Origin of the sequence: Nocardioides nanhaiensis (assembly GCF_039542785.1) — a bacterium.
GTDB classification, from domain to species: domain Bacteria; phylum Actinomycetota; class Actinomycetes; order Propionibacteriales; family Nocardioidaceae; genus Nocardioides; species Nocardioides nanhaiensis.
In genome coordinates, this window is record NZ_BAABIM010000001.1 from 728,034 (window position 1) to 785,704 (window position 57,671).

The window sequence follows — 57,671 nt, forward strand, 5'->3', positions numbered from 1 at the left end:
ACGTCGTGCCGTGCGCCGCCCATGTAGCTGATCCAGTTGACGGTGGAGGCGCCCTTGGTCAGCACCCGCACCGGAGAGGCCAGGGCGCGGTGCCCCTGGGTGGCCGATTCCGTCATCAGCTCTCGACGCGCGGGCGCCGGTCGCTCTCAGCGCGGGCCAGCAGCTCCTCGGGCGTGACCGGCGAGCCCTGCGGCGTGGCCACGGCGTCGCCCACCTCGCGCGTGCGCCGCGGGGTCTCGGTCCGCTTGGCGGCCTTGCGCTCGGCCCGAGACGGCTTGGCCGACCGCTCGGCCTTCGAGGGTTTGGGCGCCTTGGCAGCCTTGCCGGCCCGGCCCTTGCGACCGCTCGAGGTGTCCTCGTAGTAGTAGTAATAGTAGGAGCCGGTGGAGCGGCGCGGGATCATGTTGACGACGACGCCGGAGAGCCGGCCACCCACCTGGTTGAGGCGTCCGATGGCCTCGGCCACCTGGTCGCGGGTGGTCTTGCCGTGCTTCACCACGAGGATCACGCCGTCGGCGAAGGTGGCGAGCACGGAGGCGTCGGCCACCGGCAGCAGCGGCGGGGCGTCGATGATGACCATGTCGTACTCGCCGGCCAGGCGCTTGACGAGGTCCTGGGTCACCTTGGACTGCAGGATCTCGGTGGGGTTGGGCGGCTTGGCGCCGGAGGCCAGCAGGTGCAGGCCGCTGGGCTCGTGCACCTGGATGGCGTCCTGGACGTCGGTCTGGCCCACCAGCACGGTGGTGAGGCCGACGGCGGCGTCGAGCCCCAGCTGCCGGGCCACGCGGGGGCGGCGCAGGTCGGCGTCGATGACCAGCGTGCGGCGTCCGGTCTGCGCGAGCGCGAGCGCGAGGTTGACCGAGGTCATCGTCTTGCCCTCGCCGGGGATCGCGCTGCTGATCACCAGGCAGCGGGGCTGGGCGTCGAGGTCGAGGAACTGCAGGTTGGTGCGCAGCAGCCGGAACGCCTCGGTGCGGGGCGCGAAGGAGCCGAGGTCGGTGAGCAGCGGGCTGCCGCTGATCTCCTTGTCGAACCCGATGCTGGCCAGCACCGGCGCGTCGGTCACCTCGCCGATGTGCTCCTGGCTGCTCACGGTGCGGTCCAGCAGGTCGCGGGCCACGGCGGTGCCCAGGCCCACGAGCAGGCCGATGATGCCGGCGACCGCGAGGTTGATCGCGGTGCGCGGGCTCACCGGTGTCGCGCTGTAGGAGGCCTCGTCGGTGACGGTGGCGATGATCTGCGCCCGGTCGCCGCCCTCGGGGGTCTCCACCTGGGCGAGGTACTCGGCGTAGGCCGAGGAGAGCCAGTCGGTGATCTGCTGGGCCTGCCGCGCGTCGGCGTCGCGCACGGTGAGGGTGATGATCGAGGTCTGCTCGGAGACGTTGGCGCTCACCCGCGAGGCCAGCTGCTCGGGGGAGTCGGCCAGGTCGAGGTCGTCGATCACGTCGTCGAGCAGGTCGGTGCTGGTGGCCAGGTCGGCGTAGCTCTCCACGCGCGACTGGATGAGCACGCCCGAGGTCACGGCGTCGACGCCCTCGGTGGCGTTGACGGTCACGAACACCCGCGCGCTGGACTCGTACATCGGCGTCGCGCGCCAGGAGAGGAACCCGCTGATGGCGAGCGCCACCAGGGTGAGGGCCAGGATCGCCAGCCAACGGCGGCGGATCACCGAGAAGAGCTGCTTGAAGTCCACGTGTCAGGGGTGCCTTTGCGTCGCTGTGGGGGGATGACGGGGGCGGGTCGTGCTCCGCTGGCATCGTAGGGCTCCTGGAGCCCCGGGGACGGCGTAACGGAGTCGCTGCGCCGGTACAACGCGCGGGAGGGCCTGCGGTTAGGGCCGGGTCATCTGCGCCATTCCCTCGTGCTCACGCCGCCCATGCCCCACAATCTCCCCGGGAGCATGTCGACGAGCCTGGGAGCGTGGACATGGCACAACGACGCCGGCCGAGTCCGGTCGTCCAGCGACGCCGCACGATGTGGATGCAGACGGTCGGCATGACCTTCCTGGTCACCGGGACCGCGATCATGATCTACCTGTCGCTCAAGGGCAGCCGCTGACGACCCCCCTGCTGGTCGAGCCGTGAGGAGCGCCAGCGACGAGCGTGTCGGAACCCGGTGACCCGACCGCCCTCCCGCAAGGACCGACTGCTCAGGCGAGGTCGACCAGCCGCGAGTGCACCGCGCGCCGCGCGGGCTCGAAGGCCTGGGCCACCTCGCCCAGCCCCACGATGACGACGTCGCGGTCGTCGGGGCTGAGGTAGAGCGACTCGCCGCGGGTCAGCAGCACGGACTGGCCCTCGCGGTTGCGCACCTCCACCTCGCCGCCGGTGCAGATCAGCAGTGAGTGGGGGGCGTCGACGACGGAGACCCGCTCGGGCTCGGCGTGGCTGACCTGGGTGACGGCGAGGGCGAACTCGACGTCGGCGGGGCTGAACACCTCGGTGTCGGCGAGCACGAACTCGGGGCTGACCCGCGCGACGCGGGCCATGCCGGTCTCGCCGAGGCAGGTGACCAGGCCCTCGGGGTCGACGTGCTTGTCGGTGAGGCCGGCGCGCAGCACGTTGTCGCTGGAGGCCATCACCTCCAGGCACAGGCCCTTGAGGTGGGCGTGGATGATGCCGGCCTCGAGGTAGGCGGCCTCGCCGGGCTGCAGCGTCATCCGGTTCATCATCAGCGAGATCACGACGCCGATGTCGTCGGGGAAGTGCTCGGAGATCTCGACAGCGGTGGAGTAGGCGCGCTTGATGTCCATGCCCAGGCGCCCCAGGGCGCGGCAGGCGCCCACGACCTCGCCGACCTGGGCAGCAGTGACCTCCGAGGAGAGCAGCCACTGCACGCGGCGCACGATGCCGGAGAAGCCGGGGTCGGCGCGCAGGTCGTCGGCCAGGCGCTGGGTGAGCGGGGTGCCGAGAGGCGCGAGCACGCGCAGGATCTCGACGGTGGGCCGGAACCCGATCAGGCAGTCGAAGGTGGTCAGCGCGTAGACCATCTCGGGCTTGTGGTTGGCGTCCTTGTAGACGCGGTGGGGGGCGTCGAGCGGGATACGAAGCCGCTCCTCCTCGGCGTAGCCGTCCTCGGCCTGGCTCTTGCTGGGGTGCACCTGCAGCGAGAGGGGCCGGTCGGCCGCGAGCACCTTGAGCATGAACGGCAGGTCACCGGCCAGGTCGGGCAGCGGCTTGACGTCGCCGCCGGCGTCCACGGCCATCGAGGGCTGCAGCTGGTGGGTGCCGATCCACACTTCGGCCACGGGCTTGCCGTCGGCGCGCTCGCCGAGGAAGCGCGGGATGGCGTCGGGGGAGCCCCACGAGTAGTTCTGGACGCCGTTGCGCAGCCGGTGCATGCGGTCAGGCTAGGTGACGGCGAGCCGGCCGCGACTGCTAACGCCGAGGATGGATGCTCGTTGTGACGACGACCCCACTCGCCGAGGAAGCCACCCCCGTGACCACCCCCCATCCCGCCACCCCCGCCGCCGGTGGCTGAGCGCCGACGCCGCCGCCGCGGCGCCACGCGTCGCCGTCGGCTGCGCCGTGGCGGCCTGGTGACGCTGGCGATCGTCGTGGTGCTGGGCGGCTGGGCGCTGTGGACCGCGCGCGGGGTCTACGAGGACCTGCAGACCGCCGAGCAGCAGGCCCGCGTGGTGCGCGCGGCGCTGGGGGAGGGCGACGTCGAGCGCGCCGAGCGGGCGCTGGGCCAGCTGCGCGAGGCCAGCGACTCCGCGGCCGACCGCACCGACTCGCTGCCCTGGGCTATCACCGAGCGGGTCCCGTTCCTGGGTGACGACGCCGCCGCGCTGGCCACGGTCAGCTCGGTGCTCAGCGAGGTGGCGCGCGACGGCGTCGAGCCGCTGCTGGCCTCGGCCGCGCAGGTGACCGGTGACGCCTACGCGCCCAGCGGCGGGCAGTTCCCACTGGAGCAGATCGCGGCGCTCGAGGAGCCAGCCGAGCAGGCCAACGCAGCCTTCGTGAAGGCCACCGAGCGGTTGGCCGAGCACGACCCGGGCGACCTCGTGGGTCCCCTGGCCACCGCCTACCTGGGCCTGCGCGACCAGGTGGCCTCCGGCGCGGAGGCGCTCGACGTCGCCGCCCGGGCCGCCCGCCTGATGCCGTCGTTCCTGGGTGCCGAGCAGGACCGCCGCTACCTCTACGTCTTCCTCAACAACGCCGAGGCGCGCTCGGGAGGCGGGCTGCCGGGCAACGTCTCGCTCGTCGAGGCGAAGGACGGTGCCGTCGACCTCGTGGAGCAGAGCTCGGGCGCGGCGTTCGGGCGGCGCGACGAGCCGGTGCTGCCGCTGAGCGCCGAGGAGGAGGCGCTGTACGGCACCCAGCTGGGCACCTTCTTCTTGGACGCCAACTTCACCCCCGACCTGCCGCGCGCCGCCGAGCTGTGGCGGGCGCACTGGCAGGAGCGGTTCGGCGGCGAGCTCGACGGCGTCTTCACCGTGGACCCGGTGACTCTGAGCTACCTGCTGGAGGCCACCGGCCCGATCACCGTGCAGGGGGTGGAGCTGAACGCCACCAACGTCGTCGACGTGGTGGAGTCGCTGGTGTACCTCAACCAGCCGGACCCGCTGGTGCAGGACGAGTTCCTCAACCAGGTGGCCGAGACCGCCTTCGACGCCTTCGCCGACGGCGCGGGCGACCCGGTGGGGCTGATCCGCGGCCTGGTGCGCGGCGTGGAGGAGGGTCGGGTGCGGCTGCACTCCTTCGACGCCGAGGACCAAGCGGTGGTGGCCGGGACGGCGATCGCGGGGGAGCTGACGCCGGCCGACCCGACCCGCCCGCAGGTGGGCGTGTACCTCAACGACGGCACGGGCTCGAAGATGAGCTACTACCTCGAGCACCAGGTGGAGGTGGCGGCGCTGGACTGCCAGCGCAACCGCCAGCGCCTCTCGGGGCGCCTGGTGCTCACCAGCACCGCACCCGCCGACGCGGCCTCCCTGCCCGAGGCGGTGACGGGCTACGACGTGGTGAAGCGCGCGGAGATCGAGCGCGGCCAGCAGGCGGTGGTGGTCCAGCTGATGGCGCCCGCGGCCAGCCGGGTGAGCAACGTGGTGCTCGACGGCGAGCCCACCCCCGACCCCGTGCTCACCGACCTCGCCGGCCGCCCCGTCCTGCCCCTGACCGTGGTGCTCAGCCCGGGGCAGCGCTACGAGGTGACCTGGCAGATGAGCACCGCCGCCGGCCAGGACGGGGACACCGACCTCGAGGTCACTCCCGGCCGCCTCCCCACCACCAGCAACGCCACCATCTCCACCGCCTGCTGATTTCCCGTACCGAGGCTCGGTGAGCCGACCGCCCTCCCGCCACCACCACTAGTCGCAGCCCTCGCAACATTCGTTCGCGCCGTCGTTCGATGCCGGCAATGTGCGGAGGCCAGGCTGTCGCCATGGCCTCAGGAAGACTCACCCGGCTGCGACGGCGAGTGCGCTGCCGTCTCAAGCACGGGCGCGCGTGCCCGCACGTCGCCGGCTTCCACTGACGGGGGCGCACACACGTGCATCTCACATGATGGAAGCACTGCTCACCATGTGGACCCTCGCGTTGGGGTCACCCGCCCCTGCCCCTACCGTTGAGCCCATGCTCACGACCTGGCTGACGAAGCGGCGCGCAGTGGACCACTGCCGCACGCGCTCGTCGCTGTGTCGGCACTCCTGAGCGCGCCCGAGCTCTATCTCTACTGACTCAGTAGGATACGAAGGCACGCAGACGAGTCATTCCCGTCTTCCCCAGGAGCAGTTCCATGAGCAGTCCCCTCAGCAGTGCCCAGGTCGATCCCCGCGGCCAGCGCTTCGCTGCGACCATCACGGTCGTCGTGCTGGCCGCCGTGCTGCTCACCGCGCCGAGCACGCTGGCCACCGTGCTGCTGGCCCTCCAGACGGCGCTCTTCGCGCTCGCCGTCGCCGTGGGGGTTCAGCGGACGCCGTACGCGTGGCTGTACCGCACGCTCGCGCGGCCGCGCCTGGGCCCGCCGGCCGAGCTCGAGGACGCCGCCCCGCCCCGGTTCGCGCAGGGCGTGGGCCTGGTGTTCGCCGCGGTCGGCCTCGTCGGGCTGCTCACCGGCGTGACCACCCTGGGCCTGGTGGCCACCGGCTTCGCGCTGGTCGCCGCGCTGCTCAACGCCGCCATGGGCTTGTGCCTGGGCTGCGAGCTCTACCTCATCGTCCGTCGGGTCACCGGCGGCTCGCTGCTCACCAGCAGCAACTGACCCGATCTCCCCAGAGAAGCAAGAAAGGCATCACATGTCCCGCGAGAACTCCCTCGTCACCGCCCAGTGGGTGGAGGACCACCTCGACGACCCGAGCATCGTGCTCGTGGAGGTCGACGAGGACACCGCCGCCTACGACAAGGGCCACATCAAGGGCGCCATCAAGCTCGACTGGACCACCGACCTGCAGGACCAGGTGCGCCGCGACTTCGTGAACAAGCAGCAGTTCGAGGCGCTGCTCTCCGAGAAGGGCGTCGGCAACGACCACACGGTCGTGCTCTACGGCGGCAACAACAACTGGTTCGCCGCCTACGCCTACTGGTACTTCAAGCTCTACGGCCACCAGGACGTCAAGCTGCTCGACGGCGGTCGCAAGAAGTGGGAGCTGGACTCCCGCGAGCTCACCGACGAGGTGCCCACCCGCGAGAAGACCAGCTACACCGCGCAGGAGCAGGACCAGTCCATCCGCGCCTTCCGCGACGAGACCGTGGCCGCCATCGGCACCCAGAACCTGGTCGACGTGCGCAGCCCCGACGAGTACGCCGGCCGCCTGCTGGCCCCGGCCCACCTCCCGCAGGAGCAGGCCCAGCGCGCCGGCCACGTGCCCACCTCGATCAACGTGCCGTGGAGCAAGGCGGCCAACGACGACGGCACCTTCAAGTCCGACGACGAGCTGCGCCAGATCTACGGCGACGCGGGTCTGGACGACGGCAAGGACACCATCGCGCTGTGCCGCATCGGTGAGCGCTCGAGCCACACCTGGTTCGTGCTCAAGGAGCTGCTGGGCCACGAGAACGTCAAGAACTACGACGGCTCGTGGACCGAGTACGGCTCCCTGGTCGGCGTCCCCGTGGCCCTCGGCGACGAGCCGGGTGAGGCCTGATGTGCGGCGCGACCGAGGGCGGGCTCTCGCTCGACGGCGTAGACGTCAAGAAGGAGGCCATCATCCAGGGCCAGGTCGTGCGTGAGGGCGAGCCCGTGGGCAACGCCTACGTGCGCCTGCTGGACCGCTCGGGTGAGTTCACCGCCGAGGTCCCGACCTCGGCCACCGGCCACTTCCGGTTCTTCGCCGGTGAGGGTGAGTGGACGCTGCGCACCCTGGCCCCCAAGGCCGACCCGGTCGACAAGACCGTGCACGCGCACGTGGGCGACATCGCCGAGGTCACGATCCCGCTCTGACCTGAACTGTTATGACGACGAGGGCCGCGACCACCAGGTCGCGGCCCTCGCGCCGTTTCGAGGGAGCGGCCCCGCCCACCCCCCGTTCCGTGCGTTCCCGAGCGGCAACCCGAGGAGCCCACCTACCCTCGCCCCATGTCGCCTCATCCCTCGAACCACCTCGTCCGACGCACTCACGGAGGGTGGCGACTGGCCTCGGTGCTCGGTGGCCTGCTCATGGCGGCCCTGATGATGTCGAGCGGGGTGCAGGTCTCCGCGCACGCGACGGCACCGACGGACGCCGCCCAGGCGGCAGCCGCCCCGACCGCTGCGAAGAAGGGGATGACCGGCCAGGAGTACTGGCGCTTGAACGACACCTGCCGAGGTGAGTCCGACCCTGCTGTCTACCGACCGGCCTGCCGCAAGCGCGACCGGTTCCTGAAGACCCAGGGACGCCGCGTCGCCGCGAAGTTCCACCAGGCCTGGAAGCGTGACGATCGCGCCACGATGCGTCGGCTGACAGCCCCGAGCTCACGCTACGCGCTCCAGATGTTCAAGGACCGACCTGCCAGGAAGACGGCACCCGACTGCAGCTACAGCGGGTCCTGGTACTGCTTCTTCAAGGGGGCGGACGGCTACTGGGTCGGTGCGCGCTTCGAGGTCACCCGGTACGAGTACCCGCGCCTCCCCAGGTGGCAGATGACGGGTGCGGCTCCCGACGCCTAGACGGGCTGTCGGGCCCTCGCGGCAGCCCGCGCCACGCGCGCCGCGTGCACGCCGGCTCCGTACCCGTTGTCCACGTTGACGACGACGACGCCGGGCGCGCACGAGCTCAGCATCGCGTGCAGGGCCGTGACGCCGCCCTCCGCGACGCCGTAGCCGGTGCTGGTGGGCACCGCCACGAGGGGCGTGCCGGTCAGGCCGCCGACGACGGAGGGCAGCGCACCCTCCATGCCGGCCACCACGATCAGGCAGTCGGCGTCCTCGAGCCGGTGGGCCACCGCGAGCAGCCGGTGCAGACCCGCCACGCCGACGTCGTCGATGCGCTCGACCTCGGCGCCGTGCACTGCGACCGTGGTGGCGGCCTCGGCGGCGACGGGTCCGTCCGCGGTGCCTGCGGCCAGCACCAGGACCCGACCGGTCGCGGGCGGCAACGGCCCGAGCACGACGGTCCGCGCCTGGTCGTCGACGACGGCCCCGGGCAGGCAGGTGCGCACCGCCTCGCGCCCAGCGTCGTCGACGCGCGTGGCGAGCACCTGGCGCTCGGGGTGGTGCTGGTGCAGTCGGCGCAGTGTTGCGACGACCTGGCTCGGTGTCTTGCCCTGCCCGTAGACCACCTCCGGGTCACCGGTGCGGGCGGCGCGCTCCAGGTCCAGCCGCGCCCATCCCAGGTCGTCGACCCGGGGCGCCCCCGAACGGTCCTGCTGAACACTCGTCATGGCTCAGGCGCGCTCGCTCGTCAGGTGGAACGCCGGCTGCGAGAGTCGCGGAACCGCCAGCACCCGGGGGGTGTGCCCCAGGATCGCGGTCGTCTCGGCCAGTGCCTCCTCGACCGTCGCGGTGGTGCGGGCGCCCATGCCGCGGGCGAGACCCGGGTTGCGGGCGCCGGCCACGTAGATGGCGGAGCTGTGCTCGCGGGCGATGCCGCCCATGTAGATCATCGAGAACGCGTGGAAGGGGTGGTACCCGAACTGGTGGCGGTACTGGTAGACCCACTCGGGGTCGGTGGCCATCGCCTCCTGGTGCGCGGCCATGTCGGCCGGGTGCTGGCACGACTGCAACCGCTCGTAGGCCTCGCGGTAGGGCGGGAACTCGCTGTCGTTGAACCAGCCGTCGCACACGGCGGCGGCGATGACGACCGGCTTCTCCACCAGCGCCTTCTTGGCGCGGACCACGCTCGCGCCGATGGCCTGCATCATCAGGATCGGGTTCGAGCCCATCCCGGCGCCGTAGTGGAAGTTGCGGGGCACGCCGATGACGAGCACCTCGGCGGGCTCGCCCGGCACCTGGAGGTCGGTGCGGGCGGTGGCGAGCGGCCATGAGGCCTTCTCGACCTCGGGGATCGAGCCGGCGTAGACGCCGAGCTGCCGTGACCGGCTGTCGAGCACCGCGTCGATGCTGAAGAACGGTTGCGGCATCGCCTCCTGCATCCGCTGGCCGATGGCGGTGAGCTGCTCGCGGAAGCGGCTGCCGGTGGAAGCGGGCACGAAGTCGTCGCGGTAGAGGCTGCGCGGCGCGTGGTGCGAGGCGATGCTTCGCCACGAGGTCAGGCCGGTGCTCGGCATCTTGTAGCCACCGCTGAAGCCGCCGTACGGGTTGCCCGCGGTGTGGCCGATGAGGATCGTCAGGTCGGACTCGGCCAGCGCCTTGTTCATCGCGACGGGGTCCCCGAGCTCCGAGGTGCCGAGGTCGACCATGCCCTGGGGGTCCTCGGCGTCGTGGTTGACCAGGTTGGCGGCCGGCACCGACTCGACGACGTCGCGGCCCAGGTAGTCCACGAACTCGTCGTGCCGGTTCTTGCGGTGCAGGCCGATGGCGCACACGAGGCGGATGTCCTCGCGCCGCACGCCGGCCTGGTCGAGCTCCTCGAGCAGCAGCCGCATAGAGGTCTTGCGGTGCGCGGTCTCCTGCGTGCCCCCCTTGACGCGGTCGGGGAAGGCGATGGTGACCGTGCTGCCCGCGGAGACCAACCCGCGGATGGGCTCGCTGCCCAGCGGCGAGGCCAGCGCCGCACGGGTCGCGGCCACCGGGTCCTCCAGCGGCGGCGGCTCGTGCGTCGCCGTCTCGGGTCGGACGACGACCGCGTCGTCGGGGAGGGAGGCGGTCAGGGCCCCGTCGCCGTACTCGAACTCGACATCCATGTGAACTCCGATCGGTGTGAACCCTTTGACGATCTACACATTACATGCAATCGTGGTGCTCGTCACACGCCGTCACCCGGGGCACGCGCCTCGCCGCCGGCTCTGTTCATCGACAGTCCACCGAAAGGCGTGACCTGTGTCCAAGATCTGGGGGCGCATCCTGTGGCCCTTGGCGGGCTTCGGTTCCTTCGTGCTCGTCTGGTACCTCGTCGCCGTCTCGGGGGTCATGCCCCCGGGGCAGCTGCCGCGGCCCGACGAGGTCGTCGGCACCCTGGCCACCCAGTTCCGCGATGACGACCTGCTGCTCGACGTGCGGCTCAGCGTCCTGCGCGTGCTCATCGGCGTGGCGGTCGGCTGCTCGCTGGCGCTGCCGGTGGGCTTCCTACTGGCCTGGTACACCCCGCTGCGGCAGATGTTCGACCCGCTCTTCAGCTTCTTCCGGGCCCTGCCGCCGATCGCGCTGATCCCGCTGGTGATCATCTACCTCGGCATCGGCGAGCAGGCGCGCCTGTTCATCCTCATCTACGCCGCGTTCTTCGCCTCCGTGGTCGTGATCTACGAGGGCATCGCCTCCACCGACGAGATCTACGTGCGGGCTGCCCGCTCGATGGGCGCCTCGGAGATGGAGCTCTTCCGGCGCGTGATCGTCCCCCTGGCCGTCCCGCAGGTGCTGGTCGCCGTCCGGGTGGCGGTCGGCGTGTGCTGGGCGACCCTGGTGGCGGCCGAGCTGATCGCGGCCCAACGCGGGCTGGGTGCGTCGATCCAGGACGCGGCCAACTTCTTCCAGATCGAGATGGTCTACGGCGGGGTGGTGCTCATCGGCCTCTCCGCGCTGGTCATGGACCGCCTGCTGGCGGTCGTCATGAAGCGTGCCGTGCGGTGGCAGGACAGGGTGGGTGGCTGATGAGCGAGCACAGGCTGGACGACGGCGCGATCGCGACCGGGGTCCCCAAGATCCACTTCGACGACGTGCGGATCGGCTTCGGCAAGGGAGCCAAGCGCAAGGAGGTGCTCGACGGCGTCTCCTTCGACGTCCGCAGCGGCGAGTTCGTGAGCGTCCTGGGGCCGAGCGGGTGCGGCAAGTCCACGCTGCTCACCCTGGCCGCCGGGTTCGCGAAGGCCGACGCCGGCTCCGTCGAGATCGACGGGAGCCCGGTGGTGGGCCCGCACCACGACCGTGGCGTGGTGTTCCAGCAGTACGCGATCTTCCCGTGGCTGACGGTGCGCAAGAACATCGCCTTCGGCCTCACGCTGCGCGCCAACCGGCACAACAAGGCCGACATCAACGCCGCCACCGACCGCTACATCGACCTGATGGGGCTGCGCGGCTTCGAGGACGCGCTGCCCAAGACGCTCTCGGGCGGCATGCGCCAGCGGGTGGCGATCGCCCGGGCGTACGCCACCAACCCCAGCGTCCTGCTGATGGACGAGCCGTTCGCGGCGCTGGACGCGCAGACGCGCGAGTTCATGCAGGAGCTGCTCCACGAGGCCAACCTCGAGGAGCAGCGCAGCGCCATGTTCATCACGCACTCGGTCGAGGAGGCCATCTTCCTCAGCTCGCGGATCGTGGTGCTCAGCAACCGGCCCACCCGGGTCCACGAGATCCTCGACGTCCCGGTGCCGATGCCCCGGACCGCCGAGTCGCGTACCTCGCCGGAGTTCATCGAGCTCCGCCGCCACCTCGAGGAGGTCATGCGCAGCATGTCCTCGTTCACCCATGGAGGAACCCCGTGAAGCGCACACTCATCACCCTGGCTGCGGCCGCAACGCTCGCTCTCGCCGGCTGCGGCGCGCTCGACGAGACACCCGAGAACGAGGAGGCGGCCGAGGGGGCCACCACCGTCAAGGTCGGCTACCTGCACACGATCGCCGTCGACGACAAGCTGCACTACGGCCTCGAGAACGGCTACTTCGCCGACGAGGACATCAACATCGAGGCCACCCAGTTCGACACCGGCATCGCGGTCAGCCAGGCGCTGGCCAGCGGCGCCATCGACGTCGCGATCATGGGCGGCGTCACCTCCAACTTCCCGGCGCAGGGCCAGGGCAAGATCTTCATGGTCAACTCCATCGAGACGGCCACCGCGCGGCTCTACGTGCAGCCCGACTCCGGCATCGAGTCGGTCGAGGACCTGCCCGGCAAGTCGCTGATCACCACCGAGGGCACCACGGCCGACGTCTTCCTCAACGCGGCCATGAAGGCAGCGGACGTGGAGCGCGACTCCGTCGAGGTCGTCAACGCCGCGATGCCGGACGCCGTCCAGGCCTTCGTCTCCGGGTCCGTGGACGCCATCGCGCTGTGGGTGCCCTTCGACCTGCGGGTCAAGGAGGGCATGCCCGACGCCGTCGAGGTCGACAACGCCGGCAACTACGAGGAGGCCGCCGTCGCCGACGGCTGGATCGCCAACAACGACTGGTACGAGGAGAACGAGGAGGCCATGGCCGCGATCATCCGCGGGTGGCTCACCAGCAACGAGGCGTTCCAGGAGGACCCCGACGCCGCGCTCGCCGAGGTGCACGAGGTCGCCTACGAGGGCCAGGCCACGATCGAGGACCTCGAGTACCAGGTGCAGTTCCAGGAGAACAACTCCAACGCCGACTGGGTGCAGATGTACGAGGACGGCACCGTCTCCGACGTCATCGGGACCGCCGAGCAGGCCTACGTCGACCTGGGCGGGCTGCCGGAGTTCGTCGACCCCGACGAGTTCTTCGACACCTCCCTGTTCATCGAGACGGCGCGGGAAGCCGGCGTCGAGTGACCTCGGCTGTGGAGAGCACTGATCTCGGCCCCGCCGGCATGGCTATCGGCGTCGTCGGTCTCGGGGCGATGGGCCTGCGCCTGGCCACGGGTCTCGTCGACGCAGGTGCGCAGGTCACGGCCGTCGATCCCTCGCCGGAGGCGGCGACGCGTGCCGGCGAGGCCGGCGTGACCGTCGTCCCTGCGGCCGCGGACCTGGCCGGCTGCGAGGTGGTGGTGCTCTCGCTGCCGACGCCGCGCCTGGTGCTCGACGTCGTCACCCAGCTCGCCGACGCCGCTGCGGCGGCCGGCGCACACCTCACCGTCCTCGACACCAGCACCGTCGGCCCGGCCGACGCCCGCGCGGCCGCCGAGGTCGCGGCCGCCCGGGGGCAGGTGTACGCCGACACCCCGATACTGGGGCGCCCGGAGTCCGTGGGGCGCTGGACCTTCCCCGTCGGTGGCTCGGCGGAGACGGTGGCCCTCGCGCAGCGGGTGCTGGCGCCGGTCGCCGGGCTCGTCGAGGGTGTCGGCGACGTCGGGGCCGCCTCGGCCACGAAGGTGCTCAACAACCTCATGCTGGGCACCATCAACGCCGTCACCGCCGAGCTGCTGGTGCTCGCCGACGCCGCCGGGCTCGACCCCGGCCGATGGGTCGACCTCGTGGTCGGCTCCGGGGCCGCGTCGGTGAGTCCGCTGTTCCGCGACGTCGCCGCGCGCGCCGTCGACGGCGACTTCGAGCCCACGTTCACGGTGCAGCTGATGCACAAGGACAACAGCCTGGCGCTGGATCTGGCCGATCAGCTGCGTGTCCCGATGATCACCGGGACGGCCGCGCAGCACCTCAACACGATGGCGCTCTCCGCCGGCCACGGGGCCGAGGACTCGATCGCCGTCGTCAAGGTCCTGCAGACCATCACCGGGCGCGACGTCCGACGGCACGCCCACCGCACCACCTGAGACGATCCGCCCGGAGTCCCGGGCAGCGGCACCCTCACGACAGGAGTCCCCATGGCACTCGGCATCCAGCGCTCGCGGCTGGCCGACCAGGCCTACGAGCTTCTCAAGGAGCGGATCCTGACGCGCCAGCTGCTGCCCGGGCAGCGGCTCAGCGTGCCGGCCATCGCCGAGGAGCTGGGGCTGAGCCGCAGCCCGGTCCGGGAGGCGGTCCAGCGCCTGGTGCAGGAGGGTCTCGGCACGGAGCGGCCGCACTCGGGCGCCGTCGTCGCCTCCGCCGACCTGCCGGCGCTCATCGACCTCTACCAGGTGCGCGCCGAGCTGGAGGGGCTCTCCTCCGAGCTGGCTGCGGTGGCCGGCGACGCGTCCCTGGTCGCGGACCTGGAGGTCGTCCAGGACCAGCACGAGGCCGCCCATGCGTCCGGGGTCCGCTCGCAGATGATCCGCGCCGACGTCGACTTCCACGCCCGCATCCTCAGCGCCGCCGGCAACCCCCAGCTGACCCGGATGCTGCAGCCCGTGCTGCACCGGATGCTGCTCGGCATGCTCGAGGCCGACCGCGACTGGCCGGTCCAGGCCATGGCCGAGCACCGCGAGATCATCGCGGCCCTGCGTGCTGGGGACGCCGAGGCCTCGCGCCGGCACATGGTCGCCCACGTCCTGCGGGTGCGCACCGACATGCAGAACAAGCTGCGGCAGCTCGCCGCCACCTCCGAGGGGGCGCTGCCGGCGTCCTCCGCCCAGGAGGTGTCGTGAGCGCCCTGCCGGACCTCCACCCGGAGGCCCAGCCGGCCGACCTGGAGGAGCTCGCCCACCGCTTCGCCGCCACCATCGAGGGGGCGCGCGCCGTCGCCGTCGCGTTCTCCGGTGGCGTGGACTCCTCGGTCACCGTGGCGCTGGCGGTCCGCGCCCTGGGCCGCGAGCGGGTGACGGCCGTGATCGGCGTCAGCCCCAGCCTCTCGCAGGCCGAGCTGCAGCAAGCCCGCGCGACCGCACGCTCGCTGGGTGTCGAGTGCCGTGAGGTGCCCACGCACGAGCTGGACGACCCCGACTACGTGGCCAACCGGGGCAACCGCTGCTACTTCTGCAAGTTCGAGCTGTACACCCAGGCGTTCGGCGAGGGTGTCGACGCCCTGGGCTGTGACGTCTTCGTCAACGGCGACACGGCCGACGACCACCGTTCCCCCGACCGACCCGGCCGGCGCGCCGCCACCGAGCTCGGCGTGCGCTCGCCGCTGGCGGAGGCCGGCATCGGCAAGGCCGAGGTGCGTGCCCTGGCCCGCTCTCTCGGCCTGGCGGTGTGGGACAAGCCGTCGGCGCCGTGCCTGGCCAGCCGCGTGCCGGTGGACACGCCGGTGACCCGGGAGCGGCTCGCCCAGATCGAGCGGGCCGAGGCCGGCCTGCGCGACCTCGGGCTGCGCCGCCTGCGCGTGCGCCACCACGGCTCCACGGCGCGGATCGAGCTGGGGCCGGAAGAGCTGGCCGCGGTCCAGGGGCCGGGTGTGCGCCACCAGGTGCTGAGGGCGGTGACGGACGCCGGGTACGGCGACGTCGAGATCGCCGACCGCGCACTGGAGCGCAGCTGAGGTGCCGTCCCTCGCCCTCCAGTGCGCCAGCGGTGCCAGCGGCGACATGCTGCTGGGAGCGTTGCTGGACCTCGGGGCCTCGCTGGAGCGGGTGCGTGCCGGCGTCGCGGCCGTGGCCCCCGAGCCGGTCGAGATCACGGTGGAGCCGGTCCGGCGAGCCGGCTTCGCCGCGCTGAAGGCGCACGTGCGTGTCGCCGAGTCGCACCACCACCGGGGTTGGAGCCACGTGCGCGACCTGATCACCGCCGCCGGGCCGGAGCTCGACGACGGCGCCCGGCGTCGCGCGCTCGAGACCTTCCGGCTGCTCGCGCAGGCCGAGGCACGCGCCCACGGCGTGGGCCTCGACGAGGTGCACTTCCACGAGGTGGGCGCTCTCGACGCGATCGCCGACGTCGTCGGCGTCTGCGTGGCGCTCGAGGACCTGGGCGTCGACGAGGTGCATGCCGACGTCGTCGCGGTGGGGTCGGGCCAGGTGCGGACCTCGCACGGCCTGCTGCCGGTTCCGGTCCCGGCGGTCCTCGAGCTCTTCGCCGGCACGGACGCGGTGCTGGAGGCGGGGCCGGTCCGCGCCGAGCTCTGCACGCCGACCGGTGCGGCCCTGCTGGTCGCCCAGGTCGGTGCCTGGGGCGCCCCACCCCCGGCGACGGTCGTGAAGGTGGGCGTGGGCGCGGGCAGCGCCGACCACACGAGGAGCGCCAACGTCGTCCGAGCGATGCTCGTCGAGCCCGTGCCGCAGCTGGCGGCGACGCCGCTGCCCTCACCGGCGGTGGCCCGATGAGGACGGCCGGGAGCGACACTGCGCTGCACGTGGATCGCGTGCGCCTGTCGGTGCTGCGCGAGCCCCTGACCGCCCCGGTGGAGATGTCGATCGGCGTGCTCGAGGCACGCCACGCCTTCCTCGTCGAGGTGGAGGTCGAGGGTGTCTGGGGCATGGGCGAGGTCTGGGTCAACCACCCGGCGTGGGCCTGCCACGAGCGCCTGCAGACCTTCCGCCACGGGGTGCTCCCGCTGCTGCGGGGGCGCGACGTCAGCGACCCGGCCGCACTGCTGGACGACCTGGCGCGGGTGCTCCTGCCGCGGGCGGAGCAGGCAGGAGCGGTGGGGCCGATCTGGCACGTGCTCAGCGGACTCGACATCGCGCTGTGGGACGTGCTCGCCCGGCGGCGGGGCCTCTGCCTCGCCGAGCTGCTCTCGCCCGGGCAGGCGCCCCCGCCGTCGACGGTGGAGGTCTACGCCAGCGGCATCGGCCCGACCCGGGTCGAGGAGCTCTGCGCGGAGGCCCGCCGGCAGGGGGTGCGTGCGGTCAAGGCCCGGGTCGGCTTCGGGGCGGCCACCGACACCGCCACGCTCACCACCATCCGCGCCACGCTGGGTGAGGAGGTGGCGCTGTACGCCGACGCCAACCGGGCGTGGACCTTCGAGCAAGCCGTCGAGATGAGCGCCGTGCTGCGCGACCTGGACGCCGCCTGGGTGGAGGAGCCCCTGCGCGACGACCGGCCCGACGAGCTGGCCCGGCTCTCGCACGCGACTGGTCTGCAGATCGCGGCGGGGGAGAATCTGTACGGCCGGTCGGCCTTCGAGCAGTACCTCGGCCACGGGCGGTTGACGCTGATCCAGCCCGACCCCGCGAAGTCGGGGGGGCTGTCGACCACCGCGGCGGTGGCCCGGGCCGCCGCCCCGCACGGGGTGCTCGTCTCACCCCACTGCTACTCCGGAGGAGTCGCCCTGGCAGCCTCGGTGCAGGTGGCCGCGGCCTTCGAGAACGTGCCCATGGTCGAGCTCGACGTGCAGGCCAGTGCGCTGCGCACCGAGCTGCTGGACGAATCATGGCAGGTGCGCGACGGCCGGGTGCGGGTGCCGCCGGGCCCCGGCCTGGGGGTGGCGATCGACTTGGAGACCCGCGCGCGGTACGCGGTGCTCGAGGAGGAACACGTCGTGGGAGGAGCAAGAGCATGAGGCCGACGACCACGCCCGACGGCATCGCGGCGCTGGTGGCGGGCGACCTGGTCGCCAGCCCGGAGCGCACCTGGTCCACGGTGCTCCACCCCCACGACGGGGCCGTCGTCGCCCGGGTGGGCGCCGCCTCCACCGCTGACGTCGAGGCCTGCGTGCAGGCGGCGGGGCGCGCCGCCGAGGGGTGGCGCGCGGTGCCGGCCGGAGAGCGGGCGCGCGCCCTGCGTGCGCTGGCGGCCGACCTGCGCGCCGCCGCCGAGACGCTGGCCACCCTGATCGTCGCCGAGAGCGGCAAGCTGCGGGCGGAGGCCCTCGCCGAGGTGGACCTCTCGTGCCGCTACCTGGAGTGGTTCGCCTCCATCACGCCGGACGGCGAGCCGCGCCAGACGACGCCGGCCGCGCGGGTGGCGCTGACTCCCGTCGGGGTCGTCGCGGCCGTGACGCCGTGGAACTTCCCGCTCTCGATCCCGGTACGCAAGATCGCTGCTGCCCTCGCCGCAGGGTGCCCCGTGGTCCTGAAGCCCTCGCCGCTGGCGCCGGCTACTGCTGTCGACCTGGTGCTGCGGTGCCAGCAGCACCTTCCGCCCGGTGTGGTGGGGCTGGTGCTCGGGGGTCGCGAGGAGGGGCTCGCGCTCGCCGGCTCCGCTGGGGTGCGGGCGGTCTCGTTCACCGGGTCCACCGAGGCCGGCGTGCACCTGGCCACGCGTCTGGCCGCCACGCTCACCCGCAGCGTGCTCGAGCTGGGCGGCCGGGCGCCGGCCATCGTTCTGCCCGGCAGCGACCTGGAGCGTGCCGCCGACACCCTGATGGTGGCCAAATTCCGGAACAACGGCGCCTCCTGCATCGCGGCCAACAACGTCTTCGTGCACGAGAGCCAGCTCGAGCCGCTCATCGACGTGCTGGCCGACCGCGTGCAGGCGCTGCAGAGTGGCGACCCGGACGACGCCGCCACCACCCTGGGCCCACAGCGGACGCCGGAGCACGCACGAACGATCGCGGGGCTGGCCGCACAGGCGGAGAGGGGCGGCTGTCGCGTCGTCCGCAGCGCCCCGGTCGACGAAGACTCGGGCTGCCACACCCCGGCCGCGCTGGTGCACGCCGACCGCGAGATCGAGAGCTGGGAGCGTGAGGTCTTCGGGCCGCTGCTCCAGGTGCGTGGCTTCCGCGACGTCGACCGGGTGGTGCAGGAGGTCAACGAGTGGCAGCGCGGCCTGGGGGGCTACGTGGTCGCCCCGGAGCAGGAGCACGCCACCGCGCTCGCGCGGCGACTCCGGATCGGGATCGTCGGCATCGACACAGGCACCCCCAACTCACCCGAGGTGCCGTTCGGCGGCTTCGACCTGGCCGGTTGGGGCCGAGAGGGGTCCATGCCGGGCCTGGAGGCGTTCCTCGAGCACCAGACCCTCGCCTACGGCCCTCCGGTGACCGGTGACGACCATGGGTGAGGGCACCTCCGCAGCGCGGACCCGTGCGCGCCGCCCCCGGTCGGTCTACGAGGCCGGCACCGAACCCGACTACCGCTTCAGCCTCGCCAACGAGCGCACCTACCTGGCCTGGATCCGCACTGCGCTCGCGCTGATCGCCGGGGGAGTGGCGGCCGAGGTCGTCGGCCTGGGCGACCAGGAGGCGCTGGGCCGGGTGCTGGCGGTCGTGCTCGTGGTGCTGGGCGTCGCGTGTGCTGTGTTCTCGGGTGTCCGCTGGGCGCGGGCGGAGCGCGCGATGAGGTTGTCCCAGCCGCTACCGGGCTTCGCCCTGGTGGCGGTGCTGCCGCTGGGTCTCGTGCTGCTGGGCGTGGTGCTGGGGGCGCTGCTCTGGTGACCACCCCCGACCCGGCCATGGACCGTGGTCTGCAGAACGAGCGGACTGCGATGGCCTGGCGGCGCACAGCCCTCTCCCTAATGATTGCGACAGCGACCATGACCAAGGTGACCGCCTCAGCGTGTGGTGCGGCTGCTGGGCTGTGGCTGCTGGTGGGCACGGTGGGTGGGTTGGTGATCCTCGTGGAGTCCAGCCACCGCTACTCGGCCCGTCGAGCGGACGCAATCACGCAAGCGCCTGGGTGGTCGGTACTGATCGCCTCGGGGACGGTGGCCATTATGGGGCTGCTCTCCCTGGCGCGCATGGTGTGAGGGGTCTCACCGCTGGTTGAGCTGTGAGGCGCCCCAGCGCCGAGCGGGTCGAAACCCGGTGAGATGAAGTGCTGCCGCACCCAAAGCCCGCTGATCGAGGTACGAAGAGCGCGAGCGACGAGCCACGAGATCCGGCGAGATGGCCCGCGGCCCGAGGCCACACCCTGCTGATCAAGTTGCAAAGGGCGCCAGCGCCGAGCCCCGAGATCCGCGGAGATCCGCGCCTCCCATCAAGGCGGCCAACGACGTCGGCACCTTCAAGTCCGACGACGAGCTGCGCCAGATCTACGGCGACGCGGGTCTGGACGACGGCAAGGACACCATCGCGCTGTGCCGCATCGGTAAGCGCTCGAGCCACAAGTGGTTCGTGCTCAAGGAGCTCCTGGGTCACGAGAACGTCAAGAACTACGACGGCTCGTGGACCGAGTACGGCTCCCTGGTCGGCGTGCCGGTGGCCCTGGGCGACGAGCCGGGTGAGGCCTGATGTGCGGCGCGACCGAGGGCGGGCTGTCCCTCGACGGTGTGGACGTGAAGAAGGAGGCCATCATCCAGGGCCAGGTCGTGCGTGAGGGTGAGCCCGTGGGCAACGCCTGCGTGCGGCTGCTGGACCGTTCGGGTGAGTTCACCGCCGAGGTCCCGACCTTGTCGACCGTTCACTTCCGGTTCTTCGCCGGCGAGGGGGAGTGGACGCTGCGCACCCTGGCTCCCAAGGCCGACCCGGTCGACAAAACCGTGCGTGCGCACGTCGGTGACATCGCTGAGGTCACGATTCCGATCTGAATGGACCTTGTGCTGGATAGTGGGGGCCGCGACCACCAGGTGGCGGCCCTCACTCTGATGCGGCCGCCAATCCCTCCGGGACGCGCCGAAGGCAGCAATAACACCACGCGCGAGTCGCCTAGCGGCCTTCGTGGCGGAAGGCCTACTGGTAGCGATCCGCGGCTTCCCCCGCAGTTGTGCACGTGGCGCAACGTAGCCTCCGGGCCGGCACAATTTGGCTGACCTGTCAGTGAACACAGTCATCGGCCAGACCGTTGCCCAAGGCAGGCCAAAGTCGACGCCCTGAATCGCCACCACGCTTACTCAGCAGACCACCTCCACCCACGCCTGGGCCGCCGTGGGCAACCAGACCGTGCAGTTGCTCACCGACCGTAAGCCCCTCCGCCTGGCCTTCAACACGTGGCTGCGCGACGGGGCTGCCGCCAACGCTAGAAAGATCGTGCAGGCGACGGGTGCATCCGGCGCAAGGGCCGTGTGCGGCGGGCAGACGGGCCACCCGCTCGCTGGCTGGGTCGAACTTCCGACGTCGCCGAGTCAGCGCGCGACTGCGCCGATTACAAGGCGGGCTAGATGTACTGACCACGGACGGCACGCACCCGAACGCGACCGGCCATGCATGAGGCGCGTGGTCAGCGCGCCGTGGTCCGGCGGGTCGGCAACAGAGGCTCGAGCGCGTCACGCACGGTCTCGAACCACAGCACGTAGCCCTTGGGCGTGGGGTGGAACTTCGTCTTGTCGATGAGGCTCTCCGGCTGGCCGGTCTCCTCGAACGCCGCGAAAACGTCGACGAACATCGCTCCGGTCTCCTCGGAGTAGAAGTCGATCTGCCGCGACACCGAACGCATGGCGGAGTCGCGGTTGCTGTTCTTCTCGGGGTTCTGCTTCATCAGCAGCACGCCCATCTCGGGGTGCTCGCGAACCAACGGGTCCATGACCCGCAGCACCCCCTCGGCGTAGTAGTCGCCCGCCGGGAAAACATTGTGCCCGTGGTTGACGATCAGCAGGTCGACCCGCTTGCCGTCGAGCGGGTCCATGGTCTCGGACAGGGTCTCCTCGGTGTAGTCCCAGCCCTTGCCTCCGGCCGAGGCGTTGTAGACGTTGATCGGGGCGCCGCCGCCTCCGACTAGCTCAAACGGCTTGTAGTAACCTTGGCCGCCGTCCTCGGTGGTGAACCACTGCGTGAACGAGACCGCGCGGCCGGTCTTCTCGCCCAACCAGGCCATCAGCTGCCGCTGCCAGCCACGCTCGCTGATGCCGGTGGAGTCGCCGACGATGAAGATGTTGAAGGGCCGCGCCTCAGCCAGCCTGTCGAACACCTTCTCCATTGAGGGGACTCCCGCCAGATCAGCGCGCTCCGGCGCGAGCTGCACGGGCCGTGCCCGGTAGCCAAGTCCCTCGCCGTCGCCTGAGCCGCCCTTGCCGGGCGGGTTGAGCGAGACGTACCCGGCCGCGATCAGGACGACCGCAAGCACGAGCAGCAGGCCAATGCTTCTGGCGGTCCGAGTCATGCCCGCGAGTGTAAGTCGGATCGGCCACGCGCTCTGCCCTCGGTCGGGAATGCGTGGCAGGCAGCCCATTGCACCGGTGCTGGATCAAGTTGTGGTCGGCAGCCGTCCAGTTCCGTAGCTCATTGCCGCTATCGCAGGCTGGGCAGCCACCCAACTCTGGCCAAGACCTTAGAGCCGCAAACGGAGGGTACGTGCTCACTTTGATCAACGTGCTTTAGCGCAAGGCGGCCAACGACGACGGCACGTTCAAGTCCGACGACGAGCTGCGCCAGATCTACGGCGACGCTGTCTGGACGACGGTAAGGACAGAACTCCGCTGTGCCGCATCGGTCAGGCGTTCGAGCTACACCTGGTTCGATCTGGGCCGACGAGCTCCTCGGAGGGGCCACCAAGATTGCGCAGCTTGAGGTTGCCTCGGCAGGACGGCTGACGTGAATCGCGACGACCAAGTGGATCCCGGCAGCACGACCGAACCACGCTACTGAACGGCTCATAAATGTCGCGGATCGAAAGCGGGACAATCTCGCGCGAGGCCCCATCTGCGAAGTTCCTTCAGGCGGCAGAGGCGAATACTTCGTTTGGAGGCCCTTCCCCCAACCAATACCCCAAAAATTGTCACAATGAAAAGTTCTACCCGCTGCGCGAGTGAAAGGATCCTCGGCAAATGGTAAGAACCCAGCCGCACGGCGGCATCAGCTCTTGCGCGCTCCACCAACTCGCCGTGGCTTTTGGCACTGTATGCAGCCGTGTGATGGACAATAGATCCTCTTTGTAGGAAAATTCGTTTCCCGGAACCACGAAATCTTAGCGAAAAATCAAAGTCTTCGCCATATAGGAAGTATCGCTCGTCGAATGGGCCGAATTGCTGAAGTAGCCCGACTGATGCCAACAGTGCGCCGCCGCAGGCCTTTCGAACCTCTACTGGCTCAGTGTTAGGCTTCGACAACTTCCCTGCTAAAGTCCTGCGTCGAACCTGACGCTCCAGCGAGAAAAACCAAGGCGTGTACGCGTCCAATTGGACCTCATCACCCTTCATCAACATCAGCACCGAGATTGTTGTGTCGTCGTGCGCGCTAAGTGCACGCGCCAGAGCGCCCTGAGCTAGCGTCGCGTCGGGATTGAGCATCAGAACGTAATCCTTCGTCGACGTTCTCACAGCTTGATTGACTGCACGACCGAACCCTAGGTTTTGTTCGTTCCGCATTATGCGTCCGTTCCCATCACAATGACGAACGGGAGCAGAACTGGCATTGTCAACGATGCACACCGACACGGACACAGAGTCTGTCTGCTCGGCCAACGCACTGCTCACGCACGCATCAAGCATTTCGGTAGGGCAATTGAAGGCGACAACCACTACTTCGACTGAGACCATTGTTGTTTCTTCCTTTCCGGTAACGCCAGGTCGCGATGTTGGCGACGACTCTCCCAGCATGCTCCGATGAGGAATGCGAACAGTAACAGGCCGGATCTGAAGTACAGACCATCAAAGAAAAACAACCCGACTAAGAGGCCGAGGAGCGACACATTCTCTACCGCGGCCAGACTGGACTTTCTGAAGCAACGAAGGAGCGTCCAGAATAGCGTCAGAAAAAGAGCGCCTACTCCCACGAGTCCGAAGTCCCACAACACTGACACATACTGGTTGTCAACCGTCGAGAATCGATCCGTCAGTCCCGACACCTGCAGTTCTGCGAGCAAAGACCGATAACCGAATCCGGTGACCGAGCAAACGGGATCAGAGCAACGTTCGAACCACAATCTGACAACATCTGGGGCAAGAGATCGGATCTGAAAACTATCGGTTGCCTGCACGTTGTTGACGGAGAACAATCGAGTGGATGTCAGGCCGGACCATACTGCCACGCCAGCTACTAGAAGCCCGATCCCCAGAAAGGGAGTAAGCGGCGAGAGGCGGGTGGTCGGCCGCAGCCTGAAAACAGCGATTGTCAAGCACACTAGGGCGACCAGCAAACCGGTCCTTGTGCCAGTCGCAGCGAGGCTGCCGCCGGCGAAGACGACCACGCAACTTTTCAGCGATCGGGATGGACGTGCGTCACCTTTTTGGCTCAGAAGCAGAACTGCTAATACGGTTGTGAATACGCCGGCCGGCACCGCAGCGCCGAACAGGCCACGAGCCCGGAACTCGGTCGGTGTGGCATCCTGGAAGGGAACTCCGAAAGCTCCAATGAAGATATGAGTGCCGCTAGCCCACTCGACCACGTTGGATATCGCTGAGGCGAAAAAGACAACCACCCAGAATCGCACGCTCAATCTCTTGGGGAGTTGGGAGAGGGCAAGCCCAGCTGCCAGGACGGGAACTACCGTCACTACAGTGCCTATCCGGAAGGACGAGAGCAAATTCAACGCAAGAAGACTGGACACGGCAAGAAGCACCGATCTCTGGCCGGAAGGACGAGCAACCAAGTTCGGCAAGAGAGCAAGCGCAACGACGAGAGCAACGTTAGAGATCGCGGATGGAACGGAAGACAATTCAACGAAATCAATAGGGATCGAGACGAAGATCAGAGCAAGGATAAGTGTCAGGACCGAGGCGGGTCTCACAGTCGGGAAGCCTTCAATTCAGTTACTGAGCATCTTCCGTTGATGAGGTGAGCTCGGGCCAGAATGTCGGCATCTGGCCAGTCCCACCATCGTAGATCCAGCAATTCATCACGATCCTCGACCGAAAACCTGAACTTCACATGTTGCATCGGTGATCCTGCGACTAGTTCGAACGGGGCAACGTCCCGGTGCACGACGGTCCTTGCCGCGACGACGGCACCGTGACCAATAGAAACACCGCTCAATATGAGTGCTCCGTGCCCAATCCAAACGTCATTCCCTATGGTGACGTTTCCTTTAGACGAGGGAAATCCCATGTCATCAGACACCGATCCCTTGAGTCGTCGATTTATCGGAAAAGTAGACAAGCGATCGAGTGGGTGATTCCCGCCAAGAAGAATCTCAGTCTCTGCGCCAATCGAACAAAAATTGCCGACATCGAGGCGTGTTGTGGTGTCGCCGTCGTAAGTTCGTATCCTCGGGTATGAGTACGAGTGCCTTCCCCATGACATGCGACCACTCTCGATGAGCCGACGTGCTACAAAGGCTTTCGCGCGCCGTTCACTGAGTCTTTCAAGAAGGGACAGCCTCATGAGCGTTCCGTTTCAGTAGGGACGGGGTTACGAAGACGAAAATGGTAGAACTGAGAACCAGGGCCGCGGACCAACCTGAAACAGCAAATCTCCAGTCATCAAGCAGCAACGCAGCCCAGTAACATAGAAACACAGTCACTGCCAGCGGCGCCACATACCAGAGCTCGACCGATGGCCTGCCGGCACCAGTCAGGACGAGACTGGCTGGCAAGGTCACTAGGTTGACGCAGTGTCCGGCGCTTGCCAATAGCACGACCCATCCTGCTAAGCCGAATGAATCGGTCGCCGACAAAACAAAGAATGCCGACACTGCTGAAGCTGAAAACAGAAGCGCAGAAAGCGTAGATACGATTTTCAGAGATGTCGAGAATACGCGCTGAGGCGATGAAGCAGCAGACTCGGCCACTAGACCCTGAGTGCCAACGATGATTGCCTGCTTACCGAGAATAACAACGCGAAGTGCGCTGTCATAGATGCGGAAGATGTCGACAGGCATCAATACAGCTAGAACCCACCGGTCCATCTGGGTAACGCTGAGACCCAAGGCCGTCACGAGCCCCTTACTCATGGCGAATGACCGCCGCTCTCGAAGGTATGCGTCCGAGTGCCTTTTGTCGCCACGCGGCAGGTCACGAACGGTGATAACCATGAGCCATTGGACGAAACTTCCGAAAAGAACACCAATGGGAAGCGAGAACAGTCCGGCGCCAGCCGTGAGGGCGACTCCAGTCGCCCCCAACTGAAGAAAAGCGGACGTTGTCACGATTGCGGCGCGCTGTTTGAATCTCCCGAGACCCAAAAAGAGGGCCAAGGTCACGTTGCTCGCGCTTCGCCACCCGCAACCGATGCCTGTAATTGCAATAGCAATCAGGATATGATGCTGCGGAAAGCCCGTCTCTCCGAAGGTAGTCGATGCAACTGCCCAGATGGCGAGGAATGCAAAGGTGGCGCCGATCGGACCCATGACGGCGAGCGGGATGAGTCCAGCTACGCCAGCTTTGTCTGCTGGCCCTGTGCTCGGTAGGCGCATCGCCATTGACTGCGTTCCAAGATCGAGCGACATGGCCACAGTCGAAACCGTTGCGACCAGAGCCCAGGTTCGATATTCGGTCGCATCGAACACGAATAAGCCAAGTAGGGGGGTTCCGGCGATCGCTCCACTTGCAAGCAGCGAAGGTACGCCGGACGCCATGAGCCTTCGCAGAAGCGTCATTAGTCCGTCAGAAAAGCGGCAAGGTCGAGAAGTAACTGCTGACGCGCATTCTCAATCTTGGCCTGCGCGATCACAATTGAGTTCCAGTAACCGCTACTATCCTCTCTGAGGCTATGCGCCTGTTCGGCGACCAATTCTGGATCGAATGAGTATGCATTATGTACCCAGTTCGAGAGGCCCAGGTCATCGTAAGCACTGAATCCCTTTCGCTCGTAAGAGAGGTGGATGGAAGGAACGCCCGCGAGTAAAGATTGCAATGACCCATGAAGCCGGACTGAGACAGTCACCGAGGGGCGTTCCGAGTGCACAGTTAGACGGTTTAGTAGCCGGTCCGCAGGCTGTACGCCTACGGACCGCATGAACGCGTCATCCTGGTTTCCAGAACCTGCGGAACTTTGCAGCAGACCAATTGCGCCAGATTGTGTCAGTCTCTCAGAGAGGCGGCGGACGGAGTCTGGGTAAGCCGTCCGCCCGCGCAACGGGCGGAAGATCAAACCTATAGTCCCGCCTGACGGCGATCGCTCCAGAAGATTCAGATCCTTGGCGAGCTCCATTACCGCGAGATCCGGAGCTCGACGAACAGTGCTAATGTCGCGCAGATCCTCGAACGAACGCTCGTCTCTCACGTAGACTCGCTCCGCTGAGGCCAATATTTCGCGAACCGCATTTCTTGAACGCCCTAGTGGCCCAATGCTCTGTGGCAGCAAGAACAGTGGACGCCCTAGGCGGGTTGCGCTTTCCCACTGTGGTAGATGCACGTTACTGGTCTTGAAACTTTCAGTAGCGTGTCCGAAGCGCATGTAGCCACCACCGACTGCTACGACACGATCACTTGCTTGGATGGCCTGGAAGACGCGGGTGGGGGTTCGCCCCACAAAGCGAGTTGCCACATCTCGGAGGCGACCGAACGTGTTGAGGTCGCCAGCCGGCGCAGTCACCGTTTCAAATGCTGGAAAGGTCTGGGGAGCTGAAGCGATGAGCCCAAAGCTGCTATTCGGTGGAGCAGTGCTTCTAAGGGCCTCATGCGCCAAGTGAACAAGAAGTCCGTCTCCAGCATTTTGCGCGTTGTAGGCATTAGCGATGAGTATGCGCACCGTTCACGACTTCCTTGAAGAGTTGTGCGTGATGACGAGCCGACGTCTGCCAGTCGAAGCGGTTCGCATTCTGGATGCCCTTCGCAATGAGATCGTATTTCAGTTCACTGGAACTCAGGACGGCAGCTACGCCATCGGCTATCGAGTCGGGATCGTCTGGGTCAACGATCATTGCCGCATCCGCAGCTACGTCTTTTAGAGAGCCACGATGGGTTGTGATTACTGGTGCTGCACATGCCATCGCCTCAAGTACCGGGAAGCCAAAGCCTTCGTACAAGGATGGGAATACGAAGCACTGCGCCGCGCGCAAAAGAGGCGAGAGGAGTTCCTCAGGGACTGGGCCTAAGTAAGTCACATTCGGCGAGTCGTGGATCTTGTCGAGAATTGGCTGAGCGTCCCAGGCTGGCCGCCCTGCGATTACGAGTCGGCTTTCCTGCAGGGATGGACGCGAGAAAGCATCGCAAAGACGGACCAAATTCTTGCGCGGATCCAAGTTTCCGACATAAAGCGCAAATTCTGCCGGGAGTTGCAGTTCAAGGGTGACGTCGGGGTCGCCTTCGGAAATGGGATGGAAGCGTCCATGGTCGATCCCATGGGGAATCGTGGTAATGTTTTCGCTTGGAACCTCAAAGACTTCCGAAAGGTCGCGAGCGGACGACTCAGAAACAGTAATAATCTTGTTGGACACCATCATTGCTCGGCGAACGCGCGCTCGCCACAACTTTTCAGAGGCGGGCGAACGCACGTTGGCGACGTGCCGCGATGCAATTCCATGCACGGTGGTCACGATCGGAAGTTTGCTAGCTCGGAGAGGTCCCGTATCTGCAGGATAATGCAGAACGTCAACATTGGATCGCCCTCTGAAAGCCCCGACTCCCTCCGCGATGGCATACGAGGGTCCTGGGCGAGCAATGGGTAAACGGAGCTTTGGTTCCAAAGGTCCGTAATGGCAGTCATAGTCGGAAAGATTCGCCTGTAATTCACGAGCGTAACGAGAATTGCCTCCAACGTTGTGAGTGAAGACTCTGTCGCTCGCCCCTACGCGGATCACTTGTGACTGCTCCGTACTTGGTCATATAGGTCTGTCAGCCGAGCCGGATGCTGCCGTACATGTCTTTCAAAGACTGCTTGACTGGTGAGCGCGGCTAGTTTCAGGTCACCCTCAGCGAGGCGTTCGACGGCAGTCGCCATTTCGGAAGGAGACTCAACCAGCCCAACGAGGTTCATTTGGCGCAGAACCGGGAGCGAGCGAGCGATGACGGGGAGGCCGCAACGCAGCGCTTCTTCTGTGGTGACAGGCGAGCCTTCCCATGCCGCGGAGTGCAAGAAGGCATCTGCCGCGTCCATTTGACGAATCACCTCGTCCTCGCTTTGCCAGCCCGCAACGCGAGATCCACTGGATTCCAAGGCCGCGCGCATATCGACGTCGCCATCTCCAACCCAAGTGTGTTCAAAAGGTACCCCTCTGTGTCGCAACTCTTGAAGTGCAGCAGCCACGAAATATGGATCCTTCTGTGCGCACAAGCGTCCAACGCTGAGAAGTCGAATTCGATTGGGTCTCGACGATTGTGCGGGTCTGCGTCGAACTTCCGTTTCTGAGGTGACTCTCAGAACTTCGGCACAGCGAGCGCCTGGCAGTCGAAGTGCGAGTTGTGCCTCGTGCTCACTGACCGTGATGAAGATACTCGTCCTGCGCGCTAAAGCCGCCTCGGCCATCCAGAACGATCGGCGTTTCGTCGAGCCTATGTCTGTACGCTCGAACGCGAAACAATGGGGGGAGTAGGCGATTGGGATGTCCGGCGTTCTAGCCAACCGCGAATAGATCCCCGCGAGGGAGGAGTGAGCGTGAATGATATCGGCTTTAACGCGCGCTGCTTCCGTTTCAACGCTGAGCACGCGCTGGCGGTGTTTCGGAGGCATGTCTATAAAGCCGACGCCTCGTCCCCGACCTGCTTTCGCGAAAAGGTGGTTGGCGCGGTCGGCTTTGAGGACTACATGTCGGTATTCTGGAGATGCATCTGCCCAGTTTTCGATGGCGGCCTTTACGCCACCTCCGTACGCCTCAACGACGTGGAGTGCCACAGGGGCGCGCTGCGTCATGTGCCCATCCTTGTGGAAGCTCGACCGAGCTGCGTTATTTCGAGTATCTCCATCGCGAGGACTTGGTCACAAGCAACGCTGTATCTGGCCCAGCGGCGAGCGCAACTGCTGAAAGCTGGGCACTAAGCACCGCTGTTGATCATGCCGGCGCCGACCGTTACGCCGGTCGCCTCATCGATGAGAATGAACGAGCCAGTCGTGCGATTCCGGTTGTACGGGTCGCACAGCAGCGGCACGGTGGTGCGCAGCTGCACGCGGCCGATCTCGTTGACGCCCAGCTGCTTGGTCTCCTGGTCGCGGTGCAGCGTGTTGACGTCCAAGCGGTACTGGATGTCCTTCACCAGGGCACGCGCGGTGCGGGTGGTGTGCTTGATGGCCAGCTTCTGGCGCGGCTGCAGCGGGGTGGTGGTCATCCAGCACACCATCGCGTCGATGTCCTGGCTCGGCGTCGGGGCGTTGTTGATGCGGGCGATCATGTCGCCGCGCGACACGTCGACGTCGTCCTCGAGGCTCACCGTCACCGACATGGGCGGGAATGCCTCGGTGACCTCCTGGTCGAAGAGGTCGATCTTCGAGATCTTCGACGTCATGCCCGAGGGGAGGACGACGACCTCGTCGCCGGGCTTGAGGATGCCGCCGGCCACCTGGCCGGCGTAGCCGCGGTAGTCGTGCCACTCGTCGCTCTTGGGGCGTACCACGTACTGCACCGGGAAGCGGACGTCGACGAGGTCGCGGTCGGAGGCCACGTGCACGTGCTCGAGGTGGTGCATGAGGGTGGGGCCGGAGTACCAGCTCATGTTCTCCGAGCGGTTGACCACGTTGTCGCCCTGCAGCGCCGAGATCGGGATGACCTCGAGGTCGGGAATGTTCAGCTTGGTGGCGAACTGGGTGAACTCGGCGTGGATCTTGGAGTAGACCTCCTCGGAGAAGTCCACGAGGTCCATCTTGTTGACTGCGAGCACCAGGTGGGGGACCCGGAGCAGGCTGAGGATCACCGCGTGGCGGCGGGACTGCTCGGTGAGTCCTTGGCGGGCGTCGACGAGCACCAGGCCGAGGTCGGCGGTGGAGGCGCCGGTGACCATGTTGCGCGTGTACTGCACGTGGCCCGGGGTGTCCGCGATGATGAACTTGCGGTTGGGCGTCGCGAAGTAGCGGTAGGCCACGTCGATGGTGATGCCCTGCTCGCGCTCCGAGCGCAGCCCGTCGGTGAGGAGGGCGAGGTCGGTGTAGTCGTAGCCCTTGGACTGGCTGGTGGCCTCGACCGCCTCGAGCTGGTCGGCGAAGATCGACTTGGAGTCGAGCAGGAGGCGCCCGATGAGGGTGCTCTTGCCGTCGTCGACGGAGCCGGCCGTCGCGAAGCGGAGCAGGTCCATGTTGGTGGGCTGCACGGTGTCGGTCATGCGGAGGCTCCTGTGGTTGCCGGGGTGGTCACGGCGAGTGCGTGGGTGGCGGGGGTCTCGGTACGCGCTGCGCCTCGCAAGCTCGGCGCTGCGCTACTCGACCAGCGGGGGGTGGCGGGAGTCTCGGTACTCGACCACCGGAAGGTCGCGGTGGGGGACTGCATCAGAAGTAGCCCTCCTTCTTGCGGTCCTCCATGGCGGCTTCGCTGAAGCGGTCGTCGCCGCGGGTGGCGCCACGCTCGGTGAGGGTGGCGACGGCGATCTCCTCGATGATCTCGGGAATCGTGCTGGCCGTGGACTCCACGCAGCCGGTGAGCGAGATGTCGCCGCAGGTGCGGAAGCGGACGGTGCGCTCCTCGACGGTCTCGCCCTCGCGCAGCGGGTTGAGGGGGGTCTCGCTCATCAGCATGCCGTCGCGCACGAAGGTGCGGCGCTGGTGGGAGAAGTAGATGGAGGGGATCTCGATGCCTTCGCGGCCGATGTAGTCCCAGACGTCGAGCTCGGTCCAGTTGCTGATCGGGAAGATCCGCATGTGCTCGCCCTCGTGCAGCCGCCCGTTGTAGAGGCTCCACAGCTCGGGGCGCTGGTTCTTGGGGTCCCACTGGCCGAACTCGTCGCGGTGGGAGTAGACGCGCTCCTTGGCGCGAGCCTTCTCCTCGTCGCGACGGCCGCCACCGAAGGCAGCGGTGAAGCCGTTCTCCTCGATGGCGTTGAGCAGGGTGCCGATCTGCATGCGGTTGCGGCTGGTCTTGCCGTCGTCGATCACCACGCCGTTGGCGATGGCGTCGTCGATGCTGGCCACCACCAGGCGCACGCCCAGTCGGTTGACCCAGTTGTCGCGGGTCTCGAGCACCTCGGGAAAGTCCAGCCCGGTGTCGACCTGCAGCACCGGGAAGGGGATCTTGGCGGGGTAGAAGGCCTTCTCGGCCAGGCGCAGCATCACGATGCTGTCCTTGCCGCCCGAGAACATGAGGACGGGCTTCTCGAACTCGGCGGCGACCTCACGGAAGATGTGGATCGACTCCGCCTCCAGCTGGTCGAGCTGGCTGAGCCGGTAGTCGGCGTGCGTCTGTGTCATGGGTGAACAAGCAACCTCTCGGGTGGACAGCAGCCGTCATGCTAGCGGTGGGTTGGGGCGTTGCCCGATTCCGTCGCAGGCCCGGACGGCGTGACCTCGCTGACCCCGTCGGTCTACGCGCTCATGTGTCATGCACGTGAACGGCGTGGGTCGCCGATGTGCTCGGAGCGGTCCGTTTTGGATCGATCGAGGAAATACTGGTCCGATCCACCTATCGAAGAGGTCTGAACCAGTCTTCTGTGGTTGACTCGCGCCAGACCTCGGGGGACACCGTCCGTCGCCTGACCATCACGAGCCTGTGGAGCAAGACATGAAGAAGCTTTTTGTTGGGCTGCTTGCAGCCTTCATGATGGTGGCCGGCCTGGTCGCAGTGAGCGGTACCACCGCCTCGGCTGCTCCCCGCTGCGGTTACCAGGGGTGCATCCCCACCGAGAGCGCGCCGAACCCGAAGCCGAAGCCGGGCAAGAATAAGGCGCGCATCAATGTGACTGTCGGGACGCAGGGCAACGCGGTTCCCCGCGGCCAGGTCAAGATCGTGCTGACCAGCCCCAACGGCACCAAGCGCACCGTCATCGTCGACTACCCGGCCAAGAAGTTCACCATCTTCAACAACCTGCGCAAGGGTCGCTACACGGTGACGATGACCTACCTCCCCGGCAAGAACACCCGGTTCGCCCGGTCGTCGGAGACCGCCAACTTCCGCATCTGATCGTGCACTGAGCGAAGGGCCCCGGCCGCTTGGGCTGGGGCCCTTTGCCATGCGCACACGGTCCTACATTCGCAATTCGACGTGGAGGTCGGGAACCTGTGCTGACGCGAGGTCGAGTCATCGGGGGAGTCGCGTTGGTGGTCGTGCTAGGCCTCGCTTGGGTTGCCTGGAGCGGGTATCAGGTGCAGCGCGACCTCCGGGACGCGGAGGCGGCTGCGCAAGAGCTGCGGAGCGCGCTCGAGGCTGACGACACTGCGGCCCGTGACGACGCCGTAGATGCTCTTGCTGAGCACGCGGGCTCAGCTCGAGCCCGCACCGACGGCCCGGTGTGGAGTGCCTTGACGCTGCTTCCGGTCATCGGTGACGACGCCGACGCCGTCCGGGTGATCAGCGAGAGCCTCGACAGGGTGACCCGCGGAGGCGTCGAGCCGCTGACCGGCGCGATCGATGACGTCCAGGGCCTGCTGGGCGACGGGCGCATCGACCTGCAGCGGGTGGCTGCTCTGCAGCAGCCGATGGCCAGCGCCGAGGAGGCCTTCACCGCCGCCGAGCAGTCGCTGAACGTGATCGACACCGACGGCCTCGTCGGTGCGCTCCAGGGGCCGTTCGAGTCGCTGGACAGCCAGGTGAGCGAAGCCGCGGGCGCTCTGCGTGGAGCGGCGAAGGCCACCCAGGTGCTGCCCACCATGCTGGGCCAGGACGGTGCCCGAGACTACCTGCTGATCTTCCAGAACAACGCCGAGGTGCGGGCGACCGGCGGCCTGCCCGGTTCGTGGGCGCGCCTGCACGTGGAGGACGGTGCGCTTGAGCTGCGCGAGCAGGGTTCGTGGCCCGACTTCCCCGTGCGCGACACGTCGCCGCTGCCCCTCACACCCGGCGAGATCGCCACCTACAGCGAGGCGATCGGCCAGTTCTTCGCCAACCCCGGATTCACGCCCGACTTCCCCCGCGCCGCCGAGCTGTGGCAGGCGCACTGGGACCTGAAGTACCCCGACATCGAGCTGAGCGGGGTGCTGGCGATCGACCCGGTGGCGCTGGGCTACCTGCTCGAGGCCACGGGCCCGGTGCAGGTGGGCGACCGCGCCATCACCGCCGAGAACGCGGTGGAGGAGCTGCTGAGCCGCCCCTACCTCGAGATCGCCGACCCCGCCCAGCAGGACGTGTTCTTCGAGCAGGCAGCCGCCACGGTGTTCCGCGCCGTGGTGAGTGACGCCGCTGAGCCCGTGCCGCTGGTCGAAGGTCTCGCTCGCGCCACTGACGAGCGTCGTCTGCTGTTCGCCCCGTTCGACCCCGCCGTGGCCGAGCAGCTGGCCGGCACGCTGGTGCTGGGTGAGCAGCCCGGCGACGACGGCGCGATCCCGCACGTGGACGTCGGCCTCTCCGACCTGACCGCCTCGAAGATGAGCTACTACCTGCGCTACCGGCTCGACGTCCAAGCAGCCGAGTGTCTGCCTGACGACCGTCAGCGGCTGCGTGCCACCCTTACGATGCGTCAGTCCATCGACCCGGCGTCGGCCGCGGAACTGCCGCCGTACGTCACGGGTGGGGGTGGCGCCGGGGGTGAGCCGGGAGCCCAGCTGGTCGCCGTCCGGCTGTACGCGCCCTTCGGGGGCAGCATCGATGCAGCGATGATCGACGGCGAGAAGCTCGAGCTGACCGAGGTCTCCGAGATCGATGGCCGCCAGGTCGCCACCATCGTCATCGAGCTCACCAGCCGTGACGACCTCGTCTTGAGCGCCGACCTCTCGACCGGCGCGGGACAGGATGCGGCGGGTCAGAGCCTGGTGACGCCGTCCGTCGTGCCCGGCAGCGGCGACCGCACCTTCGCGAGCGCCTGCTGAGGATGATCTACCGTGACAACAGCGACGAGCCTCGGGCGGGATTGGACGTGACCACGTGGAGCTGAGGGACTACTGGCTGACCATCCGCAAGCGGTGGGTGTGGGTGCTCACTGCCGTGGTGGTGTGCGTGGGTGCCGCCATCGGGCTGACTGCGACCGCGACGCCGATGTACTCCTCGGACGCGCAGCTGTTCGTCTCCACGCGGTCCTCTGACACCAACGAGGCAGCGCAGGGAGGCATCTTCGCCACGCAGCGGGTCTCCTCGTACGCAGATCTGGTGACCACTCGGCAGCTCGCAGAGACGGTCAGCGACAACCTCGGCGGTGAGGTCGACCCCGACGAGCTGCTGCAGAACGTCACCGCCGAGGTGGTCCCCGAGACCGTCAACCTCACCATCACCGCCACCGACCCCGACGAGTTCGTGGCGCGCGACGTGGCGCAGGCCTACGCCGAGGCGCTCTCCGACCTGGTGGTCAACCTCGAGACACCGGCAGGTGAGTCCACGCCCCTGATCACCGCCTCCATCGTCGACAACGCCGAGGTGAACGACTCTCCCGTCAGCCCCCAGCCGGTGCGCAACCTCGGGCTCGGCCTGGTGCTCGGGCTGCTGCTCGGCGTCGGCATCGCCGTGCTGCGCGAGGTGCTGGACACCTCGGTGAGCTCGGCCGACGACGTCGCCGCCATCACCGACGTGCCGATCCTGGGCCACATCGGAGCCGACCCCACGGCGGTGCGCAAGACACCGGCCGAGGAGCTTCGGCAGACCACCCCCTGGGCGGAGTCCTTCCGGGTGCTGCGCACCAACCTGCAGTACGTGGAGGTCGACCACGACCGACGCTGCTTCGTGGTCTCCAGCGCGCTGCCGGGCGAGGGCAAGAGCACCACCGTCAGCAATCTCGCGATCACCCTCGCCATGGCCGGCCAGAAGGTGGTGCTGGTGGAGTGCGACCTGCGCCGGCCCAAGGTGGGGGAGCGGCTCGAGCTCGACGGCAGCGTCGGCACCACCACCGTGCTGATCGGCAAGGTCTCCTGGCGCGACGCGCTGCAGGACTACGCCGACACCGGCCTCAAGGTGCTCTCCAGCGGCCCCATCCCACCCAACCCCTCCGAGCTGCTGCAGAGCCACGCCATGGAGAAGCTGCTCGACGAGCTGCGCCACGAGTTCGACGTGGTGCTCATCGACGCCCCGCCGCTGCTGCCTGTCACCGACGCGGCCCTGCTCGCCGCCCAGGCCGACGGGCTGTTCGTCGTCGTCAAGCACGGCAAGACCAGCCGTGACCAGCTGGCCTCCTCGATGGAGCGCCTCGAGGCCGTGGACGCCAAGTGCGTGGGCGTGGTGATCAACCAGGCGCCCGTGAAGAAGGGCGGCTCGGGCTACGGGTACGGCTATGGCTACGGGTACGGCTACGGGCCCGAGGCGGTGACCAGCGGCAAGGGGTCGGCGAAGAGCACGGCTTCGCGTGCCGACCGGCGGGCCGACAAGAAGGCTGCCAAGGAGTCGGCGGCGTCGCCGGAGACCGGGAAGCCTGCCGGCGAGTCGGCCTTCACGCGCTCCGGGGAGTAGCCCGCGCGGTGGGTGGGCGTCGGATGACGCCCAGGTAGCGCTCGCGCTCCCACTCGTGCGCGGTGAGCCAGGTGCCCTCAGCCAGCGCGCCCGACTCGCGGAACGCACGGCTGCGGTTGGCGCCGTCGGAGAGCAGTACCCCGCCCGGCTCCACGTGCGGCCACGCGGTCGCCATCTCCCAGTGCATGAGGCGCTGGGTGTGGCTCGAGTCCTGGATGAAGACGCCGATGGGCCCCTGCCAGCAGGTAGGGCAGCTCGCGGCGGCTCGAGCCGCGCACGAACTGCCAGCGGTGGTGCAACCGCTGCGGCACCGCGGAGGCGGTGTGCTGGTGCCAGTGGCGGGTCAGCGGCGGCAGGTCGATGCTGGTGAGCTGGCCATGGCCGTTCTCGGCCATCGCCTCCAGCACGAAGCGCGTCGTGACGCCGCGCGCCACCCCCGTCTCGACCACGCGGGCCGGCTTGAGGTGCCGCACCGTGACGTAGGCGGCCTGCGCCAGACCGACGCCGGCGTCGAAGCCCTCGCCGAGGGCGGGGGAGTCGGGCGGGAGGTCGGCCTCGATGTCGGCCCAGATCTCGGAGAAGCGGTCGCAGTTGCGGCACTGCTCCGGCTCGCCGAGCAGGCGGTGCAGCGCGTCGCCCCAGCCCTGCGGGTCGGAGAACAGCGGCGGTGCGGTCTCGGACCGGTGGCGGCGCCGCTCGATGCGGCCCTGGACGCGGTCGGCGAACTCCTGCGGGTTGCTGACTGCCAACCCGGCCACCCGTCGCGCGTACGCGAACGGAAGGGACGGACCACGCATGCTCCACCCCCATGGCCTCGCGTGTCTGGACCACTGAGTGTGCCACGGGGTGGTGGGCAGCGGGAATTGTTGCCGATGGGGGTGTGGGTGGAACGGCTGGTCGTGGGCCAGCGGCGCTCGTAGCGGTGTCGTCGTCGCGCTTCCCGGACCCCCGACCCATGTGCCTGGCACGAGATCTTCCGGAGATCGTGAAAGTAGGGAGAATCCTCGAGGGGTGGGTCAGCAAGGGGCTCATCCCGCTCCGTTATGCCGCTGACCTGCGCTGATGCGGTGAGACCTGGGGCCGGATAGTCCGTCCGGGCCATGGGGTGGCGCGCGACGGGCCATGCTCGGCGTCCTGGTCTAGCCATGGATCGCGCGCCATGGATTCTTTACCTTCCGCGAGGGCGTTCGCCGCCCGACCGATGCTGGTTGAAGACATGGGGTCTCACGTGAAGTTCTCGCGCCGTCCGCGCTCGCTGCGTCGATCCCTGGCTGTGGTGGTCGCCCTGACCGCCACCGCCGGGGTCACCGCGGCACTCCTGCCGGTGACACCGGCCCACGCCGCCGATGGCGTCGCTGTCTCCGGGGTCGTCACCGACTCCGACGGCGGGGCGTTGAGCGATCTCCTTGTCATCGCCTACCGCCAGGCGGGGGATGCCTGGGAGTTCGCCGACCAGACCGTCAGCACCGGCGGGGCGTATCGCTTCGAGGGCGTGACCCCTGGCACCTACCGGTACCAGTTCGGCGACGAAGGCGCCACCGACGTCGTGCCCGAGTTCTACGACGACGCCTCCACGCTGGAGGCCGCCACCGACGTCCCGGTGGACGACACCGACGTCAGCGGCATCGACGCCTCCCTGCAGCGAGCCGGATCGATCAGCGGCACCGTGCTCGACGACGCGAATGGACGCCCGCTAGCCCGCCAGTTCGTCACCGTGCTGAGCCGTGCTTCGGGCAGCTGGAAAAGCGTCGCCGTGGCGCTCAGCCAAGCCGACGGCGGCTACGAGGCGGGTGGGCTGGCACCCGGCACGTACCGGTTGCGCTTCGAGCGCGGCGCACAGCTGGAGGAGCACTGGGAGGATGCCGACTCCGTGAAGTCCGCGGCCGACGTGACCGTCCAGGCCGGCGAGAACACCGAGCTCGCGGCAGCGCGGCTGACCCGCGCCGCCAGCATCACGGGTCTGCTGACCGGACCCGAGGGCGAGCCGCTCGACGACGTCGTGGTGATCGCCCACCGCATGGACGTCGCGGGAGACTGGCAGGCCGTCGCCGATGTCTACGTTGGCGCGGAGGGCCGCTACCTGTTCGAGGGGCTGCGCCCCGGCACCTACGCCCTCGAGTTCCGCCCGGGGGATTCCTCGCCCTACGTCGGCGAGTTCTGGGACGACACCTTCGACCTGTCGATCGCCACGACGATCGAGGTGGGCGAGGGCGCCAGCGTCAGCGGGATCGACGCCCAGCTGGCGCGGCTCTCCACGATCAGCGGCGCCGTGACCTCCGCGCAGGGGACCCCGGTGCCCGACGTCGAGATCTCGCTCTGGGGTCGCGACGGCTTCAGCTGGCGCGAGATCACCAGCGGCTGGAACACCGACAGCGAGGGGCGCTACCGCATCACCAAGCTCAAGCCCGGGACCTACCGGGTGGGCTTCCGGCCCTCGCGCTGCAGTGCCTGCTCCCCCGAGGGACGTCTCTACGCCCCCGAGTTCTGGGATGCGGCGCTCGACGTCGACTCGGCCACCGACGTCGTCGTCGGCGCGCAGCAGGACGTGACCGGCATCGACGCGACGCTGGAGCCCGCGGCGACCCTGACGGGCAGGATCCTGGACCAGGACGGCGCCGGCGTGTCCCAGGTCGGGGTGCAGCTGTACCAGTGGGTGAACTGGCGGTGGCGCCCCTTGTGGCAGTACAGCGTCACGTCCGACTGGAGGGGCGAGTACTCGGTCGTCGGTCTCCCGCGGGGCACCTACACCCTCGGCTTCTTCCCGGAGGGGATGGCGCCGCAGTACTTCGACAACCACACCGAGCTGGAGAACGCCGACCCGATCGTCGTCGACACCGGCGCGCAGATGCAGGTGGGTAACGCCGTCCTGCGCACGGACTTCGCCAGCATCTCCGGCACGGTCAGTGACCGCGCCGGCAACCCCCTCCCGGACGTGGAGGTCGACCCCGGTCGCGGCCTGCCCACCACGTACACCGACGAGGACGGGCGCTACCGACTGAGGGGTCTCGAGGCCGGCCAGTACCGCCTCGCCTTCCGTGACACAGCCGGGAACTTCGCCTGGCAGTACCTCGGCGACGTCGCGACCGCCGAGGAGGCGACCCCCACCCGGGTGGAGCTGGGCCAGGACCGCACCGGCGTCGACACGGTGCTAGCCCCCGGCGCGCGGCTCAGCGGCGCGCTCACCGAGGTGGGAGGCGCCCCGCTGAGCACCGGCGTCGACGTCCAGGCCTACCTCCAGGTCGGGGAGCAGTGGATCCGCGCCGGCGACGCGTACAGAGACAGCTCCTTCGACCTCGGCGGGCTGCGCGCGGGCACCTACCGGCTGTGCTTCCTGGCGGGCAACGACCCCTGGCGCACCTACCGCTCGGAGTGCTGGGACGACGTCGCCGAGCTCGACGACGCGACCCGGATCGAGGTGGGCGAGGGGCAGTCGTCCGCCGGGCACGACGCGGCGCTCGGCCGGTACCAGGCGATGATCAGCGGCCGTGTGGTCGACGAGGAGGGTGTGCCGCTGCCGTACCTCGACGTCGAGGCCGAGCTGCTGAGCAACGGGCAGTTCGTCGGCGAGGGCTACGCCCGCACCGACGGCGACGGCTTCTACGAGATGCCGCCGCTCCCCCCGGGCGTCTACCGCCTGGTCGTCCGTGACCACCTCGGCCTTCACGTCACCACCTACGGCGGCGACGTGACCGACGCGGCGTCCGCCGAGCGCCTGGTCATGAGAGCCGGCCAGGTGCGAGACGACGTCGACGTCACGGTGCGCGAGGCGGGCGTGGTGCGCGGTCGGGTCATCTCCCTCTCGCCGCTGGGTGGGCCCTACGACGTCACCGTCGAGGCCTGGCCGCTGGGTGCCGAGATGTCCGGAGAGCCCGCAGCGACCGCCTACCTCGACGACGACGACTGGTCGTTCCGGCTGGCAGGGCTGGCCCCCGGGGACTACGTGCTGCGTGCCAGCAGCGCCCAGGACGAGTTCCTCCCGACCTTCCACCCGGTCGTGACCTCGGCGAGCGAGGCGACGCCGGTCACCGTGACCGCAGGCCAGGTGACTCGCGGCGCCAACATCCTCGTCCGCCGGGGCGCGAGCATCCGAGGGGTGGTGACCGACGAGACCACGGTCGGGTTGGCCGGTGCGACCGTGTCGGTCTACCGGTCGCCGCGCAGCGACCATCCCGACCCGCTGCGCGTGGTCGACACGGACGCCGACGGCGCCTACCAGGTCACCGGACTCCGCGCGGGCAGCTACGAGGTCGGCTTCAGCGCACCCGGCCGGATGGCGGCGTCCTGGCCCACCGGCGCTGACTCGACCGGGGCAGAGAGCATCGTCCTGAGCGACGACGAGGCGTTCACCGCCGACGCCGTCCTCTCCTCCGGTGGCGCGATCCAGGGGGCTGTCAGCAGCGAGTCCGGACCCGTCGGTGGGCGCGTCGAGGTCTTCAGCAAGCGAGACGGCGGCTGGGTCCGGGCGGCCGAGGCCGTCATCAAGCAGAACGGGACCTACCTGGTGCAGGGCCTGCCGCCCGGCCAGTACGCCGTCAGGTTCGCCTCCGGTGGCCTGGATCCCGAGTTCTACGACGACGTGGACTTCGTGGACCAAGCAACTCCGATCACCGTGGAGGGCACCGAGGTGCGAGCCAGCATCGACGCCTACCTCAGTGCGCCCTCGGCCACCGTGACCGGCACCGTGTCCGCTGCCGACGGGAACCCGGTGGCTGGCACGGCGGTGTCGCTGCTCCGGTTCAAGCAGTGCGGGCCGGGCTGCTCGTCCTGGGTCACCGACCGCACGACCACGAGCGACGGCGAGGGCGGCTACTCGTTCACCGCGGTGGCCGCCGGCCACTATCGCGTCGGCTTCGGTGGGACGCCCCACGCCCCGGTCTTCTGGGGCGGCGCGTCGACCGTCGAGGACGCCGACGACCTGGTCGTCGCACGGGGGGAGAACCTCACGGGCATCGACGGACGTCTGACGACCGCGAGTGCCGGGCGGATCGCGGGCATGCTCACGAGCCGGTCGGGAGAACCTGTCGCGGACGGGCAGGTGACGGCCTACCGACGTGACGGCGACACGTGGACCGAGGCCGCGTCGGACAGCGTCGACGAGGGAGCGTTCGACGTCGCGGTCACGCCCGGCGAGTACCGGCTGGGCTTCAGCGCACCCGTGTACGCCTCGGAGTTCTACTCCGACGCCGCCTCCGTGGACGATGCCGTGACCATCTCGGTGGAGCCGGGTCAGACGGTGCCGGACCGGGATGCCGTGCTGGCGCCGGCCAGCTCGATCACGGGTCTCGTCGTCGACGAGTCCGGTGAGCCGCTGTCGGACGTGCGGGTGACGCCCTACCGCAGCCAGGGCGGCCGGTGGGTGCGCTGGCCGTCGGACACGACGGACAGCGAGGGCGGGGGCCTCGAGGGCAACTACCGCCTGGAGGTGCCGGCCGGCACCTACCGCCTCCACTTCGACACCAGCAGCTGCCAGGGCACGTGCCAGCTAAGCGAGTACTACGACGACGCGGACTCCCTCGCGGAGGCGACCGACGTCGTGGTGGGCGAGGCGCAGCGGGTGACCCGTCGCAACGCCACCCTGCAGCTCCCGGCCGTGGGTGCGGTCGATCCGGTCGATCCGGTCGATCCGGTCGATCCGGTGGACCCGGTGGACCCGGTGGACCCGGTGGACCCGGTCGATCCGGTCGATCCGGTGGACCCGGTGGACCCGGTGGACCCGGTGGACCCGGTGGACCCGGTCGATCCGGTGGACCCGGTGGACCCGGTCGATCCGGTGGACCCGGTGGACCCGGTGGACCCGGTGGACCCGGCCGTGGTGGCCGGCTCGGTGGTCATCTCCGGGACGCCTCGTGTGGGATCGGTGCTCACAGCCACGCCTCGGTCGTGGGCGCCGGACGGGATCTCCTACGCCTACGCCTGGTTCAGCAACGGTCGACCCGTGGCAGGAGCCGAGGAGGCTGTGCTGCGGCTCGAACCCCAGCACGTGCGCACACGCATCAGCGTGCGCGTGACGGGTTCCGCCCCCGACCACACCTCGGCCTCGGCCGTGGCCGACGTGGCGTCCCCGGTGCTGCCCGGCACCATCACCACCTCGCGGATGCCCGTAGTCGTCGGCAAGGCACGCGTGGGCCGCATCCTGGCCGTGAGGCTGGGTCGCTTCACGCCCGAGGACGTCAGGCTGACCATCCGCTGGTACGCCAACGGCACCAGGATCCGAGGGACCACGGGCAAGCTGCTCGTGCTGAAGAAGCGGCACGAAGGGATGAGGGTGCGGGCACGGGTGACCGCCACGCGACCCGGTTACGCGACCTGGACCGTCGACACCGCCAGCAAGCGGGTCCGCAAGATCGCGCGCGCACCACAGGCGGCGTCGGGCGTGTTGCGGCTTCCCAGCGCCTGACCCCTGTCCAGCGGGTCGCCTCCCGCGTCGCACGCAGCATGGGTGCCACGCGGGAGGTGGTGGCGGAGGGCGGTTGGCTTGCGCGGCCTCGGTACGCCCGACGTCTCGCGAGCTCGACGTCGGGCTACTCGACCAGTGGGTGGGGTGGTGGCGGGAGGGCGGTCGTCGTGCGGGGTTTCGACACGGGCTCGCTGGCGCTCGCCCGGCTCAACCAGCGTGTGAGTCGGGGTCCTTGTCGCTGGATGCGTCGCGGTTGCGGCGCTCCTGCTCCTGCAGCTGCGCGGTGTGGCGGCTGACGACGTACTCGTAGCGGTCGAGGTCGCGGACGGTGGGGGCGCCGAACATGGGCAGGCCCTGCTCCTTGCGGAGCACCCCCCAGATCAGCGGCACCAGCACCACCATGGCCACACCCACGAGGCCGATGAACAGCGGGTGGGTCTCGTCCTCGCCCAGCGGGCCCCAGCCGGACTTGTCGAGCAGCGCGACGCCGCTCATCGTCAGCACCACCACGATGCCGCGGCGGATGTAGGACTGCGGCACCTTCGGCGCGATCTTGCTGCCCAGCAGGGTGCCGGGCACCGAGCCCGCGATCAGCGGCAGCACGATGCCCCAGTCGAGGCCGTGGATGGCGATGTTGGCGACGGCGGCGGCCAGCACCAGCGGCACGGCCTGCACCAGGTCGGTGCCCACCAGCTTCACCGCCGAGAGCCCCGGGTAGAGCATCAGCAGCGCGATCATGATGACCGAGCCCGAGCCGACGCTGGTGATGCCCACCAGCAGGCCGCCCAGGGCGCCCACCAGCAGGGTCGGCACCGGGCGGATCCTCGGGTTGGGGTCGCCCGGGTCGCCGCCGCCGCGCACCCGGCGCAGGTTGATGTAGAGGCGCAGCGCGTAGGTGGAGGCCGCGAAGAGCAGCGCGAAGCCGATCGCCATCTTCAGCACGTTGTCGAGCTGCTCGGCGTCCTCGGTGAACGCCTGCACCAGGTACGGCCCGGCCAGGGCCGTGGGCACCGAGCCGATCACCAGCCACATCGCCAGCTTGAAGTTGGGGGAGCCCTCGCGGGCGTGCACCACCGCGCCGCCGGTCTTGTACACCGCGGCCGCCGTCAGGTCGGCGGTCACGATGGTGGCCGCGTTGCCCTGCCCGACGCCCAGGAAGATCAGCGCCGGCGTCATCAGCGCGCCACCGCCCATGCCGGTCAGGCCCACGACGATGCCCACCACGAAGCCCGCGACCAGGATCCCCGGCCACTCCGCACCAATCAACTCGATCACGGCGTGATCCTCTCAGCCCCGGCCAGAGCCGGCACGACGACGCGCAGCAGCTCCTCCACGCGCTCGGCCGTGCTTGCCGCGGCCTCAGGGCCACGGCGGTAGGGGTCGCCGATGTCGAGGCGCTCCGAGGCGCCGCCCCGGCGCAGGCCTGCTGCGGCCAACAGCTGGCGGCCGGTGAGGTCGGTGTGCAGCGAGCGCACCGACTCCGCGAACTGGCCCAGGGTGAAGACCTTGCGGAAGTCGCCCGGGTGGTCGTCGAGGATGAACTGGCGGTGCGTGGACTCCGCGGTCAGCACCAGGTCGGCGTCGGCGATGAGCTGGCTGGTGAGGCGTTGACTGCGGAACTCGTCGTGGGCGACGCCCCGGGAGGTCAGGGTGGTGGCCATGACGTCGTCCATCGCGTGCTCGCGGAAGCCGTGGGTGCCCGCGCTGGCGAAGCTGAGCCGGGTTGCTGCGCCGGTCTCCTCGGCGATCCTGCGGGCCAGGAGCTCCATGTACGGCGAGCGGCAGATGTTGGCGGTGCAGACGAAGAGGACCTTGAGGGGCTCGTCGGCTTCCGCGGTGTGGGTGGTCGCGGGAGGGCGGTCGTCTTGCGGGGTTTCGACACGGGCTCGCTGGCGCTCGCCCGGCTCAACCAGCGGTTGGTCGCGCTCGCCCGGCTCAACCAGCGGTTGGTCGCGCTCGGCTGGGTCGACCAGCGATTCGTCGTCCACCAGGGTGAGGTGGCCGGTCTGGGCGAGGGCGTCGACGACGTCGGCGAGGGCGTCCTCGATGGTGCGGCCGGTGGTGTCGACGACGACGTCGGCGTCGGCGGGCTGCTCGTAGGGCGAGGAGATGCCGGTGAACTCGGGGATCTTGCCCTCGCGGGCCAGCTTGTAGAGGCCCTTGCGGTCGCGGCGCTCGCACTCCTCCAGCGGGGTGGCCACGTGCACGAGGAAGAACGCGCCGCCGGCGTCGTCGACCATCTGGCGCACCTGCTGGCGGGTCGCGTCGAAGGGGGCGATGGGGCTGCAGACCGCGACGCCGCCGTGGCGGGCGATCTCGGCCGCCACCCAGCCGATGCGGCGGATGTTGGTCTCGCGGTCCTCCTTGCTGAAGGTGAGACCGGCGGAGAGGTTGCGGCGCACCACGTCGCCGTCGAGGCTCGTGAGCGTGCGCTCGCCCTGCTCGAGCACCTGGTCCATCAGCGCACGCGCCAGGGTGGACTTGCCGCTGCCGGAGAGGCCGGTGAAGAAGATGACCAGGCCCTGCTCGCCGGGGGCGGGGCGGTCGCGCTCCACCACCTCGCGCAGCTCCAGCGGCAGCTCGCCGCCCTCGGTCAGCGCGTGCACCGGGTCGTCGCCGGCGTAGGTGCGCACCACCTGCACGCCCAGGTCGTGGTCGGCCTGCGCGTCACCGTGGCTGGCCAGCGGCACCGCGACGACGACGGCGTCGAGCACCTCCGCGGCCAGCAGGGTGGCGCGCAGCAGCGCCACCGGGCTGATTGCGGGCGTGCCGTGACCGGTCAGCGCGAGCAGCAGCACCGGGCCCAGCTCGTGGACCGCGCGCAGCTGCTCGTCGGTCAGGGCGTCGGTGACCGGCACCACCGTGCGGCCGGCGTGCTGGGCGCGCACCTGCGCGGGGGAGAGGTGGTAGCGGCGGTAGGGGCCGTACTCGGGGGTGGCCAGCACCTGCACCGGCCAGCCCTCGCCGTCCTGCTTCTTCTTGGCGGGCACGGCCACGCGCGCCAGCGGCAGCCCCTCGGGGTCCACCAGCTCGACGGCGCCGGCCTCGCGGGCGGCGGCCAGCACCGGCTCTGGCAGCTCCAGCGTGACGGGGCTGCCGGGCTCGTTGAAGCCGGTGAGCGGCGCGAGGCCGCCGTGGCCGAGCAGCTCGAGGTCGTCGAGCTCGCGGGGCGAGGGGCAGTGCTGAGGAGCAGGCTGCGGCGCGGTGGGGGTTGACACGATCACTCATCCTGCCACCTGCGCACGCACTACCCTGGCCTGGCGCCTGCTCGCGGGCGCGCGTGCTCCCCCCTCTCCCTCCGCCTCCCTCCCGCCTTGGAGCGTCATGCCCCGTCGTCGCCGTTGGGCGCTGCTGCCCGCGGTGCTGGTGTGCGCGCTGCTCTCGGGCTGCTTCCTCGCTGACGACGGCGACCCGGTCTCGGTCGAGGTCGAGGGCGGCGAGCTGCAGGGCGTGGCCCGCGACGACGTCCGCGCCTACCGCGGCATCCCCTACGCGGCACCGCCGGTGGGTGACCTGCGCTGGCGCCCGCCCGAGCCTGCCGCCGGCTGGGAGGGCGAGCGCGACGCCGAGGAGTTCGGCGACTCCTGCCCCCAGCCGGGCGCCGAGGGTGGGTTGGCCGAGGGCACGAGCGAGGACTGCCTCTACCTCAACGTCTGGCGGCCCGACACCGAGGCCGACGACCTGCCGGTGATGGTCTGGCTGCACGGCGGCGGCCTCACGCTCGGCAACGGCGACCTGACCGACGAGATAGTGCGCGGCACGGTGGCCGACGGCGTCGTCCTGGTCTCGCTGAACTACCGGCTCGGTCGCCTGGGCTACCTCGCGCACCCTGCGCTGGCCGCCGAGCAGGAGGCCGACGGCGAGGAGCAGGTGGCCAACTTCGGGCTGCTCGACCAGGTAGCCGCTCTGGAGTGGGTGCAGGAGAACATCGGGGAGTTCGGCGGCGACCCCCACCAGGTGACCATCTTCGGCATCTCCGCCGGCGGAGCCTCGGTGAACTTCCTGATGAGCAGCCCGCGCACCGAGGGGCTCTTCGCCCGCGCCGTGACCGGCTCGGGGCTGGGCAACGAGGTGACGCCCACCTACGAGGCCGCCGCCGAGGAGGGTGCCGCGGTGATGGGGTCGTTGCCGGGTGGCGACACCGACGACGCCGCCGCGCTGCGCGAGCTCGACGTCGAGGAGGTGGCGCTGCTGCCCACCTACCAGCTGGCCAACCAGGCGCCGGTCCTCGACTCGGTGCTGCCCGCCTCGGTGAGCGACACCTTCGCCGCCGGCGACGAGGCGCCCGTGCCGTGGATCGTGGGCACCACCGACCGCGAGCTGCTCGACCCCAGCTTCACCTTCCTCGGCGTCGACCCCGTGGCGCTGCGGCAGACGTTCGTGGCCGGGCTCGAGGAGTCGGCACTCGCCGCCTACGGCAACGCGGGCACCTTCGACGCCCACTTCCTCAACGACCTCGTCTTCACCGAGCCCGCCGCGCGGCTGGCGCAGCAGCACGCCGAGCGGGCGCCCACCTGGCGCTACCGCTTCTCGATCACCTCCGAGGAGGGCCGCGCCGCCAACGACGGCGCGGTGCACGGCGCCGACTACCCCTACGTGTTCGGCGACACCGAGGGCGACCCGCAGACCCCCGGCTCCGGCGCGCTCGCCGAGCAGGTCAACGAGTGCTGGACGACGTTCGCCACCACCGCCACCCCCGACTGCGGGGTGGACTGGCCCCAGGCCGACGACGGCGCCCTGCTGGACTTCACGCTCGAGGGGCCGGTGGTCGAGGAGGTCGACCCCTGGGTCGCGCGGCTCGAGGTGGCGGCGCAGGCGCTGGTGCGGGCCGGCGTCGGAACCGAGTGAGAGCCAGTGAGAGAGATTGAGGGTCATGGGTGAGTCCGGCGGGCGCGCGACGCAGGTGGTGGTCGTGGTGCTGGCCGCGCTCGTGGGCGCCGCGGCCGTGTTCGTGGTGCTCAACCCGCCGGGCGCCGGCGGCAGTGGGCTCTCGCGCGACACCGCGGTGGAGTCGTCGTCGCCTGCCGGCTCGCCGTCCGGGGCGGCGTCGCCGATCGACGAGGAGCCGCTGGGCTCCGAGGCGCCCGTGCCCGAGCCCACCGCGCCCCCCACCTCCGACCCGCTCACCCCGCTGCCGGACGTGCCGCGCACCCTCGAGGTCGACTTCACCACCCAGGACCTGCCGCGGCGCGGCTGGAGCAGCATCAGCGTGGGGGAGGGGCGCACCGGGATCGCCCGCGCCGACGGCGCGCTGCGGCACGGCGAGAAGGTCGAGAACGCGCCTGCCAAGGGCGTGGTCGAGACCGAGCTGGAGGCCCCGGTGCAGCGCATCGGCGCCGAGATCCGCTTCGCCGAGAGTGGCTTCTCGCCGTCCGGGTTCGTGGCGCTCACCATCTCCGAGGCCTCGGTGGTGCAGGCGCTCGAGGCCGAGCAGCCGCTGCCCCGCTCCGGGGTCCGGCTCGTGGCCGCCCCCGGCCGCTGGGCGCTCGTGGTGGTGGACCCCTCCGCCGAGGCCCCCGAGACCCTGCTGCTCACCGGCGAGTTCGACGACGCCAACCTCGGCCGCAGCCAGAGCTACGACGTGCGCCGCCAGGAGGGCACCGTGTGGGTCACCGACCCCAGCGGCGCCACCTCGCAGATCACCGACGACCGCATCGCCGACTGGTCCGGCGCGGTGGCCGGCTGGGAGCTGATCGAGACCCGCGGCGACCAGACCCCCGCCGCCTTCCGCGGGATCTGGGCCGGCTGACCCATCCGCGATAGTCCGCAGCAAAGTGGTCGTGAAAGCCACCGGACCACGACCACCTTGCTGCGGACTATCGGGATGCGGCCCCTAGGGTGACGGCGTGAGCCAGCCTGTCGTCGCCGAGATCGTCCGCTCCGGGATCGTGGAGGGGCACCACTACGGCGCCCTGGTCGCGCTGGGGGCCGAGGGTGAGCCCGCCTGGCGCATCGGCGACGTCGAGCGGCCGATCCTGGCGCGCTCGTGCAACAAGCCGATCCAGGCGCTGGCCATGGTGCGGCTCGGGCTCGACCTGCCCGCCGACCTGCTGGCGCTCGCGTGCGCCTCGCACTCGGGCGAGGAGATGCACCTCAAGGGCGTCAAGAAGATCCTCAAGGGCGCCGGCCTCAAGGTCGACGCGCTGCAGACGCCGCCCGACTACCCGCTCGACGACGCCGCCCGCGAGGCCGTGCTCCGCCGGGGCGGGGAGCGCGAGTCGCTGACCATGAACTGCTCGGGCAAGCACGCCGCGATGCTCGCCACCTGCGTGCTCAACGACTGGCCCACCGAGAGCTACCGCGACCCCGAGCACCCGCTGCAGGTGGCCATCCGCGCCACCTTCGAGGAGCTCACCGGCGAGCCGGCGCAGGTGGCGGTCGACGGCTGCGGCGCCCCGCTGCTCTCCTGCTCGCTCACCGGGCTGGCCCGCGCCTTCCGCACGCTGGCCGTCGCGCACACCGGCCCCGAGGAGCGGGTGGCCGAGGCGATCCGCGCCCACCCCGAGATGGTCTCCGGCAGCAGCCGCGACGAGCGCGCGCTGCTGACGGCCGTCCCCGGCGCCATCGGCAAGGCCGGCGCCGAGGCCTGCTACGTCGTCGCGCTGCCCGACGGTCGCGCCTACGCGCTCAAGATCGAGGACGGCGGCGCCCGCGCCCGCCCGGTGCTGATGGCGGCCGCGCTGGTGCGCGACGGCGTCGACCTGGAGCGCGGCAACGACGGCCACGCGCTGCGCGCCACCGGCGAGGCGCCCCTGCTGGGAGCCGGCCAGCCGGTCGGTGAGGTGCGCGCGGTGCTCGACGACGTCGAGGTGCTTGCAGGTGCTAGCGCCTGAAACGGCAGGTCAGCGGCTTGTTCTGGTGGTTGACAGGGAGTGTGAACGACCTCACGCTAGCTGAGTTTGCAAGCGCTAACTCTTGCTAGCACACTGGGAGGCATGGCGAAGGGAAAGGTCGGGACCGCAGTCGGGTCCCTCGGCGACTACCTCAAGGAGCAGCGCACCGCCTCGCGTCTCTCCCTGCGGCAGCTGGCCGAGCAGGCCGGCGTCTCCAACCCCTACCTGAGCCAGATCGAGCGCGGTCTGCGCAAGCCCTCGGCCGAGGTCATGCAGCAGATCGCGAAGGCCCTGAGGATCAGCGCGGAGCAGCTCTACGTCCGCGCCGGGATCCTCGACCCCGAGGAGGGGTCCGGCAGTGGCGACAGCTCCGTGGAGCTGTCCATCCTGGCCGACACCCACCTCACCGAGCGGCAGAAGCAGTCGCTCCTCGACGTCTACTCGTCGTTCCTGGCGATGAACGCAGCGCTGGAGCCCGACTCGGGTCCGGCATCGGGGCAGACGCCCCGTGCGGACGACGAGCACCAGTCCACCCGAGTCACCTCACTGAAGGAGTCCTGACATGGCCAAGGCCAAGTTCGACATCAAGTCCATCGAGATCCCCGCCGTCGCGGCCAAGCCGTTCTACGCGGGTGTCGGCGCCGCCGACTACGCCGTCGAGTACGTGCGCGGCACCGTGGTCGAGACCCGCAGCACCGTGCAGGCCCGCGTCGCCGACGTGCAGAAGACCGTCAAGGACTTCGACCCCAGCCCCCGCGCGCTGCGCTCGCAGGCCACCTCCGTCGTCAACGAGCGCGTCGAGGCCGTCAGCAAGGACGCCAAGGCCCGCCGCGCCGCCGTCGAGGCGCGCATCAACGAGCTGCAGGAGCAGGTCAACAACGGCGTCGTCACCACCGTCGCCACCTACGAGGACCTCGCCAAGCGCGGCGAGACCACCGTCAAGCGCCTGCGCGGCGAGGTGGCCGGCGTGCTCGACGAGTTCGCCGACGAGGTCGAGGACGCCATCGAGGCCGTCGCCGACGTGATCGACGCCCCCAAGACCCCCGGCGCCGACAAGTCCGCCGCTCGCCGCACCACCGCCTCGAGCGCCGCGCGCCAGACCGCCGACGTCAAGAAGACCGCGGCCCGCAAGACCTCCGAGGTGGCCGACAAGACCGCCGCGAAGACCGCCGAGGTCAAGGACACCGCCGCCAAGAAGACCACCGCGGCGAAGAAGAGCACCCCGGCCAAGAAGGCCTCGGCTGCCAAGAAGACCACCACCAAGAAGGCCACCACCGCCAAGAAGACCGTGGCGGCGAACGCCGAGAAGGCCGCCGACAAGGTCGCCGACACCGCGGACAAGGCCGCCGACGCCAGCTGACGTCACCTCTCACCCCGTCAGGGGTGGTGACCCGGACCCCCGAGCCTCCTGGCTCGGGGGTCCTGTGCGTCTGCGTTGGCTAGGCTGAGCGCGTGATCTTCCAGCTCCAGGCGAACGTCATGCTCATCGTCGTCTTCGTGCTCCTGGCCGTGAAGATCTTCGCCTTCGTCAACTCGCTGATGTACTCCGCCGACGCCTACGAGGCCGCCGGCAAGCTCACCAAGCCCGCCTGGGCGCTGATCCTGGGGCTCGGCGTCGCGCTGCAGCTGCTGCTCGGCACCGGCATCCTGAACATCGTCTTCACCATCGCGGCGTTCGTGTACCTGGCTGACGTGCGGCCTGCACTGGCCGGGCTCTACCGCCGCCGCTGACGACCTCTCCGCTGATCGCTGGTTGAGCCGTGAGGCGCCCCAGCGCCGAGCGTGTCGACACCATGGTGAGCTGCGTGCCCTCCGGCGACTCTTGTCGATGTGGGAGGGCGGTCTTGCGGAGTTTCGACACGGGCTCGCTGGCGCTCGCCCGGCTCAACCAGCGGTTGGGAGCGGCTCGCGCTCAGGCGAGGTAGCGATCCAGCGCCTCGAGGGCGGGCTCGGGCTCGAAGCCGGTGGCGCGGATCTTGGCGAGGTCCAGGGTGCTCGTGAGCGGGCGGGGGGCCAGCTGCTTGCCGGCGCCGTACTCCTCGGTCGTGCAGGGCGTGACGTCGTCGGCCCTGCGGCCGGAGCGCTCGAAGACGGCGCACGCGACGTCGGCCCACGACGTCGGCTCGCCGCCGTTGGTGAGGTGGTAGGTGCCGTATGGCGCACGGGTCTCGAGCAGGTGGCGGATGCCGCGCACCAGCTCGCCGGTGAAGGTCAGACGGCCGACCTGGTCGGCGACCACGGTGGGGCTGACGCCCTTCTCGGCCAACGAGCGCATCGTGCGCACGAAGTTGCCGCCCTCGCCGATCACCCACGAGGTGCGGACGACGTAGTGGCGCTGGGCGGTGCCGACGGCGAGGTCGCCGGCGGCCTTGGCCTGGCCGTAGACGCCCAGCGGCGAGAACGGCTCGGTCTCGGTGTGCCCCTCGGGGCCCGCCTGCTCGCCGTCGAAGACGTAGTCGCTGGAGATGTGCACCAGCGTGAGGTGGTGCTCGTCGGCCACCTTCGCCAGCAGGGCGGGCGCGGTGGCGTTGGCGGCCCAGCACGCTGTGCGGCCCTCGGGGGTCTCGGCCGCGTCGACGGCGGTGTAGGCCGCGGCGTTGAGCACCAGGTGGTACTCGTGCCAGGGCCAGGCGGCGACGGCGGCGGGGTCGGTGAGGTCGAGCTCGTCGAGGTCGACGGCGTCCGCGTAGGGGAACGCCGCCTGCAGCGCGCGGCCCAGCTGACCGTTGCCCCCGGTGACCAGCACCTTCTTCGGCGGCATCGGCGTGACGTCGTCGAGGGTGGGGTTGGTGGTGTCCTTCTCGGAGATCTCGGCCTCTGCGAGCGGGATCGGCCACGGGATCGCGGCGCTCGGGTCACCCAGGTCGAGCGCGGGGTAGGAGCGGCCGGGCCGCCAGTGCTCGTTGACCAGGTAGGTGTAGGCGACGCCGTCGGTGAGGGTCTGGTAGCTGTTGCCCACGCCGCGGGGCACGAACACCGCCGTGCCGGCGTCGAGGACCACGTGGTGGGTGGCGCCGAAGGTGGGGCCCTCGCGCATGTCCACCCACGCCGCGAAGGCGCGACCGTTGGCCACCGAGACGAACTTGTCCCACGGCTCGGTGTGGATCCCGCGCGTGGCGCCGCGGCTGGCGTTGAATGAGACGTTGTTCTGCACCGGTGCGAAGTCGGGCAGGCCCAGCGCCACCATCTTCTCGCGCTGCCAGTTCTCCTTGAACCAGCCGCGGGCGTCCTCGTGCACCGGCAGGTGCACCACGAGCAGGCCCGGGATCGGGGTCTCCTCGATGCGCAGCTCCTGGGCCTGATCCGGCACGGTCACTGGCCCTTCGCGGCGTAGGTGGCCTCGGTGGCGTCCTTGTGCGGGCGCCACCACGCCTCGTGCTCGCGGTACCAGTCGATCGTGGCGGCCAGACCGGCCTCGAAGTCGCCGAACTGGGGCAGCCAGCCCAGCTCGGTGCGCAGCTTGGTGGAGTCGATGGCGTAGCGCAGGTCGTGGCCGGCGCGGTCGGTCACGTGGTCGAAGGCGTCCTCGGGCTGGCCCATCAGGCCCAGGATCAGTCGCACCACCTCGAGGTTGTTCTTCTCGCCGTCGGCGCCGATCAGGTAGGTCTCGCCGATCGCGCCGCGCTCGAGGATCGCCAGCACCGCCGAGGAGTGGTCGTCGGCGTGGATCCAGTCGCGCACGTTCTCGCCCGAGCCGTACAGCTTGGGGCGCACGCCGTCGACGACGTTGGTGATCTGGCGCGGGATGAACTTCTCGATGTGCTGCCAGGGGCCGTAGTTGTTCGAGCAGTTGGAGATGGTGGCGCGCACGCCGAAGCTGCGCACCCAGGCGCGCACCAGCAGGTCCGAGCCGGCCTTGGTGGAGGAGTAGGGGCTGCTGGGGTTGTAGGGCGTCGCCTCGGTGAACCGCTCGGGGTCGTCGAGCTCCAGGTCGCCGTACACCTCGTCGGTGGAGATGTGGTGCAGCCGGGTGTCGTGACGACGGGCCGCCTCCAGCAGCGTGAACGTGCCGATCAGGTTGGTCTGCACGAACGGGCTGGGGTCGGTGAGCGAGTTGTCGTTGTGGCTCTCGGCCGCGTAGTGCACGACGGCGTCGTGCTCGGCCACCAGCGGGTCGACGGTCCCGGCGTCGGCGACGTCGCCCACCACCAGGCGCACGCGGCTCTCGGGCAGCCCCGCCAGCGCGTCGCGGCTCGCGGCGTAGGTGAGCTTGTCCAGCACGGTGACGGTCAGGTCGGTGTGGCTGACGAGGTGGTGGACGAAGTTGGAGCCGATGAAGCCGGCGCCGCCGGTGACGAGTACGCGCTGCACCCGCCGCACAGTAGTGGTCTGCTCCGGTCTTCCCGAACTCGAGCATTTCGGAATGGGTGTTCACGGAATGGATACCTCCACATGCTGCGCGTACGCCGCTTCGCCCGTAGGGTGACGCTCGGGAATGACGCCAGGAGCAGGGACGCTCCGGAGTCGTAGGCGTTTGGGGGCCGGTTCCCACCGACTACCCAGGCGCGTCATGGGGGAGCAGCACGTATGACCTTGCAAGCCGACATCACTCGGGCCGGCCTCGGCGTCGGGCGACGCAGCACCCGTGCCTGGCGGGCGCTGCCGGCGTTCGCGGCACTCAGCGACCTCGGAGTCGTGGCCTGCGCCATCGCGCTGGCCACGTTCAGCCGCGAGAACCTCTTCGAGACTCCCGGCATGATCCTGGACTCGGTCCTGCTTGTCGGCCCCCTGATGCTGCTCGGCACGGTGGCTGCCATCGCCATCCTCGGCGGCTACCGCCCCGAGGTCTTCGGCGCCGGCACCGACGAGTTCAAGCGCGTCTTCAACGCCGGGCTGCTGGCCGCCGGCCTCACCGGAGTCGGCTGCTACCTGGCCAACTTCCCGCTCTCGCGCGGCTTCTTCGTCATCGCCTTCGGCGTGGGCGTGCCCGCCACGGTCACTGGCCGCTGGCTGCTGCGCCGCGCGCTGCACAGCGCTCGGCGTCGTGGCGTCCTCACCCAGCGCGTGCTGATCGCCGGCTCGCCCTCGCACGTCGACGAGGTGGCCGCCGTGATCCGGCGCGAGTCGTGGCTGGGCTACCACGTCGTCGGGGCGCTCACCCCCGCCACGCACGAGCGCTCGACGACGCACTCGGGGCTGCCGGTGTTCGGTGACTGCGAGCAGGTGGGCGCGATTGCCGCCGAGGCCGAGGTCGACGTCGTCTTCTTCGCCGGCGGCGCCTTCGAGAGCGCCGGCGAGTTGCGCCGTCGCGTGTGGGAGCTGGAGAGCGAGCCCGTGCAGGTGGTGGTGGCCCCCAGCGTCACCGACATCTCCTCCGACCGCGTCAAGGTGCGCCCCGTCGGCGGCCTGCCGCTCATGCACATCGACCCGCCCACCTGGACCGACGCCTCCCGCTGGGGCAAGCGCACCTTCGACGTCGTCGGCGCCGGCCTGCTGCTGGTGCTTCTCTCGCCCGTGTTCGCCGTGATCGCGCTGCTGGTCAAGCGCGACGACGGCGGGCCCGTGCTGTTCCGCCAGACCCGGATCGGTCGGCAGGGCGAGGAGTTCGACTGCCTGAAGTTCCGCTCGATGGTGCCCGACGCCGAGGCGCGGTTGGCCGCGCTGCACGCGAGCAGCAAGCACTCCGGCGGCCTGTTCAAGATGAAGGACGACCCGCGCATCACCGGGCCCGGACGCTGGTTGCGCCGGTTTTCGCTCGACGAGCTGCCCCAGCTGCTCAACGTCGTCCGCGGTGAGATGAGCCTGGTGGGCCCGCGCCCGCCGCTGCGCTCCGAGGTCGACACCTACGAGGCCGACACCACCCGTCGTCTGCACGTGCGCCCCGGGATGACCGGCCTGTGGCAGGTCTCGGGCCGATCCGACCTGTCGTGGGAGGAGGCCGTGCGCCTGGACCTCTACTACGTGGACAACTGGTCGATGATGCAGGACCTCAGCATCCTGGTGAAGACCGTGCGCGCGGTGACGGCGAGCTCCGGGGCGTACTGACGCATCGTCCGGCGTCCTGACCCTAGGGTTGGCCCATGCGCGGAATCGTCCTGGCCGGTGGCACCGGCAGCCGGCTGCACCCCATCACCCACGCGGTGAGCAAGCAGCTGATGCCGGTCTACGACAAGCCGATGATCTACTACCCGCTCTCCACGCTGATGCTGGCCGGCATCCGCGAGGTGCTGGTGATCACCACCCCGCACGAGGCCGAGCCGTTCCGGCGGCTGCTCGGTGACGGCTCTCAGTGGGGGATGCGCATCGAGTACGCCGTCCAGCCCTCGCCCGACGGCCTCGCCCAGGCGTTCCTGATCGGCGAGGAGTTCATCGCCGGCGAGCCGGTGGCACTGGTGCTCGGCGACAACATCTTCTACGGGACGGGGCTGGGCACCCAGCTGCGCCGCTTCGCCGACCTCGAGGGCGCCGCCGTCTTCGCCTACCGCGTCTCGGACCCCACTGCCTACGGCGTCGTGGAGTTCGACGACTCGCTGCGGGCGATCTCGCTGGAGGAGAAGCCCGCCTCGCCACGGTCTCCGTACGCGGTGCCGGGGCTGTACTTCTACGACTCGTCGGTGGTGGGGCACGCCCGCGGGCTCAAGCCCTCGGCGCGCGGCGAGCTGGAGATCACCGATCTCAACCGCATCTACCTCGAGGCCGACCAGCTCTCCGTCGGGGTGCTGCCGCGGGGGTCGGCGTGGCTCGACACCGGCACGGTGGAGGACCTCAACGACGCCGCCAACTACATCCGCGCCATCGAGCACCGCCAGGGCCTCAAGATCGGTGCCCCCGAGGAGGTCGCCTGGCGGATGGGCTTCATCGACGACGCCCGCCTCGCCGAGCTGGCCGAGCCGCTGCGCAAGTCCGGGTACGGCACGTACCTGCTGGGGTTGCTGGAGGGCTGAGCTGCCCCGGGGCCCGATAGTGCGTAGCAAAGTGGTCGTGCTCCGCCCAGATGAGCGACCACTTTGCTGCGCACTATCGCGGTGGGGTCTCGAGGATCAGGGTGATCGGGCCGTCGTTCACCGAGGTCACCGCCATGTCGGCACCGAAGACGCCGCGCTCCACGTGCGCACCCAGGCCGGCCAGCTCGCGGCAGACGGCGTCGTAGAGCGGCTCGCTCACCGGCCCGGGCGCGGCCGCCTGCCAGGTGGGGCGGCGGCCCTTGCGGGCGTCGCCGTAGAGCGTGAACTGGCTGACGACGAGCAGTGGCGCGCCGACGTCGGAGGCCGACTGCTCCTCGCGCAGGATCCGCACGCCCCACAGCTTGCGCGCCATCCAGCCCACCTCGGGGTCGCCGTCGTCGTGCGTGACGCCGAGGTAGACCAGCAACCCGGGCTCGGTGATCGCGCCGACGACGGCGCCGCCGACCTCCACCTGCGCCGAGCGCACCCGCTGCACGACCGCCCGCACCTCAGCGCTCCTCGCGCCACAGGTACGCGCACGCCGCCATGCCGACCGCCCACGCGACCAGCACCGGGACGTCGCCGTCGTTCAGGCCGTGCGTCGTGCCGTTGATCGCCCACAGCGTCTCGCCGGCCCACGGGCCGTGCCCGGCGAGGAGCAGCAGCGTCAGCACCGTGAGCACTCCCGCGAGCAGGAGGACGACGGGCCGGCGCATCGACCAAGACTAGAGAGCGACGGGGCTCACAGCCCTGCGCGGGTCGGCGAGAGGTGCTGGCAGGATGCGCCGCATGAGCGTGCCACCCGAGGCGCTGCTGGTGACCGTGGCCCCCACCGGGGCCGAGACCAGCAAGGCCGACTGCCCCCAGCTGCCCACCACCCCCGAGGAGCTGGCCACCACCGCCCGCGCGTGCGAGGCGGCCGGGGCCGCGATGATCCACCTGCACGTGCGCGACGGCGAGCACGCCCCCACGCTGGACCAGGTGCTGCTGCGCGAGTGGGTGGCGGCGGTGCGCGAGTCGTCGTCGCTCGTGGTGCAGCTCTCGACCGGCGGGTCGGTGCACGACCCGCTCGAGGAGCGGCTGCGGGTGCTCGACGCCGAGCCCGACTCGTGCAGCCTCACGATGGGCACCACCAACTTCGGCGACGACGTCTTCCTCAACCCGTGGCCGTTCGTGTGCGAGCTGTACCAGCTGGCGCAGGAGCGGGGGGTGGCCCCGGAGTTCGAGCTGTTCGACCTCGGCCAGGTGGCCGCGCTCGGTCGGCTGCTCGACCGCTACGGGCTGCCGGTGGGCGAGAAGGTGCACGTCGACTTCGTGATGGGTGTGCCCGGCGGCATGCCCGGCACCGCCGACGCGCTGGTCGCCGGCGTCGCGGCGCTGCCGCCCCAGGTGACCTCGTGGGGCGCCACCGGCATCGGTCGCTCGACGCTCGCCGTCGGCCTGGCCTCGCTCTCCAAGGGCGGCCACCTGCGGGTGGGCATGGAGGACGTGCTCACCCTGGCCCGCGGCGTGCCCGTGGAGAGCAAC

53 protein-coding genes and 1 pseudogene (2 of these 54 cut by a window edge) are annotated in these 57,671 nt (G+C 69.5%); 32 read left to right on the top strand and 22 right to left on the bottom strand.

Annotation, left to right across the window (positions count from 1 at the left end):
• Both ABD948_RS03515 and ABD948_RS03520 read right to left on the bottom strand, forming a co-directional pair.
• On the bottom strand, positions 1–116 hold the 5' portion of the coding sequence (locus ABD948_RS03515) for an SGNH/GDSL hydrolase family protein (protein WP_345262699.1). The gene continues 766 nt to the left of window position 1, outside the view; the window shows 116 of its 882 coding nt (coding positions 1–116); it begins with the start codon at positions 114–116; its stop codon lies beyond the left edge, outside the window.
• Positions 116–1,693, bottom strand: a complete 1,578-nt coding sequence (locus ABD948_RS03520; RefSeq protein WP_345262701.1) for a tyrosine-protein kinase domain-containing protein — start codon at positions 1,691–1,693, stop codon at positions 116–118. Before ABD948_RS03520 ends, ABD948_RS03515 begins: the two co-directional genes overlap by 1 nt.
• 233 nt (positions 1,694–1,926) lie before the next feature.
• Between ABD948_RS03520 and ABD948_RS03525 the strand changes: the two genes are divergently transcribed.
• Positions 1,927–2,058 (top strand): hypothetical protein, encoded by a 132-nt coding sequence (locus ABD948_RS03525; protein WP_345262703.1) that lies wholly within the window; start codon positions 1,927–1,929, stop codon positions 2,056–2,058.
• Positions 2,059–2,149: 91 nt separating this feature from the next.
• Here the strand turns inward: ABD948_RS03525 and manA are convergent, their stop codons facing one another.
• Complete coding sequence (gene manA / locus ABD948_RS03530) at positions 2,150–3,340, bottom strand: mannose-6-phosphate isomerase, class I (protein WP_345262705.1); 1,191 nt, start codon at positions 3,338–3,340, stop codon at positions 2,150–2,152.
• Positions 3,341–3,472: 132 nt separating this feature from the next.
• Between manA and ABD948_RS03535 the strand changes: the two genes are divergently transcribed.
• The 5 genes from ABD948_RS03535 (at position 3,473) to ABD948_RS03555 (ending at position 8,088) form a co-directional block, all read left to right on the top strand.
• Positions 3,473–5,263, top strand: a complete 1,791-nt coding sequence (locus ABD948_RS03535; RefSeq protein ID WP_345262707.1) for a DUF4012 domain-containing protein — start codon at positions 3,473–3,475, stop codon at positions 5,261–5,263.
• 476 nt (positions 5,264–5,739) lie between these two features.
• On the top strand, positions 5,740–6,204 hold the full coding sequence (locus ABD948_RS03540) for a DUF4395 domain-containing protein (RefSeq protein WP_345262709.1): 465 nt from the start codon (positions 5,740–5,742) through the stop codon (positions 6,202–6,204).
• 34 nt (positions 6,205–6,238) lie between these two features.
• The gene (locus ABD948_RS03545) at positions 6,239–7,087 is read left to right on the top strand and encodes a sulfurtransferase (RefSeq protein WP_345262711.1); all 849 of its coding nucleotides are present in this window, start codon (positions 6,239–6,241) and stop codon (positions 7,085–7,087) included.
• Complete coding sequence (locus ABD948_RS03550; protein ID WP_345262713.1) at positions 7,087–7,383, top strand: DUF1416 domain-containing protein; 297 nt, start codon at positions 7,087–7,089, stop codon at positions 7,381–7,383. The genes ABD948_RS03545 and ABD948_RS03550 overlap by 1 nt, the downstream gene beginning before the upstream one ends.
• A 135-nt stretch (positions 7,384–7,518) precedes the next feature.
• Positions 7,519–8,088 (top strand): hypothetical protein, encoded by a 570-nt coding sequence (locus ABD948_RS03555; RefSeq protein WP_345262715.1) that lies wholly within the window; start codon positions 7,519–7,521, stop codon positions 8,086–8,088.
• Here the strand turns inward: ABD948_RS03555 and larB are convergent.
• Positions 8,085–8,801, bottom strand: a complete 717-nt coding sequence (larB, locus tag ABD948_RS03560) for a nickel pincer cofactor biosynthesis protein LarB (protein ID WP_345262717.1) — start codon at positions 8,799–8,801, stop codon at positions 8,085–8,087. The two genes, ABD948_RS03555 and larB, sit on opposite strands and share 4 nt — an antisense overlap.
• 3 nt (positions 8,802–8,804) lie before the next feature.
• Positions 8,805–10,223: a lactate racemase domain-containing protein gene (locus ABD948_RS03565; RefSeq protein WP_345262719.1), complete on the bottom strand. Its 1,419-nt coding sequence runs from the start codon at positions 10,221–10,223 to the stop codon at positions 8,805–8,807.
• Between the two features lie 136 nt (positions 10,224–10,359).
• Between ABD948_RS03565 and ABD948_RS03570 the strand changes: the two genes are divergently transcribed.
• From ABD948_RS03570 to ABD948_RS03630, 13 genes and pseudogenes are all read left to right on the top strand, one after another.
• On the top strand, positions 10,360–11,127 hold the full coding sequence (locus ABD948_RS03570) for an ABC transporter permease (RefSeq protein ID WP_345262721.1): 768 nt from the start codon (positions 10,360–10,362) through the stop codon (positions 11,125–11,127).
• Complete coding sequence (locus ABD948_RS03575) at positions 11,127–11,957, top strand: ABC transporter ATP-binding protein (protein ID WP_345262723.1); 831 nt, start codon at positions 11,127–11,129, stop codon at positions 11,955–11,957. Before ABD948_RS03570 ends, ABD948_RS03575 begins: the two co-directional genes overlap by 1 nt.
• Positions 11,954–12,982 (top strand): ABC transporter substrate-binding protein, encoded by a 1,029-nt coding sequence (locus ABD948_RS03580; RefSeq protein WP_345262725.1) that lies wholly within the window; start codon positions 11,954–11,956, stop codon positions 12,980–12,982. The genes ABD948_RS03575 and ABD948_RS03580 overlap by 4 nt, the downstream gene beginning before the upstream one ends.
• Positions 12,979–13,920, top strand: coding sequence for an NAD(P)-dependent oxidoreductase (locus ABD948_RS03585; RefSeq protein WP_345262727.1), 942 nt, complete (start codon positions 12,979–12,981; stop codon positions 13,918–13,920). The genes ABD948_RS03580 and ABD948_RS03585 overlap by 4 nt, the downstream gene beginning before the upstream one ends.
• Positions 13,921–13,971: 51 nt before the next feature.
• Positions 13,972–14,673: a GntR family transcriptional regulator gene (locus ABD948_RS03590; protein WP_345262729.1), complete on the top strand. Its 702-nt coding sequence runs from the start codon at positions 13,972–13,974 to the stop codon at positions 14,671–14,673.
• Positions 14,670–15,503, top strand: a complete 834-nt coding sequence (gene larE / locus ABD948_RS03595; RefSeq protein ID WP_345262731.1) for an ATP-dependent sacrificial sulfur transferase LarE — start codon at positions 14,670–14,672, stop codon at positions 15,501–15,503. Before ABD948_RS03590 ends, larE begins: the two co-directional genes overlap by 4 nt.
• A gap of 1 nt (position 15,504) precedes the next feature.
• Positions 15,505–16,281 carry a nickel pincer cofactor biosynthesis protein LarC gene (gene larC, locus ABD948_RS03600; RefSeq protein ID WP_345262733.1) on the top strand — a complete coding sequence of 259 codons (777 nt, stop codon included), beginning with the start codon at positions 15,505–15,507 and terminating at the stop codon, positions 16,279–16,281.
• 29 nt (positions 16,282–16,310) lie between these two features.
• Positions 16,311–17,459 (top strand): mandelate racemase/muconate lactonizing enzyme family protein, encoded by a 1,149-nt coding sequence (locus ABD948_RS03605; RefSeq protein WP_345262735.1) that lies wholly within the window; start codon positions 16,311–16,313, stop codon positions 17,457–17,459.
• A complete protein-coding gene (locus ABD948_RS03610; RefSeq protein ID WP_345262737.1) occupies positions 17,456–18,901 on the top strand; it encodes an aldehyde dehydrogenase family protein in 1,446 nt (481 codons plus the stop codon). Before ABD948_RS03605 ends, ABD948_RS03610 begins: the two co-directional genes overlap by 4 nt.
• Positions 18,894–19,274: a YidH family protein gene (locus tag ABD948_RS03615; protein ID WP_345262739.1), complete on the top strand. Its 381-nt coding sequence runs from the start codon at positions 18,894–18,896 to the stop codon at positions 19,272–19,274. The genes ABD948_RS03610 and ABD948_RS03615 overlap by 8 nt, the downstream gene beginning before the upstream one ends.
• Entirely contained in the window at positions 19,271–19,585 is a 315-nt protein-coding gene (locus tag ABD948_RS03620) for a DUF202 domain-containing protein (RefSeq protein WP_345262741.1), read from the top strand. Before ABD948_RS03615 ends, ABD948_RS03620 begins: the two co-directional genes overlap by 4 nt.
• Positions 19,586–19,802: 217 nt before the next feature.
• Positions 19,803–20,069: pseudogene (locus ABD948_RS03625) on the top strand (sulfurtransferase); the annotation flags it as partial.
• Positions 20,069–20,365, top strand: coding sequence for a DUF1416 domain-containing protein (locus tag ABD948_RS03630; protein ID WP_345262743.1), 297 nt, complete (start codon positions 20,069–20,071; stop codon positions 20,363–20,365). The pseudogene ABD948_RS03625 and the gene ABD948_RS03630, both read left to right, overlap by 1 nt.
• A 629-nt stretch (positions 20,366–20,994) precedes the next feature.
• Here ABD948_RS03630 and ABD948_RS03635 read toward each other — a convergent pair.
• From ABD948_RS03635 to cysD, 10 genes are all read right to left on the bottom strand, one after another.
• Positions 20,995–21,873 (bottom strand): SGNH/GDSL hydrolase family protein, encoded by an 879-nt coding sequence (locus tag ABD948_RS03635; protein ID WP_345262745.1) that lies wholly within the window; start codon positions 21,871–21,873, stop codon positions 20,995–20,997.
• A 490-nt stretch (positions 21,874–22,363) separates the two neighbouring features.
• Positions 22,364–23,308, bottom strand: coding sequence for a glycosyltransferase (locus ABD948_RS03640; RefSeq protein WP_345262747.1), 945 nt, complete (start codon positions 23,306–23,308; stop codon positions 22,364–22,366).
• On the bottom strand, positions 23,230–24,438 hold the full coding sequence (locus ABD948_RS03645; protein WP_345264491.1) for a hypothetical protein: 1,209 nt from the start codon (positions 24,436–24,438) through the stop codon (positions 23,230–23,232). The genes ABD948_RS03640 and ABD948_RS03645 overlap by 79 nt, the downstream gene beginning before the upstream one ends.
• Positions 24,435–25,031 (bottom strand): CatB-related O-acetyltransferase, encoded by a 597-nt coding sequence (locus ABD948_RS22105; protein ID WP_425576519.1) that lies wholly within the window; start codon positions 25,029–25,031, stop codon positions 24,435–24,437. The genes ABD948_RS03645 and ABD948_RS22105 overlap by 4 nt, the downstream gene beginning before the upstream one ends.
• A complete protein-coding gene (locus tag ABD948_RS03650) occupies positions 25,012–26,154 on the bottom strand; it encodes a hypothetical protein (protein ID WP_345262749.1) in 1,143 nt (380 codons plus the stop codon). The genes ABD948_RS22105 and ABD948_RS03650 overlap by 20 nt, the downstream gene beginning before the upstream one ends.
• Positions 26,155–26,243: 89 nt before the next feature.
• A complete protein-coding gene (locus ABD948_RS22110; RefSeq protein WP_425576520.1) occupies positions 26,244–27,338 on the bottom strand; it encodes a polysaccharide pyruvyl transferase family protein in 1,095 nt (364 codons plus the stop codon).
• Entirely contained in the window at positions 27,319–28,389 is a 1,071-nt protein-coding gene (locus ABD948_RS03655) for a glycosyltransferase family 4 protein (protein WP_345262751.1), read from the bottom strand. Before ABD948_RS03655 ends, ABD948_RS22110 begins: the two co-directional genes overlap by 20 nt.
• Positions 28,386–29,438, bottom strand: coding sequence for a glycosyltransferase (locus ABD948_RS03660; protein ID WP_345262753.1), 1,053 nt, complete (start codon positions 29,436–29,438; stop codon positions 28,386–28,388). Before ABD948_RS03660 ends, ABD948_RS03655 begins: the two co-directional genes overlap by 4 nt.
• Positions 29,439–29,560: 122 nt before the next feature.
• Positions 29,561–30,838 carry a sulfate adenylyltransferase subunit CysN gene (gene cysN, locus ABD948_RS03665; protein WP_345262755.1) on the bottom strand — a complete coding sequence of 426 codons (1,278 nt, stop codon included), beginning with the start codon at positions 30,836–30,838 and terminating at the stop codon, positions 29,561–29,563.
• Between the two features lie 163 nt (positions 30,839–31,001).
• Positions 31,002–31,916, bottom strand: coding sequence for a sulfate adenylyltransferase subunit CysD (gene cysD / locus ABD948_RS03670; RefSeq protein WP_345262757.1), 915 nt, complete (start codon positions 31,914–31,916; stop codon positions 31,002–31,004).
• Between the two features lie 310 nt (positions 31,917–32,226).
• Here cysD and ABD948_RS03675 point away from each other — a divergent pair, with 310 nt between their 5' ends.
• From ABD948_RS03675 to ABD948_RS03685, 3 genes are all read left to right on the top strand, one after another.
• The gene (locus ABD948_RS03675; RefSeq protein ID WP_345262759.1) at positions 32,227–32,625 is read left to right on the top strand and encodes a hypothetical protein; all 399 of its coding nucleotides are present in this window, start codon (positions 32,227–32,229) and stop codon (positions 32,623–32,625) included.
• 338 nt (positions 32,626–32,963) lie between these two features.
• The gene (locus ABD948_RS03680; RefSeq protein WP_345262761.1) at positions 32,964–34,466 is read left to right on the top strand and encodes a DUF4012 domain-containing protein; all 1,503 of its coding nucleotides are present in this window, start codon (positions 32,964–32,966) and stop codon (positions 34,464–34,466) included.
• Positions 34,467–34,521: 55 nt separating this feature from the next.
• Positions 34,522–36,030, top strand: coding sequence for a tyrosine-protein kinase domain-containing protein (locus ABD948_RS03685; RefSeq protein ID WP_345262763.1), 1,509 nt, complete (start codon positions 34,522–34,524; stop codon positions 36,028–36,030).
• A gap of 77 nt (positions 36,031–36,107) precedes the next feature.
• Here the strand turns inward: ABD948_RS03685 and ABD948_RS03690 are convergent, their stop codons facing one another.
• Positions 36,108–36,788 carry a class I SAM-dependent methyltransferase gene (locus tag ABD948_RS03690; protein WP_345262765.1) on the bottom strand — a complete coding sequence of 227 codons (681 nt, stop codon included), beginning with the start codon at positions 36,786–36,788 and terminating at the stop codon, positions 36,108–36,110.
• Positions 36,789–37,246: 458 nt separating this feature from the next.
• On the opposite strand from ABD948_RS03690, the gene ABD948_RS03695 reads away from it, so the two are divergent.
• The gene (locus ABD948_RS03695; protein WP_345262767.1) at positions 37,247–42,427 is read left to right on the top strand and encodes a carboxypeptidase regulatory-like domain-containing protein; all 5,181 of its coding nucleotides are present in this window, start codon (positions 37,247–37,249) and stop codon (positions 42,425–42,427) included.
• A gap of 207 nt (positions 42,428–42,634) precedes the next feature.
• On the opposite strand, the gene ABD948_RS03700 is transcribed toward ABD948_RS03695, so the two are convergent.
• A complete protein-coding gene (locus tag ABD948_RS03700; RefSeq protein ID WP_345262768.1) occupies positions 42,635–43,702 on the bottom strand; it encodes a sulfite exporter TauE/SafE family protein in 1,068 nt (355 codons plus the stop codon).
• On the bottom strand, positions 43,699–45,645 hold the full coding sequence (gene cysC / locus ABD948_RS03705) for an adenylyl-sulfate kinase (protein ID WP_345262770.1): 1,947 nt from the start codon (positions 45,643–45,645) through the stop codon (positions 43,699–43,701). Before cysC ends, ABD948_RS03700 begins: the two co-directional genes overlap by 4 nt.
• 106 nt (positions 45,646–45,751) lie before the next feature.
• On the opposite strand from cysC, the gene ABD948_RS03710 reads away from it, so the two are divergent.
• The 6 genes from ABD948_RS03710 to ABD948_RS03735 all read left to right on the top strand — a co-directional run bounded on the left by ABD948_RS03710 (position 45,752) and on the right by ABD948_RS03735 (position 50,991).
• Entirely contained in the window at positions 45,752–47,275 is a 1,524-nt protein-coding gene (locus ABD948_RS03710; RefSeq protein ID WP_345262772.1) for a carboxylesterase/lipase family protein, read from the top strand.
• A 25-nt stretch (positions 47,276–47,300) separates the two neighbouring features.
• Positions 47,301–48,176, top strand: a complete 876-nt coding sequence (locus ABD948_RS03715; RefSeq protein ID WP_345262774.1) for a hypothetical protein — start codon at positions 47,301–47,303, stop codon at positions 48,174–48,176.
• A 97-nt stretch (positions 48,177–48,273) separates the two neighbouring features.
• A complete protein-coding gene (locus tag ABD948_RS03720; protein ID WP_345262776.1) occupies positions 48,274–49,260 on the top strand; it encodes an asparaginase in 987 nt (328 codons plus the stop codon).
• A 102-nt stretch (positions 49,261–49,362) separates the two neighbouring features.
• Positions 49,363–49,821, top strand: coding sequence for a helix-turn-helix domain-containing protein (locus ABD948_RS03725; RefSeq protein WP_345262778.1), 459 nt, complete (start codon positions 49,363–49,365; stop codon positions 49,819–49,821).
• Between the two features lies 1 nt (position 49,822).
• Positions 49,823–50,620, top strand: coding sequence for a hypothetical protein (locus tag ABD948_RS03730; protein ID WP_345262780.1), 798 nt, complete (start codon positions 49,823–49,825; stop codon positions 50,618–50,620).
• 92 nt (positions 50,621–50,712) lie between these two features.
• Positions 50,713–50,991 (top strand): DUF2516 family protein, encoded by a 279-nt coding sequence (locus ABD948_RS03735; protein WP_345262782.1) that lies wholly within the window; start codon positions 50,713–50,715, stop codon positions 50,989–50,991.
• Between the two features lie 181 nt (positions 50,992–51,172).
• Here ABD948_RS03735 and ABD948_RS03740 read toward each other — a convergent pair whose 3' ends face one another.
• Together ABD948_RS03740 and rfbB are read right to left on the bottom strand one after the other, a co-directional pair.
• Positions 51,173–52,570 carry a sugar nucleotide-binding protein gene (locus ABD948_RS03740; protein ID WP_345264451.1) on the bottom strand — a complete coding sequence of 466 codons (1,398 nt, stop codon included), beginning with the start codon at positions 52,568–52,570 and terminating at the stop codon, positions 51,173–51,175.
• 2 nt (positions 52,571–52,572) lie between these two features.
• Positions 52,573–53,571 carry a dTDP-glucose 4,6-dehydratase gene (rfbB, locus tag ABD948_RS03745; protein ID WP_345262784.1) on the bottom strand — a complete coding sequence of 333 codons (999 nt, stop codon included), beginning with the start codon at positions 53,569–53,571 and terminating at the stop codon, positions 52,573–52,575.
• Between the two features lie 216 nt (positions 53,572–53,787).
• On the opposite strand from rfbB, the gene ABD948_RS03750 reads away from it, so the two are divergent.
• Entirely contained in the window at positions 53,788–55,245 is a 1,458-nt protein-coding gene (locus ABD948_RS03750) for a sugar transferase (RefSeq protein WP_345262786.1), read from the top strand.
• 35 nt (positions 55,246–55,280) lie between these two features.
• Entirely contained in the window at positions 55,281–56,144 is an 864-nt protein-coding gene (rfbA, locus tag ABD948_RS03755; protein WP_345262788.1) for a glucose-1-phosphate thymidylyltransferase RfbA, read from the top strand.
• Between the two features lie 73 nt (positions 56,145–56,217).
• Here the strand turns inward: rfbA and dtd are convergent, their stop codons facing one another.
• Complete coding sequence (dtd, locus tag ABD948_RS03760; protein WP_345262790.1) at positions 56,218–56,652, bottom strand: D-aminoacyl-tRNA deacylase; 435 nt, start codon at positions 56,650–56,652, stop codon at positions 56,218–56,220.
• A gap of 1 nt (position 56,653) precedes the next feature.
• Positions 56,654–56,860, bottom strand: a complete 207-nt coding sequence (locus ABD948_RS03765; protein WP_345262792.1) for a hypothetical protein — start codon at positions 56,858–56,860, stop codon at positions 56,654–56,656.
• 73 nt (positions 56,861–56,933) lie between these two features.
• Between ABD948_RS03765 and ABD948_RS03770 the strand changes: the two genes are divergently transcribed.
• Positions 56,934–57,671: the 5' portion of a beta-keto acid cleavage family enzyme gene (locus ABD948_RS03770; RefSeq protein WP_345262794.1), read on the top strand. The gene runs 96 nt beyond the window's last position; the window shows 738 of its 834 coding nt (coding positions 1–738); the start codon lies at positions 56,934–56,936; the stop codon falls past the right edge of the window.

Excerpts from the sequence above, each read along its gene's own strand:
- ABD948_RS03525 (WP_345262703.1), top strand. The coding sequence starts at position 1,927 with ATGGCACAACGACGCCGGCCGAGTCCGGTCGTCCAGCGACGCCGCACG.
- manA (WP_345262705.1), bottom strand. The coding sequence starts at position 3,340 with ATGCACCGGCTGCGCAACGGCGTCCAGAACTACTCGTGGGGCTCCCCC.
- ABD948_RS03540 (WP_345262709.1), top strand. The coding sequence starts at position 5,740 with ATGAGCAGTCCCCTCAGCAGTGCCCAGGTCGATCCCCGCGGCCAGCGC.
- ABD948_RS03545 (WP_345262711.1), top strand. The coding sequence starts at position 6,239 with ATGTCCCGCGAGAACTCCCTCGTCACCGCCCAGTGGGTGGAGGACCAC.
- ABD948_RS03550 (WP_345262713.1), top strand. The coding sequence starts at position 7,087 with ATGTGCGGCGCGACCGAGGGCGGGCTCTCGCTCGACGGCGTAGACGTC.
- ABD948_RS03555 (WP_345262715.1), top strand. The coding sequence starts at position 7,519 with ATGTCGCCTCATCCCTCGAACCACCTCGTCCGACGCACTCACGGAGGG.
- larB (WP_345262717.1), bottom strand. The coding sequence starts at position 8,801 with ATGACGAGTGTTCAGCAGGACCGTTCGGGGGCGCCCCGGGTCGACGAC.
- ABD948_RS03565 (WP_345262719.1), bottom strand. The coding sequence starts at position 10,223 with ATGGATGTCGAGTTCGAGTACGGCGACGGGGCCCTGACCGCCTCCCTC.
- ABD948_RS03575 (WP_345262723.1), top strand. The coding sequence starts at position 11,127 with ATGAGCGAGCACAGGCTGGACGACGGCGCGATCGCGACCGGGGTCCCC.
- ABD948_RS03590 (WP_345262729.1), top strand. The coding sequence starts at position 13,972 with ATGGCACTCGGCATCCAGCGCTCGCGGCTGGCCGACCAGGCCTACGAG.
- ABD948_RS03610 (WP_345262737.1), top strand. The coding sequence starts at position 17,456 with ATGAGGCCGACGACCACGCCCGACGGCATCGCGGCGCTGGTGGCGGGC.
- ABD948_RS03615 (WP_345262739.1), top strand. The coding sequence starts at position 18,894 with ATGGGTGAGGGCACCTCCGCAGCGCGGACCCGTGCGCGCCGCCCCCGG.
- ABD948_RS03630 (WP_345262743.1), top strand. The coding sequence starts at position 20,069 with ATGTGCGGCGCGACCGAGGGCGGGCTGTCCCTCGACGGTGTGGACGTG.
- ABD948_RS03635 (WP_345262745.1), bottom strand. The coding sequence starts at position 21,873 with ATGACTCGGACCGCCAGAAGCATTGGCCTGCTGCTCGTGCTTGCGGTC.
- ABD948_RS03640 (WP_345262747.1), bottom strand. The coding sequence starts at position 23,308 with ATGCTGGGAGAGTCGTCGCCAACATCGCGACCTGGCGTTACCGGAAAG.
- ABD948_RS22105 (WP_425576519.1), bottom strand. The coding sequence starts at position 25,031 with ATGAGGCTGTCCCTTCTTGAAAGACTCAGTGAACGGCGCGCGAAAGCC.
- ABD948_RS03660 (WP_345262753.1), bottom strand. The coding sequence starts at position 29,438 with ATGACGCAGCGCGCCCCTGTGGCACTCCACGTCGTTGAGGCGTACGGA.
- cysN (WP_345262755.1), bottom strand. The coding sequence starts at position 30,838 with ATGACCGACACCGTGCAGCCCACCAACATGGACCTGCTCCGCTTCGCG.
- cysD (WP_345262757.1), bottom strand. The coding sequence starts at position 31,916 with ATGACACAGACGCACGCCGACTACCGGCTCAGCCAGCTCGACCAGCTG.
- ABD948_RS03675 (WP_345262759.1), top strand. The coding sequence starts at position 32,227 with ATGAAGAAGCTTTTTGTTGGGCTGCTTGCAGCCTTCATGATGGTGGCC.
- ABD948_RS03695 (WP_345262767.1), top strand. The coding sequence starts at position 37,247 with ATGGGGTCTCACGTGAAGTTCTCGCGCCGTCCGCGCTCGCTGCGTCGA.
- ABD948_RS03710 (WP_345262772.1), top strand. The coding sequence starts at position 45,752 with ATGCCCCGTCGTCGCCGTTGGGCGCTGCTGCCCGCGGTGCTGGTGTGC.
- ABD948_RS03715 (WP_345262774.1), top strand. The coding sequence starts at position 47,301 with ATGGGTGAGTCCGGCGGGCGCGCGACGCAGGTGGTGGTCGTGGTGCTG.
- ABD948_RS03725 (WP_345262778.1), top strand. The coding sequence starts at position 49,363 with ATGGCGAAGGGAAAGGTCGGGACCGCAGTCGGGTCCCTCGGCGACTAC.
- ABD948_RS03730 (WP_345262780.1), top strand. The coding sequence starts at position 49,823 with ATGGCCAAGGCCAAGTTCGACATCAAGTCCATCGAGATCCCCGCCGTC.
- ABD948_RS03750 (WP_345262786.1), top strand. The coding sequence starts at position 53,788 with ATGACCTTGCAAGCCGACATCACTCGGGCCGGCCTCGGCGTCGGGCGA.
- rfbA (WP_345262788.1), top strand. The coding sequence starts at position 55,281 with ATGCGCGGAATCGTCCTGGCCGGTGGCACCGGCAGCCGGCTGCACCCC.
- ABD948_RS03765 (WP_345262792.1), bottom strand. The coding sequence starts at position 56,860 with ATGCGCCGGCCCGTCGTCCTCCTGCTCGCGGGAGTGCTCACGGTGCTG.